At 58.6% G+C, this 55,103-nt stretch carries 59 protein-coding genes (2 of these 59 only partly in view); 37 read left to right on the forward strand and 22 right to left on the reverse strand.

Going from position 1 to position 55,103, the window contains the following annotated elements:
* The 4 genes from ACR0A1_RS15200 to uvrC all read left to right on the forward strand — a co-directional run.
* Nucleotides 1-18: the 3' portion of a S49 family peptidase gene (locus ACR0A1_RS15200; RefSeq protein ID WP_170423599.1), read on the forward strand. It extends 780 nt beyond the left edge of the window; only the last 18 of its 798 coding nucleotides appear in the window; its start codon lies off the left edge, out of view; it ends in the stop codon at nt 16-18.
* A 168-nt stretch (nt 19-186) separates the two neighbouring features.
* The gene (locus ACR0A1_RS15205) at nt 187-1,149 is read left to right on the forward strand and encodes a calcium/sodium antiporter (RefSeq protein WP_170395605.1); all 963 of its coding nucleotides are present in this window, start codon (nt 187-189) and stop codon (nt 1,147-1,149) included.
* 21 nt (nt 1,150-1,170) lie between these two features.
* On the forward strand, nt 1,171-1,950 hold the full coding sequence (locus tag ACR0A1_RS15210; RefSeq protein ID WP_480868226.1) for an SDR family oxidoreductase: 780 nt from the start codon (nt 1,171-1,173) through the stop codon (nt 1,948-1,950).
* 290 nt (nt 1,951-2,240) lie between these two features.
* Nucleotides 2,241-4,115, forward strand: a complete 1,875-nt coding sequence (gene uvrC / locus ACR0A1_RS15215) for an excinuclease ABC subunit UvrC (RefSeq protein ID WP_480868228.1) — start codon at nt 2,241-2,243, stop codon at nt 4,113-4,115.
* On the opposite strand, the gene ACR0A1_RS15220 is transcribed toward uvrC, so the two are convergent.
* On the reverse strand, nt 4,112-4,996 hold the full coding sequence (locus ACR0A1_RS15220; RefSeq protein ID WP_223117503.1) for a DMT family transporter: 885 nt from the start codon (nt 4,994-4,996) through the stop codon (nt 4,112-4,114). The two genes, uvrC and ACR0A1_RS15220, sit on opposite strands and share 4 nt — an antisense overlap.
* 190 nt (nt 4,997-5,186) lie before the next feature.
* On the opposite strand from ACR0A1_RS15220, the gene pgsA reads away from it, so the two are divergent.
* From pgsA to ACR0A1_RS15235, 3 genes are read left to right on the forward strand one after another with little or no spacing between them, the layout of a single operon-like run.
* Nucleotides 5,187-5,855, forward strand: a complete 669-nt coding sequence (pgsA, locus tag ACR0A1_RS15225) for a CDP-diacylglycerol--glycerol-3-phosphate 3-phosphatidyltransferase (protein ID WP_170395613.1) — start codon at nt 5,187-5,189, stop codon at nt 5,853-5,855.
* Between the two features lie 3 nt (nt 5,856-5,858).
* Nucleotides 5,859-6,104 carry a molybdopterin converting factor subunit 1 gene (moaD, locus tag ACR0A1_RS15230; protein ID WP_170395615.1) on the forward strand — a complete coding sequence of 82 codons (246 nt, stop codon included), beginning with the start codon at nt 5,859-5,861 and terminating at the stop codon, nt 6,102-6,104.
* 1 nt (nt 6,105) lies between these two features.
* Nucleotides 6,106-6,549, forward strand: coding sequence for a molybdopterin synthase catalytic subunit (locus ACR0A1_RS15235; protein WP_170395617.1), 444 nt, complete (start codon nt 6,106-6,108; stop codon nt 6,547-6,549).
* A 5-nt stretch (nt 6,550-6,554) separates the two neighbouring features.
* Here the strand turns inward: ACR0A1_RS15235 and ACR0A1_RS15240 are convergent, their stop codons facing one another.
* The 3 genes from ACR0A1_RS15240 to ubiA form a co-directional block, all read right to left on the reverse strand.
* The gene (locus ACR0A1_RS15240) at nt 6,555-6,875 is read right to left on the reverse strand and encodes a hypothetical protein (protein WP_170395619.1); all 321 of its coding nucleotides are present in this window, start codon (nt 6,873-6,875) and stop codon (nt 6,555-6,557) included.
* A 1-nt stretch (nt 6,876) separates the two neighbouring features.
* Nucleotides 6,877-8,799 carry an OmpA family protein gene (locus ACR0A1_RS15245; RefSeq protein ID WP_170609141.1) on the reverse strand — a complete coding sequence of 641 codons (1,923 nt, stop codon included), beginning with the start codon at nt 8,797-8,799 and terminating at the stop codon, nt 6,877-6,879.
* Nucleotides 8,800-8,866: 67 nt separating this feature from the next.
* Nucleotides 8,867-9,829 carry a 4-hydroxybenzoate octaprenyltransferase gene (gene ubiA, locus ACR0A1_RS15250; RefSeq protein ID WP_170597229.1) on the reverse strand — a complete coding sequence of 321 codons (963 nt, stop codon included), beginning with the start codon at nt 9,827-9,829 and terminating at the stop codon, nt 8,867-8,869.
* A 12-nt stretch (nt 9,830-9,841) separates the two neighbouring features.
* On the opposite strand from ubiA, the gene ACR0A1_RS15255 reads away from it, so the two are divergent.
* The 8 genes from ACR0A1_RS15255 (at nt 9,842) to ACR0A1_RS15290 (ending at nt 18,794) form a co-directional block, all read left to right on the forward strand.
* Nucleotides 9,842-10,567, forward strand: a complete 726-nt coding sequence (locus ACR0A1_RS15255) for a 16S rRNA (uracil(1498)-N(3))-methyltransferase (RefSeq protein WP_170647162.1) — start codon at nt 9,842-9,844, stop codon at nt 10,565-10,567.
* Nucleotides 10,564-11,412 (forward strand): GNAT family N-acetyltransferase, encoded by an 849-nt coding sequence (locus tag ACR0A1_RS15260; RefSeq protein WP_480868232.1) that lies wholly within the window; start codon nt 10,564-10,566, stop codon nt 11,410-11,412. The genes ACR0A1_RS15255 and ACR0A1_RS15260 overlap by 4 nt, the downstream gene beginning before the upstream one ends.
* Nucleotides 11,409-11,936, forward strand: coding sequence for a hypothetical protein (locus ACR0A1_RS15265; RefSeq protein ID WP_170408404.1), 528 nt, complete (start codon nt 11,409-11,411; stop codon nt 11,934-11,936). The genes ACR0A1_RS15260 and ACR0A1_RS15265 overlap by 4 nt, the downstream gene beginning before the upstream one ends.
* 67 nt (nt 11,937-12,003) lie before the next feature.
* The gene (locus tag ACR0A1_RS15270) at nt 12,004-13,374 is read left to right on the forward strand and encodes a glutamate--cysteine ligase (protein ID WP_480868234.1); all 1,371 of its coding nucleotides are present in this window, start codon (nt 12,004-12,006) and stop codon (nt 13,372-13,374) included.
* 70 nt (nt 13,375-13,444) lie between these two features.
* A complete protein-coding gene (gene pheS, locus ACR0A1_RS15275) occupies nt 13,445-14,518 on the forward strand; it encodes a phenylalanine--tRNA ligase subunit alpha (RefSeq protein ID WP_170647159.1) in 1,074 nt (357 codons plus the stop codon).
* A gap of 470 nt (nt 14,519-14,988) precedes the next feature.
* On the forward strand, nt 14,989-15,792 hold the full coding sequence (locus tag ACR0A1_RS15280) for a CE1 family esterase (RefSeq protein ID WP_480868236.1): 804 nt from the start codon (nt 14,989-14,991) through the stop codon (nt 15,790-15,792).
* Between the two features lie 78 nt (nt 15,793-15,870).
* Entirely contained in the window at nt 15,871-18,267 is a 2,397-nt protein-coding gene (gene pheT, locus ACR0A1_RS15285; RefSeq protein WP_480868238.1) for a phenylalanine--tRNA ligase subunit beta, read from the forward strand.
* 80 nt (nt 18,268-18,347) lie between these two features.
* Nucleotides 18,348-18,794 (forward strand): YtoQ family protein, encoded by a 447-nt coding sequence (locus ACR0A1_RS15290; protein ID WP_170423625.1) that lies wholly within the window; start codon nt 18,348-18,350, stop codon nt 18,792-18,794.
* A 51-nt stretch (nt 18,795-18,845) separates the two neighbouring features.
* Here ACR0A1_RS15290 and ACR0A1_RS15295 read toward each other — a convergent pair whose 3' ends face one another.
* Entirely contained in the window at nt 18,846-19,544 is a 699-nt protein-coding gene (locus ACR0A1_RS15295; protein ID WP_170423627.1) for a glutathione S-transferase N-terminal domain-containing protein, read from the reverse strand.
* 223 nt (nt 19,545-19,767) lie between these two features.
* Here ACR0A1_RS15295 and ACR0A1_RS15300 point away from each other — a divergent pair, with 223 nt between their 5' ends.
* Nucleotides 19,768-20,574 carry a mechanosensitive ion channel family protein gene (locus ACR0A1_RS15300; RefSeq protein WP_170423629.1) on the forward strand — a complete coding sequence of 269 codons (807 nt, stop codon included), beginning with the start codon at nt 19,768-19,770 and terminating at the stop codon, nt 20,572-20,574.
* Nucleotides 20,575-20,762: 188 nt separating this feature from the next.
* Here ACR0A1_RS15300 and ald read toward each other — a convergent pair whose 3' ends face one another.
* Complete coding sequence (gene ald, locus ACR0A1_RS15305; RefSeq protein WP_170566190.1) at nt 20,763-21,878, reverse strand: alanine dehydrogenase; 1,116 nt, start codon at nt 21,876-21,878, stop codon at nt 20,763-20,765.
* 135 nt (nt 21,879-22,013) lie between these two features.
* On the opposite strand from ald, the gene ACR0A1_RS15310 reads away from it, so the two are divergent.
* Together ACR0A1_RS15310 and ppk2 are read left to right on the forward strand one after the other, a co-directional pair.
* On the forward strand, nt 22,014-22,472 hold the full coding sequence (locus ACR0A1_RS15310; RefSeq protein ID WP_170395646.1) for an Lrp/AsnC family transcriptional regulator: 459 nt from the start codon (nt 22,014-22,016) through the stop codon (nt 22,470-22,472).
* A gap of 151 nt (nt 22,473-22,623) precedes the next feature.
* Complete coding sequence (gene ppk2 / locus ACR0A1_RS15315; protein WP_170513211.1) at nt 22,624-23,562, forward strand: polyphosphate kinase 2; 939 nt, start codon at nt 22,624-22,626, stop codon at nt 23,560-23,562.
* Nucleotides 23,563-23,613: 51 nt separating this feature from the next.
* On the opposite strand, the gene ACR0A1_RS15320 is transcribed toward ppk2, so the two are convergent.
* Nucleotides 23,614-24,849 carry a CAP domain-containing protein gene (locus ACR0A1_RS15320; RefSeq protein ID WP_480868241.1) on the reverse strand — a complete coding sequence of 412 codons (1,236 nt, stop codon included), beginning with the start codon at nt 24,847-24,849 and terminating at the stop codon, nt 23,614-23,616.
* A gap of 296 nt (nt 24,850-25,145) precedes the next feature.
* The gene (gene rpsU / locus ACR0A1_RS15325) at nt 25,146-25,352 is read right to left on the reverse strand and encodes a 30S ribosomal protein S21 (RefSeq protein ID WP_005614280.1); all 207 of its coding nucleotides are present in this window, start codon (nt 25,350-25,352) and stop codon (nt 25,146-25,148) included.
* Between the two features lie 112 nt (nt 25,353-25,464).
* Between rpsU and ACR0A1_RS15330 the strand changes: the two genes are divergently transcribed.
* A complete protein-coding gene (locus tag ACR0A1_RS15330; RefSeq protein WP_480868243.1) occupies nt 25,465-26,157 on the forward strand; it encodes a COQ9 family protein in 693 nt (230 codons plus the stop codon).
* Nucleotides 26,158-26,229: 72 nt separating this feature from the next.
* Nucleotides 26,230-27,216: an NAD(P)H-quinone oxidoreductase gene (locus ACR0A1_RS15335; protein ID WP_480868245.1), complete on the forward strand. Its 987-nt coding sequence runs from the start codon at nt 26,230-26,232 to the stop codon at nt 27,214-27,216.
* Between the two features lie 15 nt (nt 27,217-27,231).
* Here the strand turns inward: ACR0A1_RS15335 and ACR0A1_RS15340 are convergent, their stop codons facing one another.
* Nucleotides 27,232-28,089: a DUF2189 domain-containing protein gene (locus ACR0A1_RS15340; RefSeq protein ID WP_170408392.1), complete on the reverse strand. Its 858-nt coding sequence runs from the start codon at nt 28,087-28,089 to the stop codon at nt 27,232-27,234.
* 214 nt (nt 28,090-28,303) lie between these two features.
* Between ACR0A1_RS15340 and ACR0A1_RS15345 the strand changes: the two genes are divergently transcribed.
* On the forward strand, nt 28,304-29,287 hold the full coding sequence (locus tag ACR0A1_RS15345; RefSeq protein WP_170597238.1) for a quinone oxidoreductase family protein: 984 nt from the start codon (nt 28,304-28,306) through the stop codon (nt 29,285-29,287).
* Between the two features lie 41 nt (nt 29,288-29,328).
* Here the strand turns inward: ACR0A1_RS15345 and ACR0A1_RS15350 are convergent, their stop codons facing one another.
* The 8 genes from ACR0A1_RS15350 to ACR0A1_RS15385 form a co-directional block, all read right to left on the reverse strand.
* Nucleotides 29,329-29,862, reverse strand: coding sequence for an outer membrane protein (locus ACR0A1_RS15350; protein WP_170465891.1), 534 nt, complete (start codon nt 29,860-29,862; stop codon nt 29,329-29,331).
* Between the two features lie 261 nt (nt 29,863-30,123).
* Nucleotides 30,124-30,597, reverse strand: coding sequence for a YHS domain-containing (seleno)protein (locus ACR0A1_RS15355; protein ID WP_170395661.1), 474 nt, complete (start codon nt 30,595-30,597; stop codon nt 30,124-30,126).
* 172 nt (nt 30,598-30,769) lie between these two features.
* Nucleotides 30,770-31,045: a hypothetical protein gene (locus ACR0A1_RS15360; protein WP_170395663.1), complete on the reverse strand. Its 276-nt coding sequence runs from the start codon at nt 31,043-31,045 to the stop codon at nt 30,770-30,772.
* Entirely contained in the window at nt 31,042-31,647 is a 606-nt protein-coding gene (gene plsY, locus ACR0A1_RS15365; protein ID WP_480562791.1) for a glycerol-3-phosphate 1-O-acyltransferase PlsY, read from the reverse strand. The genes ACR0A1_RS15360 and plsY overlap by 4 nt, the downstream gene beginning before the upstream one ends.
* The gene (gene pyrC, locus ACR0A1_RS15370; protein WP_480868249.1) at nt 31,647-32,927 is read right to left on the reverse strand and encodes a dihydroorotase; all 1,281 of its coding nucleotides are present in this window, start codon (nt 32,925-32,927) and stop codon (nt 31,647-31,649) included. Before pyrC ends, plsY begins: the two co-directional genes overlap by 1 nt.
* Nucleotides 32,924-33,310 (reverse strand): hypothetical protein, encoded by a 387-nt coding sequence (locus ACR0A1_RS15375; protein WP_170597242.1) that lies wholly within the window; start codon nt 33,308-33,310, stop codon nt 32,924-32,926. Before ACR0A1_RS15375 ends, pyrC begins: the two co-directional genes overlap by 4 nt.
* Nucleotides 33,295-33,813 (reverse strand): hypothetical protein, encoded by a 519-nt coding sequence (locus ACR0A1_RS15380; RefSeq protein ID WP_170733548.1) that lies wholly within the window; start codon nt 33,811-33,813, stop codon nt 33,295-33,297. Before ACR0A1_RS15380 ends, ACR0A1_RS15375 begins: the two co-directional genes overlap by 16 nt.
* On the reverse strand, nt 33,810-34,745 hold the full coding sequence (locus tag ACR0A1_RS15385) for an aspartate carbamoyltransferase catalytic subunit (RefSeq protein WP_480868251.1): 936 nt from the start codon (nt 34,743-34,745) through the stop codon (nt 33,810-33,812). The genes ACR0A1_RS15380 and ACR0A1_RS15385 overlap by 4 nt, the downstream gene beginning before the upstream one ends.
* Nucleotides 34,746-35,503: 758 nt before the next feature.
* On the opposite strand from ACR0A1_RS15385, the gene ACR0A1_RS15390 reads away from it, so the two are divergent.
* The 6 genes from ACR0A1_RS15390 to ACR0A1_RS15415 all read left to right on the forward strand — a co-directional run bounded on the left by ACR0A1_RS15390 (nt 35,504) and on the right by ACR0A1_RS15415 (nt 43,000).
* A complete protein-coding gene (locus ACR0A1_RS15390; protein ID WP_480736871.1) occupies nt 35,504-36,268 on the forward strand; it encodes a uracil-DNA glycosylase in 765 nt (254 codons plus the stop codon).
* On the forward strand, nt 36,265-36,864 hold the full coding sequence (locus ACR0A1_RS15395; RefSeq protein ID WP_170395679.1) for a metallophosphoesterase family protein: 600 nt from the start codon (nt 36,265-36,267) through the stop codon (nt 36,862-36,864). The genes ACR0A1_RS15390 and ACR0A1_RS15395 overlap by 4 nt, the downstream gene beginning before the upstream one ends.
* On the forward strand, nt 36,861-37,481 hold the full coding sequence (locus ACR0A1_RS15400; protein WP_170664006.1) for a LysE family translocator: 621 nt from the start codon (nt 36,861-36,863) through the stop codon (nt 37,479-37,481). Before ACR0A1_RS15395 ends, ACR0A1_RS15400 begins: the two co-directional genes overlap by 4 nt.
* 6 nt (nt 37,482-37,487) lie before the next feature.
* Complete coding sequence (moaB, locus tag ACR0A1_RS15405; protein WP_170566219.1) at nt 37,488-38,030, forward strand: molybdenum cofactor biosynthesis protein B; 543 nt, start codon at nt 37,488-37,490, stop codon at nt 38,028-38,030.
* Between the two features lie 105 nt (nt 38,031-38,135).
* Entirely contained in the window at nt 38,136-39,593 is a 1,458-nt protein-coding gene (locus ACR0A1_RS15410) for an efflux RND transporter periplasmic adaptor subunit (RefSeq protein ID WP_480868254.1), read from the forward strand.
* A 5-nt stretch (nt 39,594-39,598) separates the two neighbouring features.
* Nucleotides 39,599-43,000, forward strand: a complete 3,402-nt coding sequence (locus ACR0A1_RS15415; protein ID WP_480868256.1) for an efflux RND transporter permease subunit — start codon at nt 39,599-39,601, stop codon at nt 42,998-43,000.
* On the opposite strand, the gene ACR0A1_RS15420 is transcribed toward ACR0A1_RS15415, so the two are convergent.
* Nucleotides 42,967-43,416: an NUDIX hydrolase gene (locus ACR0A1_RS15420; protein WP_480772011.1), complete on the reverse strand. Its 450-nt coding sequence runs from the start codon at nt 43,414-43,416 to the stop codon at nt 42,967-42,969. The two genes, ACR0A1_RS15415 and ACR0A1_RS15420, sit on opposite strands and share 34 nt — an antisense overlap.
* A 4-nt stretch (nt 43,417-43,420) precedes the next feature.
* Nucleotides 43,421-44,233 carry a protein-disulfide reductase DsbD domain-containing protein gene (locus ACR0A1_RS15425; RefSeq protein WP_480868258.1) on the reverse strand — a complete coding sequence of 271 codons (813 nt, stop codon included), beginning with the start codon at nt 44,231-44,233 and terminating at the stop codon, nt 43,421-43,423.
* Between the two features lie 148 nt (nt 44,234-44,381).
* Here ACR0A1_RS15425 and ACR0A1_RS15430 point away from each other — a divergent pair, with 148 nt between their 5' ends.
* Nucleotides 44,382-44,936, forward strand: a complete 555-nt coding sequence (locus ACR0A1_RS15430) for a YqgE/AlgH family protein (RefSeq protein WP_170395693.1) — start codon at nt 44,382-44,384, stop codon at nt 44,934-44,936.
* Here ACR0A1_RS15430 and ACR0A1_RS15435 read toward each other — a convergent pair.
* Nucleotides 44,933-45,880 (reverse strand): L-threonylcarbamoyladenylate synthase, encoded by a 948-nt coding sequence (locus ACR0A1_RS15435; RefSeq protein ID WP_170597251.1) that lies wholly within the window; start codon nt 45,878-45,880, stop codon nt 44,933-44,935. The two genes, ACR0A1_RS15430 and ACR0A1_RS15435, sit on opposite strands and share 4 nt — an antisense overlap.
* 132 nt (nt 45,881-46,012) lie before the next feature.
* Here ACR0A1_RS15435 and ACR0A1_RS15440 point away from each other — a divergent pair, with 132 nt between their 5' ends.
* The 7 genes from ACR0A1_RS15440 to ACR0A1_RS15470 all read left to right on the forward strand — a co-directional run bounded on the left by ACR0A1_RS15440 (nt 46,013) and on the right by ACR0A1_RS15470 (nt 52,517).
* On the forward strand, nt 46,013-47,716 hold the full coding sequence (locus tag ACR0A1_RS15440; RefSeq protein WP_480736879.1) for an acyl-CoA dehydrogenase family protein: 1,704 nt from the start codon (nt 46,013-46,015) through the stop codon (nt 47,714-47,716).
* Nucleotides 47,716-48,762, forward strand: coding sequence for an MBL fold metallo-hydrolase (locus tag ACR0A1_RS15445; RefSeq protein WP_170395699.1), 1,047 nt, complete (start codon nt 47,716-47,718; stop codon nt 48,760-48,762). The genes ACR0A1_RS15440 and ACR0A1_RS15445 overlap by 1 nt, the downstream gene beginning before the upstream one ends.
* Before the next feature lie 4 nt (nt 48,763-48,766).
* Complete coding sequence (locus ACR0A1_RS15450; protein WP_170395701.1) at nt 48,767-49,216, forward strand: DUF6173 family protein; 450 nt, start codon at nt 48,767-48,769, stop codon at nt 49,214-49,216.
* A gap of 64 nt (nt 49,217-49,280) precedes the next feature.
* The gene (locus ACR0A1_RS15455) at nt 49,281-51,119 is read left to right on the forward strand and encodes a glycerophosphodiester phosphodiesterase (protein WP_170626191.1); all 1,839 of its coding nucleotides are present in this window, start codon (nt 49,281-49,283) and stop codon (nt 51,117-51,119) included.
* Complete coding sequence (locus tag ACR0A1_RS15460) at nt 51,106-51,660, forward strand: hypothetical protein (protein WP_170513842.1); 555 nt, start codon at nt 51,106-51,108, stop codon at nt 51,658-51,660. The genes ACR0A1_RS15455 and ACR0A1_RS15460 overlap by 14 nt, the downstream gene beginning before the upstream one ends.
* Nucleotides 51,661-51,728: 68 nt before the next feature.
* Complete coding sequence (locus tag ACR0A1_RS15465; protein ID WP_170395707.1) at nt 51,729-51,863, forward strand: aa3-type cytochrome c oxidase subunit IV; 135 nt, start codon at nt 51,729-51,731, stop codon at nt 51,861-51,863.
* Between the two features lie 21 nt (nt 51,864-51,884).
* Nucleotides 51,885-52,517 carry a hypothetical protein gene (locus ACR0A1_RS15470; RefSeq protein ID WP_170395709.1) on the forward strand — a complete coding sequence of 211 codons (633 nt, stop codon included), beginning with the start codon at nt 51,885-51,887 and terminating at the stop codon, nt 52,515-52,517.
* Here ACR0A1_RS15470 and ACR0A1_RS15475 read toward each other — a convergent pair.
* Together ACR0A1_RS15475 and ACR0A1_RS15480 are read right to left on the reverse strand one after the other, a co-directional pair.
* Entirely contained in the window at nt 52,506-52,838 is a 333-nt protein-coding gene (locus ACR0A1_RS15475; protein WP_170395711.1) for an AzlD domain-containing protein, read from the reverse strand. The two genes, ACR0A1_RS15470 and ACR0A1_RS15475, sit on opposite strands and share 12 nt — an antisense overlap.
* Complete coding sequence (locus tag ACR0A1_RS15480; protein WP_170408370.1) at nt 52,835-53,545, reverse strand: AzlC family ABC transporter permease; 711 nt, start codon at nt 53,543-53,545, stop codon at nt 52,835-52,837. The genes ACR0A1_RS15475 and ACR0A1_RS15480 overlap by 4 nt, the downstream gene beginning before the upstream one ends.
* Nucleotides 53,546-53,594: 49 nt before the next feature.
* Between ACR0A1_RS15480 and ACR0A1_RS15485 the strand changes: the two genes are divergently transcribed.
* A complete protein-coding gene (locus ACR0A1_RS15485) occupies nt 53,595-54,485 on the forward strand; it encodes a formate dehydrogenase accessory sulfurtransferase FdhD (protein WP_170423927.1) in 891 nt (296 codons plus the stop codon).
* Nucleotides 54,478-55,103, forward strand: the 5' portion of a protein-coding gene (gene mobA, locus ACR0A1_RS15490) for a molybdenum cofactor guanylyltransferase MobA (protein ID WP_480763389.1). 31 nt of this gene lie beyond the right edge of the window; 626 of the gene's 657 nt are visible here — the first part of the coding sequence; the start codon lies at nt 54,478-54,480; its stop codon lies beyond the right edge, outside the window. Before ACR0A1_RS15485 ends, mobA begins: the two co-directional genes overlap by 8 nt.

Here is a 55,103-nt window from a genome sequence, read left to right on the forward strand (position 1 = left end):
GCGCGTTTCGGGTTGTAGAGTGATCATCAAAGCAGTCACCTTGTTCCTGATCGCCATGGGCGTTCTGGCGATGTTCGGCAAGCTACGCTTTCCTGGACAGAAACGATTGAGTTCTGCGAAATGTCCGCGTTGTGGGCGGTTTAGGATCGGCAAAGGCCCGTGTCCTTGCGAAGAAGGAGGCCGTGGATGACGGCATGGCTGTTCTCCGGCCTCGGGCTGCTGATCCTGTTGTTGGCAGGCGACGCGCTGGTGCGAGGGGCCGTGAACCTCAGCCTGCGGTTGGGGGTTCCCGCTCTGATCGTCAGCCTGACAATCGTTGCATTCGGAACTTCGGCCCCTGAGCTGCTGATAGCAATCAGCGCCATCAAGGAAAACGCGCCGGGCATTGCGTTGGGTAACGTGGTGGGCTCGAATACAGCGAATATCTTGCTGGTTCTAGGATTGCCCGCGCTTCTGGCGACCTTGCACACAAGCGAGTGCGACAGCCGCAAGAACTACATCTTCATGCTTCTGGCGTCGGTGTTATTTATCGGGTTGGCTTTTTGCGGGGTCTTTAATCTGCTCAGCGGGGCAATTTTGCTGGCTGCGTTGGCTCTGATCCTCGGCAACGCGTTTCGCGAAGCACATGCGCACCGTAAAGCCTGTGGTGAAGCTTGTGCCGATGAGGACGAGCTTGAGGGTCTTGAGGAAGCAGATCCTGACATGCCCTATTGGAAGGTGGCGATCTACCTGATCCTCGGCTTGATCGGCCTGCCAATGGGTGCGCATCTGCTGGTCGAAAATGCGACCGTCATTGCCCGGAACTATGGTGTGAGCGAAACAGTGATCGGCCTTACGCTGATCGCGGTGGGTACGTCCCTGCCGGAACTGTCGACAACCGTCATGGCTGCCCTGAGGCGACAAGCGGATGTGGCACTGGGTAACGTCATCGGATCGAACATGTTCAATCTGCTGGCCATTGTCGGCATTACGACCTTGTTTGGGCGTATTCCCGTCGATCCTGAATTCCTGCGTTTCGATCTGTGGGTGATGCTCGGCGCGTCGCTGTTGTTGGTTCCTTTTGTGTTCTTCAAGAAAGATATCACACGCGTCTGGGGCCTGATCTTGACAGCGCTGTATGTGATCTATGTTGCAAGCCTGTTAGCCTGACCTGACGAGGAGAATGAGCCCATGACCCGAGCATTGGTGACCGGTGCCGGTAAACGCCTTGGTCGTGCCATGGCGCTGTATTTGGCGCAGCGCGGAATGGATGTCGCTGTGCACTATTCCAGTTCGGATCAGGCTGCGCGTGAAACGGTTAATGAGGTTCAGGCGCTGGGCCGAAAGTCAGTTGCCCTGCAGGCCGATCTGCTTGATGAGGGGCAAGTCAGCTCATTGCTGCCGCGTGCAGCTGAGGCGCTGGGTGGTCCGATCACCTGTCTGGTCAACAATGCATCGATATTTGAGTATGACAATATTCACACAGCTACCCGCCAAAGCTGGGATCGGCATCTCGACAGCAACCTGCGCGCACCATTCGTACTGACCCAAGCCATGGCCGAGCAGGGGTTGCAGCCGGAGCTTGATGATCAGGGAGAGCCTCTGGCGATTGGGCTGATCGTGAACATGGTGGATATGCGGGTGCGTAAACTGACGCCTGAGTTCATGTCATACACGATTGCCAAGATGGGGTTGTGGGCCTTGACCCGGACTGCAGCGCAGGCTCTGACACCCGCAATCCGTGTGAACGCGATCGGCCCCGGTCCAACGCTACAGGGTCATCGCCAAAGTGATGCCCATTTTAGCGCTCAGCGGCAGAACACGATTCTGGAGCGCGGCGCGAACCCGTCGGATATCACTGCTGCGCTGGGATACTTTCTGGACGCACATGCCGTTACGGGGCAGCTTCTTTGCGTCGATGGTGGGCAACATTTGGGTTGGCAAACACCCGATGTTCTTGGTGTAGAATAAGTAAATCTGCTGCAAGTTTTGCACTGCTCTCGTTCCTGTTATCTGAACGTTACAAAAATGTCTTAATTTTCATACACTTGTCTCAGATCAACAAATTTATCGTTTAAAAACAACACCATAATTTCCTGCCTATTTTTTGTGCAGATCAACGAATAGGCAAGGATTCAAGGGAAAATCACGATGCCCCTAAAGTTATCTGCACAGTTATCCACAGAAGTCGTGGATTTGTTTTCTCTTGATCTGAAGCGCACAAGATTGCAGCCATGGTCAGAGAATCATATCTCAGACTCATGACCGCTAGCACTGATTCCGAATCGTCGACCCAAGCCAACGGCTATGCCTGCATTCAGCGTTATGTGAAAACGCTGGACAGCTCGCCGGGTGTGTATCGGATGTTGGATGGGGACAGCCGAGTTCTTTACGTAGGTAAAGCGCGAAACCTGAAGGCGAGGGTATCGAACTACACGCGCCCGGGGCACTCGGGTCGGATCGAGAAAATGATCGCCGCAACTGCCTCGATGATGTTTCTGACCACTCGGACCGAGACCGAGGCGCTGCTGCTGGAACAGAACCTGATCAAGCAGCTCAAGCCCAAATACAACGTATTGTTGCGGGATGACAAAAGCTTCCCGAATATTCTGGTCGCCAAGGATCATGCTTTTCCGCAGATCAAAAAGCACCGAGGGGCAAAGAAAGAAAAGGGGGCTTATTTCGGCCCCTTCGCCAGTGCAGGCGCGGTGAACAGGACGCTGAACCAGCTGCAAAAGGCGTTCCTGCTGCGGAACTGTTCGGATTCCATGTTCGATAGCCGGACCCGGCCGTGCTTGCTCTATCAGATCAAGCGATGTTCTGGGCCGTGCGTCGGACTGATCTCGGAAGCCGATTACCGTGAAAGCGTCAAGGATGCGGAACGGTTCCTGTCAGGCCGATCCACCAAGGTGCAGGAAGATCTCGCCCAGCAGATGATGGCTGCCTCCGAGGCGATGGAGTTCGAACGCGCCGCCGGTTTGCGCGACCGTATCCGGGCGCTAACGCAGGTGCAGACGTCTCAGGGCATCAACCCGCGCGGCGTGGCCGAGGCTGACGTCATTGGCCTCTACATGGACAGCGGTCAAGCCTGCGTTCAGGTGTTCTTCATCCGGGCCAACCAGAACTGGGGTAACCGCGATTTCTATCCGCGCGTCGGCCCGGATGTGTCACAGGCTGAGGCGATGGAAGCGTTCCTGGGCCAGTTCTATGACAACAAGGAACCACCCCGGCAGTTGATCCTGTCTGATGCAATCGAGAATGCCGATCTGATGCAGGAGGCATTGTCCGAAAAAGCTGGACGCAAGGTGGAAATCCTGGTGCCCCAACGCGGTGAAAAGCAGGAACTGATCGCCGGTGCCTTGCGCAACGCACGTGAATCGCTGGCCCGGCGGATGTCGGAAAGTGCCACGCAGGCCAAATTGCTGCGCGGCGTGGCCGAGGCCTTTGATCTGGACGGGCCGCCCAACCGGATCGAAGTTTACGACAACTCTCACATTCAAGGCACCAACGCCGTGGGTGGCATGATCGTCGCGGGCCCAGAGGGGTTCATGAAAAACGCCTATCGCAAGTTCAACATCCGCGGCGATGATCTAACCCCCGGCGATGACTTCGGCATGATGAAAGAGGTCCTGACCCGCCGTTTTACGCGCCTGCAAAAGGAAGATCCGGATCGGGACAAAGGGCATTGGCCCGATCTGCTGCTGATCGACGGTGGTGCAGGGCAGGTGAGCGTCGTGAATGAGATCATGGCCCAGCACGGGGTCGAGGATATCCCGATGGTCGGTGTCGCTAAGGGTGTCGATCGCGATCACGGCAAGGAAGAATTCCACCGCATCGGGCAGCGCCCTTTTGCGCTGAAACGCAACGATCCCGTATTGTACTTTATCCAGCGCATGCGGGATGAGGCGCATCGCTTTGCCATCGGCACCCATCGCGCGAAACGCGCCAAGGCGGTTGGTGCAACGCCACTGGACGAAATCCCCGGCGTCGGGGCCGCGCGCAAACGCGCCCTGCTGACTCATTTCGGCAGCGCCAAAGCGGTGAGCCGAGCCAATTTGGCGGATCTTAAAGCCGTCGAGGGGATTTCAGCCGGGTTGGCGCAGAAGGTCTATGACTTCTTCCATGACAAGGGCTAGGCTTTTCGCCCCCGCCAAAGGATATAGAGGCCCGACGCCACGATGAGGCCGCAGCCAATCCACATGGTCTGATCCAATCGCTCGCCAAACATCACCACGCCCAAGCCGATACCGAACAACAGCCGCGAATAGCGAAACGGCGTCACAGATGAGACCTCGCCGGTGCGCATCGCCTTCATCAGCGCGGCATAGGCCATGACTCCCATCACAATCGCCCCGCCCATGTGCAGGCTGACATTAGGCGTCAGAGTTTGCAGCGATGTTCCTTCCCAGAATCGATAAGCCAAACCCGCGACAATGATGCAGAGGAAGCCATAGAACCCCAGAACCTCAGTGCCCAGTGTTGCGGGCGCGGCGCGGCTGGCCAGATCGCGCCCCGCAAAGCCGAGCATCCCCAGCACGGCAAGGATTGACAGGGCCGAGAAGCTGTCTCCGGTCGGTTGGATGATGATCACAACGCCAACAAGACCGATCAAAATGGCGCTCCATCGCCGCCAGCCGACGGATTCACCAAAGAACAACGCGGCCCCTGCGACGACAACCAGTGGTGTGGCCTGAAGGATCACCGTAGCCGAGGACAGTGGCGTCAAAGCGATCGCCAATACATAGAAAAGCCGTCCAAGGATCTCGAAGACCACACGTACCTTCATCGGGCGCGACAACACGTCGGGCTGGAACAGACGCGTGCTACGTACTGTGGCAACCGCTGCGTAGATTACTGCACCGCCCGCACCGAAGAGAACAAGCACTTGCCAGATCGGGATCGACGCCGAAGCCGCCTTAAGCAGCGCATCCTCCAGCGCGAAAAGTGCCATTGCGGCGACCATCCAGGCGCTGCCGATCAGATTTGACCGGGGATCGGTTTGAATATGCGGTGTCATGTCAGCTCTGGGGTGTTGTCTGGTTGGCCAGCCGACAATCTGACGCCAAAGCAATCAAGTGCCAAGATGAAACCTGTAATGTGACCACCGCTGCGACGCTTTGACTTTTAAGACAGCAAACGCTTGTGCTGGGTCAGTTTTTTAAGACCCTGTCTTTTCTGTCTTGAACCGGCGATGTAGGGTCCAAGCCATGAAATGGAACCTGCCGAATATTCTGACTGTACTGCGCCTTGTGGCGGCCCCCGGTCTCGCCGTGATGTTTCTGTATTTCACCCGTCCCTATGCGGATTGGTTTGCTTTGATTCTGTTCCTGTCAGCGGCGATCACCGATTGGTTCGACGGGTATCTGGCGCGCGCCTGGAAACAGGAAACGAAGATTGGCGCCATGCTGGATCCCATTGCCGACAAGGCAATGGTGGTAATCGCGCTGATGATATTGGTGGGCTATTCGACTGAACACTGGACACCATGGCTGGTCCTGCCCGCGACAGTGATCCTGTTTCGCGAAGTCTTTGTCTCAGGCTTGCGAGAGTATCTGGGCGATGTGGCCGGAACCCTGAAGGTCACCAAGCTGGCCAAGTGGAAAACGACGGCACAGATGGTAGCGATCGCGATCCTGTTCTCGCAGGGGATATTCGAGCACCATTTTGTGATGGCCACGTTTGGCATGGATGCGACAACCATTGATCAGGTTCTGGCAGGGCAGGTCGAGGACCTGAACAACATCCGCTGGCATCTTGAGGCCATGTTCTGGTCAGGTCGTATCGGGCTATGGCTGCTCTGGATTGCCGCGACGCTGACATTGATCACGGGCTATGACTACCTACGTAAAGCCATGCCCCACCTGAAGGAGAGCTAACCGATGAACGTGCTGTATTTCGCCTGGGTGCGCGAACGCATCGGACTGCCGAAAGAGAAGATTGAAACTGAAGCCGCAACAGTCAGCGATTTGGTCGCGGAACTGAGCGCGCGTGAGGATCGCTATGCTGCTGCCTTTGCCGATCTGTCGGCCTTGCGCGTGGCGCTGGACCAAGAGCTTTCGGATTTTGACGCCCCGCTGACCGGTGTGCGCGAGGTTGCGTTCTTTCCGCCCATGACGGGTGGCTAGAATGCGGATCGTCGTGCAGGAGGCCCCGTTCGATCTGGGGGCCGAAGCCAACGCTTTTGCCGCCGGGGACGATACCAACGGGGCCATCGTGACCTTCACAGGCGTTGTGCGCGATCTGGCTTCGGGCGATCTGGATGTGATGGAGATCGAGCACTATCCTGGCATGACCGAACGCGCCCTAACCAAGATCGCGGAAGAGGCGCAAGCCCGTTGGTCACTGGGCAACGTTCTGGTGATCCACCGCCACGGAAGGCTTGCTCCGGGTGACCGTATCATGATGGTGGCCACCGCCGCACCGCACCGCAAAGATGCGTTTGAGGCGGCGGAATATCTGATGGATTACCTTAAGTCTCGCGCGCCATTCTGGAAGAAGGAAATCACCACGTCCGGAGCAGAATGGGTGGCTGCTAAGGACGAGGATGAAGACGCGCTGACCCGCTGGTAGGGTGCCTAGTCTGCGTTGTTGATCCGCCCGCGCATCTCTTCGGCTTCCTGCCGCGCCGCGCGCAGCCCTTCCATTGCGGCATTCAACTCGGCTTCGGTTTGCGTCAGCTGGTTGGTTAGCTCTGCCTCACGCTGCTGCAAATATGTGATGGCCTGATCGCGTGTTTCTTCGGCCTCGTGCAGTTCCTGACTCATGCGGTCAAGATCGGCCACGTCGCTTTGGCGAACACGGGACAGCCGATGGGCCAGCCAGTTGGCGAACCAACCCATGCAGAAAGCTGCGAACAGGATAATGGCTGTGGCGATGATGAATTCTGTTCTGTTCAACTTACTGGTCCTCTGAGCCTGCATCCGGTGCGTCGGTTTCAGGTGTCTCGATTTCGGCCTCAGATTCGGCCTCGGCTTCCATCGCCTCAAGCCCGGTCAGGGTGTTGGCCACGGGTTCAGGACGGATCAGGCGAAACTCTATGCGGCGGTTCTCTTCGCGGCCTTCTTCGGTTTCGTTATCGGCGATGGGCTGCGTCTCGCCATACCCGACCGCAGAAAAGCTTGAGGTCGGCACGCGCCGTCCGCGTAATTCGTTCAGGATCGACTGCGCGCGCGACTGGCTGAGCTGCTGGTTCATCTCTTCACGGCCCTGACTGTCGGTATGGCCCTGAATCTCCAACCGGATGGGGCCACATTCACGCAGGATGTCCGCGATCTGGTTCAGGGCATCGCGCGAGTCTGCTGCGACGGTGGCTGATCCCGGTTCGAACGCAATTTTTCTGGCGGCCTGAACCTCGGCCAGCTGCTCTTCGCAGACCTCAGGGTCGGGCGGCGCGTCGGCGGGTGCGGGCGGCTCCTGATAGGTGATTGACAGGGTGTAATCCTGCGCCTCGCCCAGCTTGTCCGACAGCATGCCGGCGATCCGGGCCTTGGCGTCGGGATCATGGCTGATGCCCGACAGCGCTACATTGTCCGGCGTAACGGTCAGGGCGCCATTGTGCAGTTGCGACAGTGCCTCCAGCCCCGCCAAGACGCGTATGGGCCAATCCGCGGGCAGGTCCGGTGCAATCCGGGTGGCTGTGTGCACCTGCAATGATCCAAAGGCGGCACGTGCAAAGCTGTCGGTCATTTCACGCAGCGTTTCGTCACTCAGACGGCCACGCAGTTGAACCAAACCCTCAGGGCTACGTGTTGCGACGAATTCAATAGGCCCAGTCGGGTCATCCGGTTCGGGTTCGGGAAGAACTGCATGCAAGGCGAAAACCTCGGGCAGCGTATTTTCGAGCTCTCCCACGATGCGGTCGAACTCCAAAGGGTTAGTCCCTTGTGTGGCAACTAGAGTGATATCTGCATCCGACAGAGTAACTGAACCCTGACCAAGTTCGGATAGCGCACGAATGCTGAGCTGCGCTGCATTCGCCCAACGCGGAGACGGTACGCCTAGCCCAATGGTGCAGGAATAGGGGCCGGTCAGTCCGGCCTCTTGTGCTGCAGCGACGATGATGTCGCGCGCAACTTCATCCTGGGCCGAGCACGCATCAAACTGCCCGCCATCTTCATCAATCAAATAGCGCAGCGTGAATGGTGTGATTACCGGGCGAGGTGCCGAAATCGAAAGGCCAATTCGCAGACCTGGTGGCGCGGCGCGGCTCAGGTCTTGTTCCAGCTGGTCTTTCTCTTGCTGGCTATCGGCAATCGCCGTGATACGCACCAACCCTGGGCTGGCAGATATCTTGGCCCGTGGCAAATCCGAGAGCGCTTCGATCGCATAGTCGATTGCCTGATCCCATCCGTCTGGCTTGGGATAGTCGGCACTTTCCATCAGGTCCGAGACTGACGCGTCCCGATCAAGGCGTTGCAGCCTGTCTACCAGATCGTCGCGATCCAGAGCCGCAGGTACTAGCCCGATAATCGAAATTCCGCTGTCATTGCGCAAGATCTCGGTAGAAAAGCGGGGCGGTGTCAGATCGGCGGTGGGAGCAACCTCCATCTCGTCAATGACGCGCGAGGTGTCGACCTCGGTGCCCGCAGCGATCAGGGCGTTGAATCGGGTCGCCTCAGTCGGGGCCGTGCCGGTCAGAACGACACGCAGGCCGTCGGATTCGACTTCGGCCCAATCATGCCCCTGCAAGTTCAAGGCCTTTCGCACGGCCAGTTCCGAGGCGTCTTCGATCTTGCTGACCGCAAATCCAGCGACCACCAGCGATAGAACGGCGGACACCGCGAAAATCAACGCAACAGCTAGGGCGTAAGGCAGACGCATGGGCGAAATCGAGACTCCTCGGGCGGTTGGTTCCGGGACTCATACAGAGCGCAGCACAGAGGTGCAATCAGAGGAAAAGGGCGACGCAGAGGAAGATCAGCGGAATCAAGCCGGTGTCACGATTGGCCCGGAAAAGCTGCAGCAATTTGGCGTTGTCCTCCGTGTCCAGCCCCCGCAATTGCCAGGCCAGATGCCACCCCATCGCCCAGGGCCCGCCAAGGGCGACCGCCAAAGCAAGAACCGATGTCCCGGGCAAAGCCGCGTCGATAATTGCAAAGGCCATTAGACTGACGGTTCCAATCAGAAAATACTTGAGCCAACGGGCGGTATCGGTGCCAAACAGCCGTGCGGTGGACTTGATGCCGATCAGCTCGTCATCCTCGGCATCCTGATGGGCGTAGATCGTGTCGTAGAACAAAGTCCAGGCGATTCCTGACAGATAAAGCATGATCGCAGGCCAGCCCACGGTGCCGGTATGTGCAGCCCAGGCCAGCAATGCGCCCCAGTTGAAGGCCAGCCCCAGAAAAATCTGCGGCCACCAGGTAAATCGTTTTGCATAGGGATAGATGGTAACAGGCAGCAAAGACAAAACTCCCATCGCAATCGCGGCCCGGTTGAAGGTCAGAAGGATGGCCAGGGCCAACAGACATTGCAGCACCATCCAGAATACCGCCTGACGGACACTCACCTGACCCGAGGGAATCGGGCGCGACCTTGTACGCTCGACCTTCCCGTCAAACTCACGATCAGTAATGTCATTCCACGTACAGCCCGCGCCACGCATCAAAAACGCACCAATGGCACAACCAACTGCGATCCAAAGATCCTCCCATCGTGGTGCGCCGTCGCTCAGGATGGCCAAGGCCAGACCCCACCAGCAGGGAATCAGCAGAAGCCATGTGCCGATGGGTCGGTCTGCGCGGCTGAGCCGCAGGTAAGGGCGGGCAAAGGCGGGGGCGTGGGTGTCGACCCAATTGCCGGTTACGGCATCGGCGACTTGACCGTCTGGTGTTGGGGCATTGCCTTGCATATGTAGGGTCTCATGAATGCGAAGATCAGACTGTATGTAGAGCACCCTTTGGGTCCGGGGCAATCGGTTCCTTTGACGCGTGAGCAGGCGCATTATCTGTTCGGTGTCATGCGCCTGTCGGTTGGGGGGCAGGTCGCGCTATTTAATGGCAGCGATGGTGAGTGGCAGGCAGAGGTAGCAGAAGCAAGTAAACGAGGCGGAATTCTGTCGTGCGTGGAGCAATCGAAACCTCTGCAATTACCGCCCGATCTGTGGCTTCTCTTTGCACCGATCAAGAAGGCGCGGACCGATTTCATCGTTGAAAAAGCAGCTGAAATGGGGGCCGCGCGGATCATACCGGTGCAGACCGAATTCACCAACTCCGAGCGCATTCGGCAGGATCGCTTGCAGGCCCACGCAATTGAGGCGGCCGAACAATGTGGCGGCACTTTTGTGCCTGAGGTCGCTGACCTCCAGCGATTGGATCGTATCCTGGGCGCGTGGCCCGATGATCGCCAATTGATGTTCTGTGACGAGGCTGAAGCCGGCTCGGCCCTGCGCATGGCAGAGAATGAGAAAGGCAAGCCGTGGGCGATCCTGATCGGCCCCGAGGGCGGGTTTTCCGAGCCCGAACGCAAACGGTTGGCGGAGCTACCATTTACCCATGTGGTCAGCCTCGGCCCACGCATCCTGCGCGCCGATACAGCAGCCGTTGCGGCGATGACAATGTGGCAGCAAGCGTTGGGAGATTGGACGTGACGTGGCAATTGGCGCAGGAAACGGACCTGTCCAGGATCGACTCGTTTTTGTCCCAACATATCCAAACATCGATGTTCCCTTTGGCCAATCTACGGGATTTTGGCCTGTGCGGTACGCATCCCCGGTCGTTGAATGCATGGACGCTTGGCAGCCCGTTGCGTGCGGTCTTTGCCATAACAAATGAAGGCATGATCCTGCTGCAATGTCCCGACTGTTCGGATACCGAACTTGCCGCAGCGATTGACCTTATTCGAGGCCGGGCCCTGTTCGGCATCGCGGCTGAGGCAACGCAGGCTCGTCGGATAATGCAGTTGGCAGGTTGGGAGGGGCGACCCGCGACCCTGAACAGCGATGAGCCGGGGTTTTCCCTGGCGTTGGATCGACTTCAAATACCGGATTTCAGTGGGGCAGATCTCATGCCGCTTACTGATGTAGACCGTTCGGTCCTTGAAGACTGGCGAGAAAGCTACCTCATCGAAGCCATGGATTTTGATCCTGTGCGCGCACAGACGCAGGCTGGGAAGGACATCAAGACCTATATCGAGCGGGATTCTCATCGAGTTTTGCTGCAGAATGGCCTACCGGTCAGCATGACCGGCTTCAACGCCCGCCTGCCTGATGTGGTGCAGATCGGCGGTGTCTACACGCCACCAGATTCACGAGGGCGGGGCTATGCGCGTTTGGCTGTTGCCTTGCATCTGGTTGAGGCGCGCGACGCGGGAGTTTCCAGAGCTGTCCTCTTTGCGGCTTCCGATGCGGCAGCGCGTGCCTATATATCCATTGGGTTCCAGCCTGCGGGTCAATACTCGCTGATCCTGTTCAAAAACCCGGAGGACGTGGCATGAGTTTCTTTCGACCCGAAGCCAAACTGGCCCTATGGCGCTGGCGCGAAGTGCTGGTTGCAGGGTTTGTTCTGATCCTCGGCCTCAGCTGGATCAGCGGCCCTGGTGGATTGCTGGCGTGGTTGGGGTGGCTGCTGATCGTCGTCTCGATGGCACTGGCGGTGATCGGAGTGCAACGCGCGCGCTTTCGCAATGGTGCGGGAGGACCGGGTGTGGTGACTATTGATGAAGGCCAGATCACCTATCTGGGCCCGCTCGACGGCGGCATCGTTGCAGCCCGCGAAATCGAGCGGTTGGCGTTGGATCCGACCTCGCAACCTGCGCATTGGGTTTTGGATCAGCCGGGGCAGCCGACCCTTCACATTCCGGTGAACGCCGAAGGGGCCGAGGCACTGTTTGATGTGTTCTCAGCACTTCCGGGGCTTAAAACCGAGCAAATGCTGTCGGAACTCAACGGTCGTGCGGCACATCCGGTGGTGATCTGGGAACGCACGCCGTCACGGCCTGCGCATCTTAGGCTGCATTGACACTGGCGCGGTTTGCGCTCAGGACTGACCGTCAAGACAGACACATCAGGATCGGAGCACGGGTCACATGTCCATCCCCCAGTCCGGCGGCGGACCGATCGAAAGCCATGAGCAACTGGCCGAATATCTGGAATCGGGCTGCAAGCCCAAGGAAGATTGGCGCATCGGAACCGAGCACGAAAAGTTCGGCTATTGCAAAGACACTCTGAAACCACTGCCGTTTGAAGGCAAACGGTCGATTGTGGCCGTGCTGGAAGGTCTGCGAGACCGCCATGGCTGGGCTGAAGTGCGTGAAGCTGGACATTTAATCGGGCTTGAGAAGGACGGCGCGAACGTCAGCCTGGAACCAGGCGGTGCGTTGGAACTGTCCGGCGCTCCGCTCGAGACAATTCATGAAACGTGTGATGAGGTGAACACTCACCTGCGTGAAGTGAAGGATATCGCCGATGAGATCGGTGTAGGCTTTATTGGTCTGGGCGCAGCCCCGATCTGGACCCATGAAGAGATGCCGTTGATGCCCAAAGGCCGTTACCGGCTGATGAACGATTATATGGAGAAAGTCGGCACCATGGGCCGTGCCATGATGCGGCGCACCTGCACGGTTCAGGTCAATATCGACTTCGGGTCCGAGGCCGACATGGTGCAGAAGCTGCGCGTCGCGCTGGCCCTTCAGCCGGTCGCGACGGCGCTGTTTGCGAACTCTCCGTTTTTCGAGGGCAAGGTGAACGGCCAGAAAAGCTGGCGCAGTTATATCTGGCGGCATCTGGACGATGCACGGACGGGCATGCTGCCCTTTGTGTTCGAAGAAGGCTTCGGGTTCGAACGCTATGTACAATATGCGCTCGATGTACCGATGTATTTCGTCTATCGCGACGGCCAGTATATCAACGCGCTGGGCATGTCGTTCCGCGACTTCCTGCAGGGCAAACTGCCTGCGCTGCCCGGTGAGACGCCGACTCTGTCCGATTGGGCCGATCACCTGACCACGGCATTTCCCGAAGCGCGGATCAAGAAATTCATGGAGATGCGCGGCGCCGATGGTGGCCCATGGCGCAGGCTCTGTGCGCTGCCTGCCTTCTGGGTTGGTCTGACCTATGATCAAACCGCACTGGATGCCGCTTGGGATCTGGTCAAAGGCTGGGATGCCGAGACGCGCGAAGCGCTGCGAGTTGAGGCCGCCAAGGATGGCCTTCAGGCGCAGGTTGGTGACATCAATATGCATGATCTGGCGCGCGAAGTGGTCTCGATTGCCGAGGCTGGTCTGGCGTCCCGCGCACGCCCCGGTGCGGGTGGTCTGGTGCAAGACGAGACGCATTTCCTGAACGCGCTCAAGGACAGCATCGATACAGGCAAGGTTCCTGCGGATGAGTTGCTGGATCACTACAATGGCGACTGGAATGGCAACCTGACCCGGATTTATCCCGAATACAGCTATTGATCTCCACCGTCCCGCTTGCATTCGCGGGACGGGGCCGATAGCAGGTTGGCGACCAAATTCAGAGGGCGTCATGGACGATCTTAAGGCAAAATATCTGGGCCAAATCGCCGAAGCAGGCGACGAAAACGCGCTTGAGGCAATCCGCGTCGCTGCCGTGGGCAAAAAGGGCGAGGTCGCGCTGAAGATGCGCGAGCTGGGCAAGATGACCCCCGAAGAGCGTCAGGTCGCAGGCCCCGCGCTGAACGCCCTGAAGGATGAGATCAACTCGGCCCTCTCCGCCAAAAAGGCCGCGCTGGCCGATGTGGCGCTGGATGAGCGTCTGCGCACCGAATGGCTGGACGTCACCCTGCCGACCCGCGCGCGCCGTCAGGGTTCGATCCACCCGGTCAGCCAGGCGACCGAGGAACTGACCGCGATCTTTGCCGAGTTGGGCTTCTCGGTGGCCGAAGGGCCGCGTATCGAGACCGACTGGCACAACTTCGACGCCCTGAACATCCCCGGCCACCACCCCGCGCGCGCCGAGATGGACACGTTCTACATGCACCGCGCCGAGGGTGATAACCGCCCGCCGCACGTGCTGCGCACGCATACCTCACCGGTCCAGATCCGCTCGATGGAACTGCAGGGCGCGCCGATCCGCGTGATCTGTCCGGGCGGCGTCTACCGCGCCGACTATGACCAGACCCACACGCCGATGTTCCATCAGGTCGAGGGGTTGGCGATTGATAAAGACATCTCGATGGCGAACCTGAAATGGGTTCTGGAAGAGTTCGTGAAAGCGTTCTTCGAGGTCGACGACGTCGAGCTGCGCTTCCGCGCCTCGCACTTCCCCTTCACCGAACCATCGGCCGAGGTCGATATCCGCTGTTCCTGGGACAATGGTCAGCTGAAGATCGGCGAGGGCGACGACTGGATGGAGATTCTGGGCTCGGGCATGGTCCACCCCAAGGTGATCGCGGCCGGTGGGATTGATCCCGAGGTCTATCAGGGCTTTGCGTTCGGCATCGGTATCGACCGTCTGGCGATGCTGAAATATGGCATTCCGGATTTGCGGGCGTTCTTTGATTCCGACCTCCGTTGGCTGCGGCACTATGGGTTTGCGGCATTGGATATGCCGAATTTGCATGGTGGTTTGAGCCGATAGAGTGCGTGTTGGATAGCTGTCTGATAGCATGCCAAGACTGGTGGAAGCAGCGAGTTTCCAAAAGACCATTGGTTTGGTTCTTGGGTCTTTTTATCGCCAGTGTATTGCCTCTCATGCTCACTTCTTGGGTATGGGGTAACGACTCAGCGGCAATCTTTATTGTGTTTATTGGATCTTTACTGCTGTTTTTGCCTGGAATGATAGTTGCTGGCATGGAGTTTGCACGACCAGGTGCGTTTCAGCTTCGCGACAGAATTCAGAGAGAAAAGACGCGGGATTTGATAGACAAAAGGAAGAGCGGATTTTGGAATTGGTGGTGATCCGTTTGGTTTTCTGACCAGCGCGGCTTTGTGATTTGATCCGTTGTAGGGTGGGGTTTCACCCCACCGTGGGGTGGTTGGTGGGGTGAAACCCCACCCTACACCAATAAGTTACGTGACAGGGCGGAGCATGTCGCTAGGCTCCGGCGTATGATCTATCAACTGCTTTTTCTTCTGCTGACTGCGACTCCGGCTTTTGCCATGGGGCCCTGGAAATCTGACTGCCACGGCGATACCGCCTGTCAGATCGGCGACCGCTCGTACCATGTGATGGAACCTGATGGTTGGGATGGCGAAACGCCTCTGCCGGTGCTGTTGCACTTCCACGGCTGGGCGCGGCAGGGCGATGTGGTGGTGAACCATGAGCGCATCGCCGGGGCAACCAAGCTGCGCGATGTGCTGTTGGTGGCTCCGAATGGGCTGGGCAAAAGTTGGAACTTCTGGACTGCTGATACCGCAGACGTGCCGTTCGCAGATCGCGTGCTTGAGGACGTCGCCAAACGCTATCCCATTGATCCTGAGCGTATCTATGTCTCGGGCTATTCTTATGGCGGCGCAATGGCATGGCGCTATGTCTGCCAGTCGGGCAATGACATCGCCGCGCTGTTGGCGGTTGCGGGCTCGATCCGCCAGACCGAGGACTGCCCGGAAGCCCCGCGCGAGGTGCGCCATGTGCATGGGCTGGACGATACGGTGATGGATTTTCCCTTTGGGCCGGACGGCGATACGACCTATCCGGTGGCGCTGTGGAAGGCCAAGTTCAACTGCAACGGCGCGACCCCGCGCGGGGATTGGAGCGTGAAGCCGTTCCTGACGCTCAGCCGGGTAGAGTGGACCGATTGCGCGCAAGGGCAGGTGACACTGGACACCCATCCCGGCGGGCACTTTATTCCCCACGGCTGGATCGGCTGGCAGCTGGACGAGCTTTTGGGTCGCACCCCCACCTATCCGTGAGCCGCAGCGCTTGCACCTCGGCGCAATCTTTGCCATTGCCTGTGCCGACTGAATGTTTGCCGAAAAAGGCCCGCTGCAATGAAATTCACTCTGTCCTGGCTGAAAGACCACCTCGATACGGATGCGTCGGTTGATGAGATCGCTGATGCACTGACCGATCTCGGGCTTGAGGTCGAAGAGATCGTCAACCCGGCGGACCGTCTGGCGGGCTTTACGCTGGGTCATGTGAAACATGCCGAGAAGCACCCGGACGCCGATAAGCTGCGCGTTTGCACGGTTGAAACCGACGAGGGCGATCTGCAGATCATTTGCGGCGCGCCCAATGCGCGCGAAGGCATCACCGTGGTGGTTTGTAAACCGGGTATGTATATTCCCGGCCTGGATATCACCATCAGCGTCGGCAAGATCCGTGGCGTCGAGAGCTTTGGCATGATGGCATCCGAGCGCGAGCTTGAGCTGTCGGATGAACACGACGGGATTATCGAGCTGCCCTCGGGTGAGGTCGGTGATCGGTTTGTCGATTGGTTGGCTGAGAACGATCCGTCAAAGGTTGATCCGATGATCGAGATCGCGATCACGCCGAACCGCCCGGATGCGCTGGGTGTAGCGGGTATTGCGCGAGATCTGGCTGCACGTGGATTGGGCACGCTGAAGGTGCGTGACTATGTCCCCGTGCCGGGGGACTTTGAAAGCCCGATCAAAGTGTCGATTGATGAAGATACGCTGGATGGCGCGCCGCATTTCACCGGTCGGCTTATCAGGGGCGTCAAAAACGGCCCCAGCCCGCAATGGCTGCAGGACCAGTTGAAGGCGATTGGTCTGCGTCCGATCTCGGCCTTGGTGGATATCACCAACTATATGACCTTCGATCACAACCGCCCGCTGCACGTATTCGATGCCGACAAGGTGCAGGGTAACCTACGCGTTCACCGTGCCAAAGGTGGCGAGAAGCTGGTTGCACTGGATGAAAAAGAATACTCCCTTCAGCCTGGCATGATGGTGATTTCGGACGACAAAGGCCCGGAATCTATCGCGGGTATCATGGGCGGCGAGGAAACCGGTTGTACCGAGGAGACCGTGAACGTCTTCCTTGAAAGCGCGTTCTGGGATCATGTACAGATCGCCCTCACAGGTCGGGCGCTGAAGATAAACTCGGACGCGCGGTATCGATTCGAGCGCGGCGTCGACCCGGAATACACGCGCGAAGGGTTGGAGCATGCGACGCAGATGATCTTGGATATCTGCGGCGGTGAAGCCTCGAATGTGGTCGAGGCGGGCAAAGCGCCGAACCACGCGCGGGCCTACAAACTGGACGCGGCGCGCGTGCAGTCCTTGGTCGGGATGGAGATTCCGGAAAGCGAGCAGCGGCAGACACTGACCCGTTTGGGCTTTCGTCTGGATGGCGAGATGGCGTATGTGCCCAGCTGGCGACCCGATATCATGGGGGAGGCCGATCTGGTGGAAGAGGTTGCGCGGATCGCTTCTCTGACCAAGTTGCAGGGTATTCCGCTGCCGCGTACGACAGCAGGTATCCCCAAACCGGTCATGACACCCACGCAGCGTCGCCAGTCGATGGCGCGCCGGACCTGTGCAGCGCTGGGGTACAATGAATGTGTGTCTTATACTTTCATCGATCAGGCCTCGGCAGCCTTGTTCGGGGGCGGTGACGCAGCAACCATGTTGGAAAACCCGATCTCGTCCGAGATGAGCCATATGCGCCCTGATCTGCTGCCTGGTCTGCTGCAAGCGGCGGCGCGCAATCAGGCGCGGGGTTATGCCGATCTGGCCTTGTTCGAGGTCGGGCCAGTGTTCCACGATGGTGAGCCGGGGGATCAACAGACACAGATTACCGGCCTGTTGGTTGGGCGTAGCGGTCCCAAGGACGTGCATGGTGCTTCCCGTCCCGTTGACCTGTTTGATGCCAAAGCCGACGCAGAGGCGGTGCTTGCCGCCATTGGTGCGCCTGCCAAGGTTCAGATCCTTCGTGGCGGCGATGCCTGGTGGCACCCGGGTCGGCACGGCAAGATTTGTCTGGGCCCCAAAAAGGTTCTGGGCGTTTTTGGTGAATTGCATCCGCGCGTGTTGCAGGCGTTGGATATCAAGGGTCCGGCAATGGCGTTCACCATCTGGCCGGATCAGGTGCCGATGCCACGTAAATCCGGTGCGACCCGTTCTGCCTTGGAATTGCGCGACCTGCAGGCGGTCGAGCGCGATTTCGCCTTTGTTGTAAATGCGGATATCGAAGCTCTGACGTTGGTCAATGCGGCTGCGGGTGCTGATAAGGCTCTGATCGAGGACGTGCGCGTCTTTGACGAATTCATTGGCGGTAGCGTCGGCGAGGGCAAGAAGTCTCTGGCCATTACCGTAAGGCTCCAGCCGTCGGACGCGACCCTGAAGGAAAAGGATATCGAGGCGGTCAGCACCAAGATTGTCGAAAAAGTGATGAAAGCCACTGGCGGCGTCTTGCGGGGATGAGTTGGTTTTCGCCTCCGGCGGGAGTATTTTTGAAATGATAAAGGGGCCATTGCGCCCCTTTTTCACGGGAGGAGAGAAAAATGCTGAAGGTCTATTTGTCCGGTGAGATTCACACGGATTGGCGCGAGCAGATCATTGCGGGCGCCGATGGGTTGGATGTTGAGTTCAGTAGCCCGGTCACCGATCACGGTGCTTCGGACGATTGCGGTGTCACGATCTTGGGGGCCGAGCCGAACAAGTACTGGCACGATCACAAGGGTGCCATGGTCAACGCGATCCGGACCCGCAAGGGCATATCAGACGCGGATGTTGTGGTTGTACGCTTTGGGGACAAATACAAGCAGTGGAACGCGGCATTTGACGCGGGCTATGCGGCAGCACTGGGCAAGTCGATCATTGTTCTGCACGGGGCTGATCATCAGCACGCGCTGAAAGAAGTAGATGCAGCAGCACTCGCCGTCGCTGAAGAACCCGCGCAAGTTGTTGAGATCTTGCGCTACGTTCTAACAGGCGCGCTGCCTGGGTAACCCGATGGCCCGTGGCGGCGGATTTGGATCCCGCCGCACAGGCCTTGTGTATCAATCCCGTGAGGGGATGTTCAGTCCTCTTTGCACTGCGGGTCGATCCAGGAACCTATCCAGATAGCGCGTAACGTTGCCATAGCTTTCCCAGCCTATGACATCCTTGACGCCGTAATAATCTAAACCGCGCAGCCACGGCGCGATTGCGATATCCGCGATCGAGAATTCTCCGGCGATCCAATCTTGGCCGTCCAGTTGCCGGTCGAGAACGTTCAGCAGGCGTTTGGCCTCGGACACGTAGCGTTCGCGCGGGCGGGGGTCTTCGATTTCAGCCCCTGCGAATTTGTGGAAATACCCAAGCTGGCCAAACATTGGTCCGATACCGCCCATCTGGAACATAACCCATTGGGTGACCCGGTGCTTGTCGCCTTTGTTCTGACCCAGCAGCTTACCGCTCTTTTCAGCGAGGTACAGAAGGATTGCACCGCTTTCGAACAAAGCCAACGGAGCATCGTCGGGCCCGTTGGGATCAATGATCGCCGGGATCTTGTTGTTCGGGTTCAGCGAAAGAAACTCCGGGCTTTTGACATCTGCATCGGCCAGTGTGACACGATGTGCCTCATAAGGCAGGCCGGTTTCTTCCAGCATGATCGACGCCTTTACCCCGTTGGGTGTGGGGAAGGAATAAAGCTGAATCCGCTCGGGGAACTGTGGGGACCATTTATTCATGATCGGGAATTGGATTGTGTCCAGCATGATGGGCTCCTTTTATCGCGCCTGTCTCGGTCAATCTGGTAATTTGTGGCGCTTTTGTAAGGTCCAATTCTGTGCGTGATCGGTCAGTCGATGTTTGCTGGGGAACAGCAGGGGGGAAAACTCGGAAATCCCGCACCTAGACCTGCGCGCAAAATTAGCCCAGACTTTTCAGCGATCCCGCGCCAAAAGGCGCGGGTTTGCTGTTGGCGCAAAGGAGAAGCGTGTGGAAGATGTCGTAACACAGGTGGGCGCATTTGGTCCGCTGATCATGAGCGCGATCAAAGCGTTGATCGTTCTGGTATTGGGTTGGATCGTTGCCGGAGCCATTAGCGGTCTGGTGCGGCGGCGGATCAACGCCACGCCACATATCGACCCGACTTTGGGGAATTTCGTTGCGAGCCTCGTGAAATGGGTGCTGCTGGCGATTGTCTTTGTCGCCGTTCTGGGCATTTTCGGAATCGAGGCGACCAGCATCGTGGCCATTCTGGGTGCCGCATCTCTGGCCATCGGTTTGGCGCTGCAGGGAACACTCAGCGATCTGGCCGCTGGTGTGATGCTGGTCGTGTTCCGGCCCTATAAGCTAGGCCAATATGTCGATATTGGTGGCACAGCGGGTACTGTGAAAGACCTGAACCTGTTCACGACCGAGCTGGTGACGCCGGACAACGTGCAGATCATCGTGCCAAACGGTCAGGCTTGGGGTTCGGTGATCACAAACTATTCCGCCCATGACACCCGCCGGGTCGATCTGGTGTTTGGCATCGACTACGGCGATAGCGCGGATGAGGCTATGAACATCATCCTGGATGTGGCCAAAGCTGACGATCGTATCATGGCTGATCCTGAGCCCTGGGTGCGCGTGACAAATCTTGGGGATAGTTCGGTTGATCTGACCGCGCGCCTGTGGTGCGCAGCGGCTGACTATTGGGATGTGAAGTTTGAACTTACCAAAGCGATCAAAGAAGCGTTTGACGCCAAAGGCGTATCCATCCCGTATCCGCATTCTGTGGAGATTCACAAAGAGGCGTAAGCCTCCCGCCCGTCGATCGGGCATTGAAATGCCCTCCTCTGGTTGGGCCGGGCACCGCGCTAAGGCGCGGTGCTTTTTTGTGCGACCCTTGGTCCAGAAAACAACAGCGCCGCGCTATTGGCGCGGCGCTGGGCCCAAGTCTGTAAAGCGTCCTTTGAAAAAGGACGCTTTCAGAGGCGGGAGCGCTCTTAGTTCAACAGAGTTGTTGGATCGACAGAGTCGATGTTGAGGGCGGTGCCCACCGCTTCGTAAGTCAGCTTGCCGGCGTGGACGTTCAAACCTGCCAGCAGGTGTGCGTCGTCCTTACAGGCCTGCTTCCAGCCCTTGCTTGCCAGCGATAACATGAACGGCATGGTTGCGTTGCCCAGTGCGATGGTCGAAGTCCGGGCAACCGCACCGGGCATGTTGGCGACGCAGTAGTGCATGATGCCGTCAACTTCGTAAACCGGATTGGCGTGGGTGGTGGCTTTCGAGGTTTCAAAACAGCCGCCCTGATCGATCGCAACGTCTACCAGAGCCGCGCCGGGCTTCATGGTCGACAGCTGTTCGCGCGAGATCAGTTTGGGAGCAGCTGCGCCCGGGATCAGGACCGCACCGATGACCAGGTCGGCATCCTGGATCAGCTCGGCTGTCGCACCAGCGGTTGAATACTGGTTCTTGAAGGTTCCGCCGAACACATCGTCCAGATAGCGGAGACGCGGCAGCGAACGGTCCAGTACGGTCACATCCGCACCCATGCCTGCGGCAATCTTCGCTGCGTGGGTGCCTACGACACCTCCGCCGATGACGATCACTTTGGCAGGGCCTACACCCGGTACACCACCCATCAGAACGCCGCGGCCACCGTTGGCCTTTTGCAGAGTCCAGGACCCAACTTGCGGAGCCAAGCGGCCAGCAACCTCGGACATCGGCGCCAGCAGCGGCAGGCCGCCATTGGAGTCAGTCACGGTCTCATAGGCAATCGCGGTGCAGCCGGATTCCAGCAGATCGTGGGTCTGGTCTGGATCGGGTGCCAGGTGCAGATAGGTGAACAGCAACTGACCTTCGCGCAGCATTTTACGCTCGACCGCCTGAGGTTCCTTGACCTTGACGATCATATCAGCCGTGGCGAACACTTCTTCTGCAGTGTCGACGATGCGGGCACCTGCCGCTACATAAGCGTCGTTATCAAAGCCCGAGCCCATCCCGGCACCGGTTTCGATAATGACTTCGTGACCGCGGGCCACAGCTTCGCCAGCAGCGTTCGGGGTCATCCCGACGCGGAATTCCTGAGGTTTGATTTCCTTGGGGCAGCCGATTTTCATGTGAGACTCCATTCATAAACTGCCTAAATTATGGGCATATATTGGCGCAATTTTTGTGAAACCCCACTTGCTAAACACACAATCTGCGGGAAAATATTCAGCATATAGACAACTTGACGCAATGGATGTGCGCAAATGACGATTGACGCAACAGATAGGAAGATTCTGGCTGCCCTGCAGCGCAAAGGGCGGATGTCAAATTCGGAATTGTCCGAACAGGCGAATCTATCCCCTTCGGCCTGCCACCGGCGCGTGCAGCGACTTGAGGCCGAGGGTTATATCAAGGACTACGTCGCCCTGTTGGATGCACGGAAGTTGAACGTTCCAACCACTGTGTTTGTCGAGATCACGTTGCAGGGTCAGGCGGAAGAAGTGCTGGAGGCGTTCGAAAAAGCCGTAGCACGGATTCCGGATGTGCTGGAATGCCATTTGATGGCGGGCACGGCGGACTACATTCTAAAGGTCGTCGCAGAAAATACCGAGGATTTTGCTCGCATTCATCGGCAATACCTGTCGCGCTTGCCTGGGGTGGCGCAGATGCAAAGCTCATTTGCTTTGCGCACGGTGTTCAAAACCACGGCTTTGCCTGTCTGAAACCAACTATTGGGGGTTAGCCTTGCGTCAATTCTGCCGCTTGTATCTGTCGTGCGGTCGGGCCAAAATCCATGTTTCCGACCTTATGTACGACCTCGGCACTTTGCGCTGACACTCGGTGGTTACACTGGCCGTGTACGGTCCGAACCCGATGAACAATAAGGAGCAGACCTTGGCTTACGAAAACAATAGCACGCCGAAAGATTGGCTGGAAGCTGAACTGGAAGACACGCTGGACGAAGATTTCGAGATCGAATTCAGCGAACCCATGCTTTCGATGGAAGTGCGCAAGATTTACAAGGACCAGCATCCTGACATGCTGGATCGCAAGGTCTATTTTCGCAACCTTTTGCGGCTGCAGGCTGAACTTATCAAAGTTCAGGATTGGGTGGTCCATACAGGGGCCAAGGTCTGTATTCTATTTGAAGGGCGCGACAGCGCCGGTAAAGGGGGCGTGATCAAGCGGATCACGCAGCGTTTGAACCCTCGTGTAGCGCGTGTGGTCGCCTTGCCTGCACCCAGCCGACGCGAACAAAGCCAGTGGTATTTTCAGCGCTACGTGCCCCATTTGCCTGCGGCCGGTGAGATCGTGTTCTTCGATCGGTCCTGGTACAACCGCGCTGGTGTTGAACGCGTGATGGGATTTGCCAACGAGGATCAGGTCGAACAGTTCTTTCAGGACGTTCCCGAATTCGAACGGATGCTGGTGCGGTCGGGGATTATCCTGCTGAAATACTGGTTCTCGATTACAGACGAAGAACAGCAATTGCGATTCCTGATGCGTATTCACGATCCGATGAAGCAGTGGAAACTGTCACCGATGGATCTGGAATCCCGCATCCGGTGGGAGGCATACACCAAGGCCAAAGAGGATATGTTCTTTCGCACCAACATATCTGAGGCGCCTTGGTATATCGTTGAAGGCAACGACAAGAAACGCGAACGGCTCAATTGTATCGAGCACCTGCTGACCAAGATCCCATATGAGGATGTGCCGCAGGAAAAGGTCAATCTGCCGGATCGGCGCTATAACCCCGAATACGAACGGCGCATTTTGCCGGATGAGCTACACGTGCCTAAGATATATTGATTTGGCAGGAAAGTGGTGCGGGAAAAGGATCCCCGCACCTGAACGGTTTGATTAACCCCAATCAAATCCGCAGTTCGTTTCGAAAACAAACACGCCGCACATGTCGTCATTCATGTCTTCGACTGTGGCTTCAACGGTTTCGATCATGTCGTCAGCGAAGTCGGTGTCGAACACCAGATCGAAATCATCCATCTCCGGGGTCGTGTCAGCCTGCTGCACCGGAGACCATTCGAACTGGTCAAATTGGGCTTGCAGCGCATTAACAAACGCTTCGATCCCGGCAAGGAAGGCCTGAACGTCAAAGCAGTCCGCGCCCGGTGCACCATTGTCAACGACAACTTCAGGTGTTTCTGGCTCGGGTTCTTCGACCTCGGTGACGTCGGTCTCCGGAGTTTCGGGTTCCTCGACCTCGACGACTTCAGTATCCGGCACATCGGGTTCCGGGTCTTCAACTTCAGTCACATCGGTATCAGGCGTTTCCGGCTCTTCAGTTTCGGTCACGTCTGTTCCCGGAGTCTCCTCAACCGGGTCCTCGGTCTCGGTAACCTCAGTTTCTGGCGTTTCGTCTGCCGGTTGCTCGGTTTCCGTCACATCGGTGTCGGGTGTTTCGTCCGATGGTTCTTCGGTTTCGGTGACGTCTTCCTCCGGGGTCTCCTCTGCCGGTTCTCCGGCATCGGGAACTTCCGCTACCGGTGTTTCGTCAACTGGTTCCTCAGTCTCGGTCACATCGGTTTCCGGCACTTCTGGTTCGGTCGGGGTGGTAACCTCTTCCTCCTCTGGCTCAACAACTTCTTCAACCGGAGGCGTCACCGGCGGGGTGGTGCCGCCGTTATCAAGATCGACATCGCCCTGAGTCGCCGCAAAGTTCTGCGTCACCATGACGGCGTCGTACCCCTGCATGTCGCCTTCTTCGATCCCGATGCCGATATATTTGAAATCGGGGTTCAGAATGTTGGCGCGGTGACCGGGGCTATTCATCAGGTTCTCGTGCAACTGGGCGACATCATCGCTGATACCGGGTGCGCCACGCTCGGATTGCCAGGCGATGTTTTCTCCGGTGCGCCAGCTCCCGGACAGGTCGAACCCTGCGGCTTGCATCCGTTGGGTCGCGGATGAACCACCCTGACCGGTGTGGCTGAACCGGTCGGTGTCCAGCATCCAGCTGCTGTGGTCCTCGGAAGATTCGTTCAGGTTGCGTTCAAGTTCCAGGGGATCAAGACCGCGGGATGTGCGCTCTTGGTTGATCAGCGCGAGCATTTCGCGCTCGACCGTACTTGCTGTCGACATCAGTGCCTCCGTTTTTGGTTATGTCTGAGTGGACGGCCTCACTTACAGACGATCAAAGAACGCTGAATAGGGCGGGTACGGCGATGGGCGTTTTTCGGCGGCAGAATGCAACCGAACGGCGATTCGCTGCGCTGTAAAATGCCGACTGCGGCGATTGCATTAAAATCGGCAGGTTGCCGCGAGGGTAAAGCCGGGAATTGGCGGGATCATCCGCCCTGAAAACGACAAACCCCCGGGCAGGGCCTCGGGGGTCGTCAAATAGTGTCATCCAAAGCTGGACGAGTCGCAGGAAGCTCTTAGAGCAAACCTTCGCGCTGTGCTTTCTTACGTGCCAGTTTACGGGCACGGCGGATCGCTTCAGCTTTCTCGCGCGCTTTTTTCTCGGACGGTTTCTCGAAATGTTGCTTCAGCTTCATTTCACGGAACACGCCTTCGCGCTGCAGCTTTTTCTTCAGGGCACGAAGCGCCTGATCGACGTTATTGTCGCGAACACTAACCTGCATGTGGTTGTCACCACCTTTCTAGATAGAGTTGCAAGGAAATTGCAAGAAGTGGCCGTATAGCAAAGCACGCCTAACTTGTCTAGTACTGGACCCGCAGCCTCGGAGACCCGACATGACAGCAACCTATGAAGACACCAAAGAGCAGCTTCTCGATGCGATTCTGAACCATGTGCCGTTCGACGGCTGGTCGGAAACCAGCTTTCGTGCGGCCATCAGCGATTGCGATCTGGAGCCCATGCTAGCCCGAGCGATCTGTCCGCGTGGTGCCGTCGATCTGGCACTGGCCTTTCATGCGCGCGGGGATGCCGCGATGTTGGAGCGGTTGAAATCCGAAGACCTGAGCGGTCTGAAATTCCGTGAAAAGATCGCCGCTGCCGTCCGTTTCCGCCTGCAGGCGGTCGAAGACAAAGAAGCAGTGCGCCGAGGTATGACTTTGTTCGCGTTGCCGATCCATGCTGCGGATGGGGCCAAGGCGGTCTGGGGCACCTGTGACCAGATCTGGACAGCGCTTGGCGATACTTCGGACGACGTGAACTGGTACACCAAACGTGCCACTCTGTCGGGCGTCTATTCTTCGACACTGTTGTATTGGCTGGGTGATGACAGCCCGGATTATCAGGCGACATGGGAATTCCTGGATCGGCGGATCGAGGGCGTAATGCAGTTTGAAAAGTTCAAGGCGCAGGTGAATGGCAACCCGCTGCTGAAACCGTTTCTGGCCGTCCCCAACTGGCTTGCGGGTCAGGTGAAGGCTCCGACGAAGTTGCCCAACAACCTGCCCGGTTCGCTGTCATCGGGAAATTAGTCGCAGCGTTTCCACTTGCCGCTGGGCCTCTGCGTTTTCGCCTGCTAGGCATTGGGCAAAGGAGATATGCCCATGACCCAGACAATGCGCGCTGTCGAGATCACTGAAGCTGGTGGCCCGGACGTTTTGCAACTGACGGAACGCCCGATGCCGGAACCGGCAGAGGGTCAGGTGGTTCTGAAAGTCGCGTACGCCGGGGTGAACCGTCCTGATGCGCTGCAGCGGGCAGGGGCGTATGATCCACCTCCCGGTGCAAGCGATTTGCCGGGGCTGGAAGCGTCAGGAGAGGTCGTCGCCATCGGCTCGGGTGTCGAAGGTCTGGTCGTTGGCGATCGGGTTTGCGCCCTGTTGCCCGGCGGCGGTTATGCTGAATATGTCGCAACGCCCGCCGCCCATTGCCTGCCTGTGCCTGCGGGTATAGGTTTGAAAGAAGCTGCCTGCCTGCCCGAAACCTTCTTTACTGTTTGGTCCAATGTCTTCACCCGTGGCGGCTTGAAACCTGGGGAGCGGTTTCTGGTCCATGGCGGTTCCAGCGGGATCGGCACGACGGCCATTCAGCTGGCCAATGCGTTTGGCGCCCGCGTCTTTGCAACCGCCGGGTCGGCTGAGAAATGTGAGGCTTGTATCAAGCTAGGTGCCGAAAAGGCCATCAACTATCGCGACGAAGATTTCGTGGCTGCGATGCGCGCCGAGGGCGGGGCGAACCTGATCCTGGACATGGTCGGTGGTGATTATATCCCGCGCAACATCAAGGCTTTGGCGGAAGACGGGCGGCTGGTTCAGATCGCTTTCCTGCAAGGTCCGGTGGTCGAACTGAACTTTGCGCTGATGATGGTGAAACGCCTCACCCTGACTGGCAGCACCTTGCGCCCACAAAGCGATTTGGCCAAGGCGCGCATCGCGCAAGACTTGCGTGAAGCCGTGTGGCCATTGCTTGAGGCCGGGAAGGTCGCACCGGTGATGGATTCAGAATTCGATCTTTCTGATGCCGCCGCTGCACATGCGCGGATGGAAGCATCGGGCCACATTGGCAAGATCGTTCTGAATGTCTCTGGTTAAGCTGCTGCCATGTAGTCAGGCGACCGCCCGGCGATACAGGTGCCATGTGGCGTGGCCTAGAACGGGCATGACGACGATCAGCCCCAGCAACATCGGGATCGCGCCCAGTACCAACATCGCGGCCACGATGGCCCCCCAGGTCAAGATCACACCCGGGTTCTGACGCAAGACCCGGACCGAGGTTACGACGGCCACGGGAACGCCCACTTTGCGATCCAGCAACAGCGGAAAGCTGACCACGCTTAGCGCCAATGCGACCAGTGCAAACAGGAAACCGGTGGCGGTGCCGATGATGATCATGCTCCAGCCTGCTCCGGTGGTGAACACTTCTGTCACGAATGCCATGGCCGAGGCCGGAGGTTCTGGCCCTAGGGTTTGCGCGTAGATGCCTTGCGCGACCATCAGCCAGATCATCAATAGCATGACCAGATAGAAGCCCAATGCCAGTATGGCTCCGAAGGAAGGCGAACGGAATACGCCGAACGCGTCCAGCCAATGAACGTCTCCGCCCTGTTCCCTCTTGCGACTGATCTCATAAAGCCCGACGGCGGCGACCGGCCCGATCAGGGCAAAGCCCATGACAAGCGGGGCCAGCAGGGGCACCATGTCTTTGTTGAGCCCAATACCGAACATCAGCAGACCTGCGATTGGATAGATCAGAACGACAAAGATCGCATCGGCCCGGGTTTCGAGAAAATCGTTATATCCAGCTTTCAGGCATTCGCGCAGATCCTGCAGGGTCAGCGTATGCACCGTCGGCAGAGCCTGAACATCCGCGCTGCCGATCTCGGTCACGGATTCAGTGACATGATCGCTGGTTGCCCGCAGATTTCGGGCGACCCAGGTGATTGGGTTACCGATTGTCTTGTCCATGTTCATCCCCTTTTCTGGCGTGGGTGCGCCGCGGGATGCATCCGGCGTGGCAATTCGCGTGACCGGATCAGCCGGCAACGTCTGCCCAATTACAACGTCTCGTTGCATTATAGCACATATTGCGAAATTTTGCCCGATCACCCTTGCAGAGCCGGAAGGATTGCTCTGCCGCACAGGCGTGTTAGCTTTGTTTCCACAGGCAAGGGAGGCATTCATGCAGCAGACAGCACGCACAGTCGTCATACACGAATCCGGCGGCCCCGAGGTTCTTCGGATTGAGGATCGCCCGCTTGGCGATCCCGGCCCGGGTGAGGTGCGCATTCGCCATCATGCCTGCGGATTGAATTTCATCGATGTGTACCAGCGTACCGGCCTTTATCCGCTGGAATTGCCTCATGCGTTGGGAATGGAAGCGGCCGGAGTCGTTGAGGCGGTAGGCGAAGGCGTTACGCATCTTGCCCCCGGCCAACGCGCGGCCTATGCCGCAGGCCCATCGGGAGCATATTCCGAAGCGCGCGTGATGCCTGCAGCACAGGTTTGTCCGCTGCCCGAGAGTATCTCGTTCCGCACCGCAGCGGCCATGATGCTAAAGGGCATGACGGTTGAATACCTGTTTCACCGCACAACGCCGCTGCGGCGCGGAGATACCGTGTTGTTCCACGCGGCTGCCGGAGGTGTGGGACTGATCGCCTGCCAATGGGCGAAATCCGAAGGCATCAAACTGATCGGGACAGCGGGAACGGATGAGAAATGCAGCTTGGCGCAATTCAATGGCGCGTCACATTGCATCAACTACCGGACCGAGAATTTTGTCGAGCGTGTGGCCGAGATCACCGGAGGCAAAGGGGTTGATGTGGTGATGGACTCCATCGGTGCGGACACGTTTGAGGGATCGCTGGATTGCCTGAAACCCTTGGGCATGATGATTTCATTCGGAAACGCTTCGGGGCCAGTGCCGCCTGTCGATCTGGGAATGCTTGCGCAGCGGGGATCTCTGAAGGTGACGCGGCCAACCTTGTTCACGCATATCTCGGATCACGCCACCTGTCAGGCGATGGCGCGACGCTTGTTTGGCAAAGTGGACGGGCGCGAGGTCAAGATCCATGTCGATCAGGAGTTTCCGTTGGATCAAATTGCTGATGCGCATCGTGCTTTGGAAGCACGACAAACCACCGGCAGCACAGTCTTGGTGCCCTAGTGGCACGGGCCCGGCGCAAATAGCCGGGCCCAACTTTCTCATCAAAACCGATATGCTACACGCAGTTGAACTGTAGTTGCGTCAACATCGACGCCCGATGAGTTGAAGTCGTCGAACTCATGATACAGAATCTCGCCTCCAACGCTGATATTGGGGGCTACGATCTGCTCATAGCCTGCGCCGATGAACCAGCCATCGTCACTGCCCAGATTATCGGTATCCGCATCGGCATAACCGGCGGTGCCATAAAGCAGGCCCTGCGGGTTCAACTTGTAGCCCGCGCGCGCTTTGAGCCGCCAGACATTCTCGACCGTGGCGGCGCCGGAAAGGTCTACGTCGCTCCAGTCATAGTCGAAGCCACCTCCGACGACCCAATCGCCCAGATCGTAATCATATCCAAGGATGATACCGCCGATCGCACCATCGCCGTCGACGCCTGATACGTTTGTGTCGATGTCCGCATAACCAAACTGTGCACCGCCGTAGAATCCAGTCCAGTTGCCTGAGGATTGCGCCATGGCGGATCCCGCAGCCAATACGGCGACCGAGGTGATCAGTGCCAATCTTCCTGTCATCGTCTCATTCCTTTCGCTCGAAACCTGCTGCCAATCAAATCTAATGGCAGCGTTATGATTGAATCTACGTTCCGGCCCTTAGGCCGGATCAGTGATGTTTTGACTGTCCCGAACAAATTTATTCTGGCCGGTGCCCCGGCGTGGGCCCACTCAGGTTGGGTTCTTTTCTCATATGCTAGATAGGGTGAAACATGATGCCTTCAAACGAAGATCGGCGGCAGATACGATCTGCCGCCGATGCACAAAGGTCTTGTCAGCGAATTATTGCTGTAGTTCAGCCGGGTCTTTGTCGGCGATGTCTTCCCAGTTCGCGCTGGCTTTCTCAACAAAGCCCGGAATGTCGCCTTCCCAACGCTCCTGAATGTCTTGTGACAGGTTCAGATACAGCTTGTTGTCGACGATTTTCCAGTAGTTCGGGTCACCATCGAACTTGAAGCCCATTGCGGTGCCAAATGCGCAGTAGCCGCCGTAGGCAGGCAGATAGGCCTCTGGGTTCGCCTCAAAAGCGGCTTTGTTCTCTTCTGATGCAAAACGGTACAGGGCGTCGTTGTGCAGCGTGGTGATTTTGTAATCACCCTTGGTTGCTTCGCCAACGGTGAAATAGGCGACCGGGTCATAGCCCTGCATTGCCAATCCGGTCGAGCTTGCGTTGATTTCGACGCCAGCCGCCATTGCTGAGCTTGCGATCGCAACAGACAGCGCGACTCCGCTGATGATGGATTTGAACGTGTTCATGACTTCACCTTTCGTGAATAGGCTCGCTGAAGAGCACTGTAATTTTGCCCGGGCGAACCGGATTTGATTGTCGCGACGCCTGTAATTGGCCGTCACAAAATCCCAGTTGGGGAATGGCCCGATCACGTTCAAAGCAATCAATTGTGATTGTGCGATCACAAAGACCGGTTGTTCATTCCTGCACGTCAGGCACCAGCGCCAGGACAAAATCGACCACCTTTTCCGCAGGCATTTCGCAGGGGCGAAGCAATGCGCCGCTTTTCTGTGTGAGATAAAGGTTCAGGCTGATGTAATCCGGCCCGCCCAATTGATGAGCCACCAGTTTGTGAGATTTCCCGCAGGCCATGATCTGATGCGATACCAAATATCGATGCGGCCCAACGGAACCGGTGAACGTGCCGACCGGCAGATCATGGAACGCTTTCAGAAACGCGCTGGGCGCTGTCACGATTTCCCGATTTTCGGTTCTGTCCCCGCCTTGATCCGCGCTAGGTTGGCGCTGTGCCGCCAGTAGAGCAGCAAGGTCAGAGCAATTCCAAGAACGAAGGTACTGCCATCTGTCAGCACCATGATCCAGGTGGTGGATAGGGCGGCGGCGGCCAGCGCACCAACGGATGAAATACGCCAGATCAGCGCCGCGACCAGCCATGTCAAACAGCAGGCGACACCCACGCGCCAGTCAAGTGCCAGCCAAAGGCCCAGAAAAGTCGCAACGCCTTTGCCGCCTTTGAAGCCCAGCCAGACCGGAAAGCAATGCCCGAGGAACGCGGCCAATGCGGCGATCTGCGTGGCATCTTCACCAGCCAAAGCGCGTGCCAGCAGAACAGCAACGGCACCCTTGGCTGCATCAAACAGCAATGTCAGCGCTGCCGCTGCCTTATTGCCGGTTCGCAGGACGTTGGTTGCGCCGATATTGCCCGACCCGATTTGCCTCAGATTTCCCAGACCCATCACGCGCGCGACGATCATGCCAAAGGGTATGGAGCCTAGCAGGTATCCCAACGCGGCCCACAGGATGAGCTGAGTCATTGTGCTGTCGATCAGGGGCATCAGGCTCTCCGGTACACTTCTTGTCCAGCGACAAAGGTTGCGGTGACCTTACCCTGCATCCGCTGACCGTCAAACGGTGTGTTCTGCGATTTCGATTTCAGCGTAAATCGGTCCAGAACAAAGGGAACATCCGGGTCGAACTGCACCAGATCGGCAGGCGCGCCTAGGGCCAGGCGACCGCTCTCCAACCCCAGCCGTTTGGCCGGATTGAGGGCCATGGCGCGGAACAGGGTCGGCAAGTCCAGCTGTTCGGAATGATATAGCCGAAGCGCAGCAGGCAGCAGTGTTTCCAGCGCCACCGCGCCCGAGGCCGCCTCTTCAAACGGCAGACGCTTGCTTTCCTCATCCTGCGGCGTGTGCATGGAACTGATCGTGTCTATCAGACCGGTTCGCACTGCTTCGATCACCGCTTGCCGGTCATCTTCGGATCGCAGCGGGGGCTTGATCTTGAAGAAGGTGCGATAATCAGACACGTCCAATTCGTTCAACGTCAGATGGTGGATTGACGTGCCTGCTGTGATGTCCAGCCCGTTGCGCTTGGCGCGCTCCAGTGCAGGCAGGGCGCGGGCGGTGGTGATCTGATCGGCGTGATAGGCGGCCCCGGTCATTTCAAGCAGGGCGATGTCGCGGTCCAACCCCATACGCTCGGCTATAGGCGATACGGCAGGCAAGCCTCGCAGTGCGGCGAATTTACCGCTGGTGGCCGCGGCACCGCTGCTCAGGCCCGGCTCTTGCGGGTGGGCAATCACAAGCGCGCCACAGGATTTGGCGTAGGTCAGCGCGCGTGAGAACACCTTGGTATTGGTGATGACATGATCGCAATCGGTGAAGGCCACAGCTCCCGCATCTTGCAGGAACCCGATCTCGGTCATCTCACGCCCTTCGCGTTCTTTGGTCAGGGCGGCCATTGGCAAAACGTTGACCGGAGCGTCCGCTTGCGCGCGGCGGGTGGCGAACTCCAGCGTCTCGGGTGTGTCGACGGCAGGCAGAGTATCGGGACGGGTGACGATGGTTGTCACACCCCCTGCAGCCGCAGCCAGACCTGCGGATTTATAGCTTTCTTTGTGCCGCTCACCGGGCTCACAGACCTTGACGCCAATGTCGACAATTCCGGGGGCGAGGCACTGCCCACCGCAATCGACCACCTGCGTGTCAGCGACTGGGGCCGTGCCTTCATCAAGCGCTGCGATCCGACCATCGGCAATCTGCAGCCAGCCGATGCTATCTGTGCCAGCTTCGGGGTCGATCAGGCGAGCGTTAGTAAAAATCAGATTGCTCATGCCATGGCCCTTTCGATTGCAGCTTTGGTGGCGGCGGGGTCCGCCTGATATTTGATCAGGTGCTTGTCGCCGCCTTTTGTGACGATCTGGACAAAGCTGCCAATGGTATTGACCGCCTGAATTTGGTTCAGCGCCACCTTACGCGGACCAGGACCGGTGAGAGTGGTGCCCGTCATTTCCCACTTGGCGACCAGTTCTTCCGAAGCCAAATACCAAGCGCGGATGGTGATGGCGGCCAACCCTGCGGGCGCGCCGGTCCAGACGTAAGGGTTGCCTATCAACCAAAGCAAGACCATCGCGGCCGCCATTGCAAACGCGGCGAGCCATGCGTTGGTGCGGATATAAGCGCCCTTGTCTGGCGTGAATGTTACAGGATCAGCCACAAGGCACCTCCGACGGCGATCAGAATCAGTATGGCAATGACGGCTGAACCGATGCGGCTTGGTTTATTATCCACTGGCGGGCTTTGCGGGGCCGAGAACGGTTTTGCGCTTTCGGTCTCAATCGTGCCGCCGGACCAGTTGGTAGCCTCTTCGGTGAACAGGCCAATCAGATGCAGGCGGGGATCGAGGGAAAGGGTTGCAGATCGACCACCCAGCGCCGCACTGCGCAGGACCATCACCCAGCCTTCGATGGCCTCCAATTTCGTGCGGTCCAACTGGTCTTCCGAGACACCGCAGCCTTCGCTGAGATAGCCATAAAGCCCGAGATCTTCGAGGTCGGATACCGGAAAAATGTCGATCTGTTCGGGGTCCAGCCCCTCGACACCCAACACCTGATCAACAGCACCCGGTTCGCGCAGGAATTTCGCCTCTTCCGGGCGCATGTCCAGCGAGAACAGGCGGATCACGCCGCGCTCATGGGGGGCGATGGCCAGATCGTTCATGCGGCTTCTCGCACGTTGCGCGCCAGCAGGTCCATGGCGGCCATGCGGACGGCAACGCCCATCTCGACCTGTTCCTGAATGACGGACCGGTTGATGTCATCGGCCAGAGTGCCGTCGATCTCGACCCCGCGGTTCATTGGACCGGGGTGCATCACGATGGCGTCTGGCTTGGCCAGCGCCAGCTTTTCAGCGTTCAGACCGTAGCGGTGATAATATTCGCGTTCCGAGGGGATAAAACCGCCGTCCATCCGTTCCTTCTGAAGGCGCAGCATCATCACAACGTCGACGTCTTTCAGACCCTCATTTATATCATCATAGATCTCGGCCCCGAATTCCGCGAATTGCGACGGCACCAGCGTCGGCGGGCCGATCAGACGGATGCGGTTTTCCATCTTGCCCAGCAGGATCAGGTTCGATCGCGCCACGCGCGAATGCGCCACGTCTCCGCAAATCGCGATGCTCAGCCGGTGTAGGCGGCCTTTGGCACGGCGGATGGTCAGCGCGTCCAGCAGGGCTTGCGTCGGGTGCTCATGCCGCCCGTCACCTGCGTTCAGCACGGCGCAGTTTACCTTCTGCGCCAGCAGGTCCACGGCGCCGGAATGAGGATGCCGCACCACCAGCAGATCGGGATGCATTGCGTTCAGCGTCATTGCTGTATCAATCAGCGTCTCGCCCTTTTTGATCGAACTGGCCTGCATCGCCATGTTCATCACATCCGCGCCCAATCGCTTGCCCGCAATTTCGAAACTCGCCTGCGTACGGGTCGAGTTTTCAAAGAACATGTTGATTTGAGTCAGGCCCGACAGCACATCGGAATGCTTAGCCGATTGCCGGTTCAGATCGACATAGGTTTCGGCCAGATCAAGGATAGCGGTGATATCGGATTGCGACAGATGCTCGATGCCAAGAAGGTGACGATGGGCGAAACGCATGGGCGGGCTCCTGTCTGACAATCGGACCGCTTATAGGAAGCCATGCAGGCCAAGGCAACCTAAGGTTCCGACCCTTCGGTTAGTTTCTCACATCCGCCTTCGGGCAGGCATTGTTCCCCTGGTTTGCACCACTTGCCATAGCCACAATCAATGGCCTTGATCGGAACACAGCCCTGATAAGCCGAGCATTTAAAGCCGGGTCGGCATTGCGAACCGGTTTCTTCACACAGAAACCAGCCGGGGCGCGAACATCCGCCGCCCGGCAAGCAGGATGAACCGGCTCCGCAACTCCTGCCATCGGCGCAGGTTGTGGATGGAGCGGGGACCAAATCCGGTCTGCTGCGCTCGCATTCACCGCGTCCGTTGCAGAAGCTACCACCGGGGCAATCCAAGCGCGAGGTGCACTTATTCGCCCCAGCAGGGGCGCAACGGGTTCCTCCTGCCACGCAGCGCTCGAACGGGCCGCAGGTGCGCCCACCTCCACAATAGGTGTGTCCCGGCGGGATACAGCGGCCATCAAAGCTGCAGCGCTGGCCTGCGGGGCAACAACCGCGCCCGCATTGCAACTGTCCGGCGCGGCATTGTGTATCCCGATCAAACAGCTGCGCACTCACCGAACCGCCAGAGGTTGCCAGCAATAGAGCAATCAGAAGGAATCGCAGAAATGACAGCATGACCCTGCCATGGTCGGTGCGACCCTGTGCCATGGCAAGGTCTATTCGCTTTCCCTCGGTCAAAAGCTGGTTAGATTGAGGGTTATGGAATCGGGTTTGGACCATCATACCGCGCGGGCGCTGCTGGAATGGCAGATCGAGCTGGGCGCAACCGAGGCGATCGGCGACGCGCCGGTGGATCGCTATGCGTTGCCGGACAAAGCGGCCAAGGCTAAGAAACCAGCTGCGGTTGAACCTGCGAAAAAACCAGAACCGGTCGATACCGCAGCTGTTGCAAAACAGGCGGCGAAAACCGCTGGATCGCTCGTCGAGTTGCGTGCGGCGATGGAGGCGTTTGATCTTTGCGACCTCAAACGCGGCGCGCGGCAGTTGGTGTTTTCCGATGGCAACCCCGGCGCACGGGTAATGATCATCGGCGAAGCGCCCGGCCGTGATGAGGATCGCGAAGGTAAGCCCTTTGTCGGGCGCGCTGGGCAATTGCTGGACCGGATGCTGGCCGCGATTGATCTGGATCGGCGCGAGAATGTCTACATTACCAACGTGTTGCCGTGGCGGCCCCCGCAGAATCGCGATCCCAAGCCGGAAGAGATTGGCATGATGAAGCCGTTTCTGGAGCGGCATGTGGCGTTGGCCAAGCCCGAGGTGCTGGTGGTGATGGGCAATATTAGCTGTCAGGCCTTGCTGGGCAAACGCGGTATCACGCGGCTGCGCGGGAAATGGGATCAGGCGCTGAACCTGCCGGTCATCCCGATGTTCCACCCGGCCTACCTGCTGCGTCAACCGCAGATGAAGCGACAGGCCTGGGCCGATCTGCTGGACCTGCAAGCACGGCTGAGGGGCGCGGGATGAGAGTTCTGGCGTTTTCCGATCTTCATATGGCGCGCAACCGGGCCGCTGATCTGGTGGTCGCTAGCGCCGAGGCCGATCTTGTCATCGGTGCGGGGGACTTTTGCAATGCGCGGCGGGGCCTGAAAGAAGCGATGCAGATGCTGTCGGGCATTGCAGCGCCGCTGATCCTGGTGCCGGGCAACGCTGAGAGCGCCGAGGAACTGACAGCCGCTGCGCCCGAAGGCGCGCATGTTCTGCACGGGACGGGCATGACATTGGATGGTCTGCGCCTGTTCGGGCTGGGTTACGGTGTGCCGGTGACGCCTTTCGGAGACTGGTCCTGCGATCTTACTGAAGCTGAAGCATCGGAACTGCTGGACCGGTGCGAGGCTGCGGATGTTCTGATCGCGCACTCTCCGCCAAAAGGATATGGGGATGTGACATCGCAAGATGTGTCGGTCGGCTCGACCGCAGTTCGGGACGCGGTTGAACGCATCCAGCCCGATTTTGTCTTTTGCGGTCATATCCACGACAGCTGGGGATATCGCGGCATGCTGGGGCGGTCTCAGATTGCCAATCTGGGTCCGAAACCACATTGGTTCGAGGTAACAACGTGATCGAGACAGTGACATTGATGGCCTTCATCCCAGCCGCACTGGTGCTGAATTTTACACCCGGCGCTGATATGATGTTCTGTTTCGGGCAAGGGTTACGGTCCGGGTCACGCCCAGCGATGATGGCCAGCCTCGGTGTTTCGACGGGTCTGATGGTGCAAGTTTTGCTGGCGGGGCTTGGACTTGGGGCGTTGGTATCAGCCGTGCCTTGGCTGTTTGACGTTATCCGGTGGATGGGTGTTGCTTATCTGTTGGTTCTTGCATGGGGCGCAATCCGGAAAGGGGCAGTGTCGGACGATGCAGCAATCAAGCCTGCTCATTTCGCGTTTCGCGAGGGGTTGCTGGTGAACCTGACCAATCCCAAGGTCATTCTGTTTGTTTTGGCCTTTATCCCTCAGTTCGTGGACCCAGCAAACGGCCCGGTTCTGCTGCAATTCTTAACCTTTGGTGCAATCATTACTTTGGGCAGCATTCTAGTGAATGGGATGGTCGGTATCTTTGCGGGCGGAGCAGGACGCATTTTGATCTCAAACCCACGCGCTTCACGTATCATTGGATGGGTCACGGGCGGGATATTCGCGGCTCTTGCCATCCGGCTTGCCATTATGGAAAGGGCTTGACGACATATGTCGCGCATTGACGAAAGCATTGAGTTCATCCCCGTCCGTATTGCGGTTCTGACCGTGTCGGATACACGCTCACTGGACGACGACCGCTCGGGCCAGACGCTTGTCGACCGGATCGAAACGGCTGGACATTCAGTGGCGGACCGCAAGATCATTCAGGACGAACGCGCCCAGATTGCCGAGCAATTGCGCAGTTGGATCGCGGATCCTGAAATCGACGTCGTGATCTCGACCGGCGGCACAGGTCTGACGGGTCGCGATATTACAGTCGAGGCGCACCGGGACGTTTATGAAAAAGAGATCGAAGCGTTTGGCACCGTTTTCACCATCGTGTCCATGGAAAAGATAGGTACTTCTGCCGTGCAGTCACGCGCCACAGGCGGAGTTGCAGGCGGAACCTATCTGTTCGCGTTGCCGGGCAGCCCGGGTGCCTGCAAAGACGCTTGGGATGCGATTCTGGAGAAGCAGTTCGATTATCGCCACCGGCCCTGTAATTTCGTTGAAATAATGCCCAGATTGGACGAACACCTGCGACGGAAGTAGACTGGTTCTGCGTTTAACGGATCATAACCGCTTTGTGGCTTGGCATTTTTTGCGACCCGGCTACCTTTGCGGAAGGCAGCGTGTGCGACCAAAGGTGAGTGACCGATGCGATTTCTGCGGCAAAGCCTTGTTGGGGTCTTCCTGGCGTTTCTGACGCTGGGCCTGTTGATCGTTGCCGCACAGATGATCTCGGGCGCGGTTCAGGATGTGCTGACGCGGGACAATCAGGCACCTGAGGCGCGGGAACGCATATTCGCCGTTACCGTACGAACCGCCGAGCCGGAAACCGTCACTCCTTATCTGGAAGCGTTTGGCCAGATTCAAAGCCGCCGCCGGTTAGAGCTGCGCGCGGCCTTGGGTGGGCGCGTTGTATCACTGGCCGAAGATTTTGAAGATGGCGGTACTGTAACGGCGGGAGAATTGCTGGTCGAACTGGACCCAGCCGATATGCAATCTGCTCTGGACCGTGCCAAATCCGATCTTCTGGATGCCCAGTTTGAAGAGCGGGACGCCGAACGCTCGCTGCTGTTGGCGCAGGATGAGTTGAAATCAGCCGAGGCACAGGCCGAACTGCGTGACCGGGCGCTGCAGCGCCAGCAGGATCTGCAGGCACGTGGTGTCGGGGCTGCTGCAAGCGTCGAAGAAGCGGAACTGGCCGCAACATCGGCTCATCAGGCAGTTCTCGCGCGCAGGATCGCTTTGGCGCAGGCCGAATCTCGTGTGGATCAGGCAACAACCTTGTTTGCGCGGGCTCGTATCGCGTTGGAAGGGGCCGAGCGTGACCTGGAGGATATGACGATCCATGCCGGGTTTGATGGGACGCTGACCGAGGTCACTTTGGTTGAAGGCCGCTTGGTCGCGGCCAACGAAAAGCTGGCCGAACTCGTCGACCCCAATGCGCTTGAGGTCGCGTTTCGGGTTTCCACCGCGCAATTCGTGCGGTTGCTGGACGCGCAAGGTGATCTGATCTCAGCCCCGGTGACTGTATCGCTTGAGGTCACGGGGACCGATCTCACTGCCACCGGCCGGATCAGTCGCGATAGTGGCGCGGCGGGTGAAGGGCAAACCGGGCGTCTGATCTATGCGCGTCTCGACGACGCGCCGGGATTCAAGCCGGGGGATTTTGTCACCGTTTCGATTGAAGAACAGCCGCTCGATAATGTGGTCCGTCTGCCATCCTCGGTTCTGGACGCCACGGGCAATGTGCTTGTTCTCGGCCCCGATGACCGGCTGGAACCGTTGGCTGTGCAATTGATCCGTCGTCAGGGCGATGAGGTGCTTTTGCGTGGTGAAGGCCTGGAAGGCCGCGAGGTTGTGATTGGCCGGACGCCTCTGCTGGGTTCGGGTGTACGTGTGCGGCCCCTACGGATTGAGGCGAATGCCGAAGCTGATCCGGGCATGGTCGAGCTTTCGGACGAAAAGCGCGCTCAGCTTGTGGCTCAGGTCGAGGCCAGTGATGCTATGTCTCAGGAAGACAAAGCCCAAGTATTGGGCCAGTTGAGCGAGGCCAAAGTGCCCGCCACCCTAATACGCCGTCTTGATGACAATCGGGCCGGGGGCTAAGCGCGATGATCCGCGACATTCCCAACGCGGCGGGCGGTATCCTCAGCTATTTCACCCGGCACCGGACTGCGGCCAATCTGTTGCTGCTGATCATGCTGGTGCTGGGGGCTGCCGCGATCCCCAACATGCGGGCACAGTTCTTTCCTGATGTGATTCTCGAACGCGTCGATGTGAACGTTCAATGGGACGGCGCAGGCCCCGAGGATGTCGACAATGGCATCATCCAATTGTTGGAACCTGCGCTTTTGGCGGTTGAGGGCGTTGCCAGCACGGAATCGACCTCACGCGAGGGAACGGCGCAGGTCAGGCTGGAGTTTGAGCCCAACTGGGATATGTCCCGCGCCGTCGAAGAAGTGCGGACAGCTGTCGATAGCGTCACCAACCTGCCCGAAGACGCCGAGGAACCAACGATCCGGCGCGGCGCTTGGCGGGATCGTGTCACGGATGTGGTCATCACGGGGCCCATCGAAGCTGAACAACTGGCCAAATTCACCGATGAATTGATAAGCCGCCTGTTTGCGGTTGGTGTCACGCGGACAACGATCCGGGGACTGGCCGCGCCGCGTGTGGTGGTCGAAGTCCCCACCGCACAGTTGATCGCCAATGATATCTCGCTTTCGGATATTGCCGAGGCCATTGCGGCAGAAGTCACCGCGAACCCCGCGGGCGATGTCACAGGTGCCAATGCGCGTATTCGGACAGGTGTTGAGAAACGCACCCCGGAAGAGATCGAAGGTATAGCCCTACGCAACTTTGCCGATGGTTCAAAGCTGGTTGTGGGCGATGTGGCGGAAATTCGGGTCGAAGGGGTCACGCGCAACCGCAGCTATTTCGTCGGTGACAATCCGGCGATGTCGATCCGCGTCGACCGGTCCAATTTGGGCGATGCCATCGGAATTCAGCGCGATGTCGAGGATGTCGTGGCCGAGATGCAGGCCAGCCTGCCCGAAGGTATCACGGTTGAGCTGATCCGCACCCGCGCGCAAGCGATCACCGACCGACTGGATATTTTGGTCGACAATGGGCTGGTTGGGCTTGGGCTGGTGGTTTGTCTACTCTTCCTGTTTCTGAACGCCCGCATCGCTTTCTGGGTGGCTGCCGGTATTCCGGTGGCAATGTCTGCGGCGATTGCGCTGATGTATCTGGGCGGGTTGTCGCTGAACATGGTGTCTCTGTTCGGTTTGATTATTACCTTGGGCATCGTGGTTGATGACGCCATCGTCGTGGGAGAGCACGCCGATTTCCGTGCCCGCCGTTTGGGCGAAGCGCCAATCGTCGCCGCAGAACGCGCTGCCCGCCGAATGGCGATGCCGGTGTTTGCTGCAACAGTGACCACGGTCATCGCCTTCTTTGGTCTCACCGCCATCGGTGGCCGCTTCGGAGAGCTGATCCGAGACATCCCGTTCACCGTTATCGCTGTCCTGATTGCCTCGCTGATCGAATGCTTCCTGATCCTGCCGAACCATATGGCCCATGCCATCGCGCATTCGGCTAAGGAGCATTGGTATGACTGGCCCAACCGGGTTGTGAACAAGGGCTTCCGCTGGGTGCGCGACCACCTGTTCCGCCCGTTGGTCGCGTGGGTGGTCTGGGCACGGTATGTGGTTGTTGCACTGATGGTAGTGATTCTGGCCAGCCAGATTGCTCTGTTCATTCGGGGCGACGTGAATTGGCGGTTCTTCAACGCACCGGAACGCGGTTCGGTCACTGGCAATTTCATCATGGTCGAAGGGGCGACGCGCGCAGAGACGCTGGAAATGATGCGCATGGTCCAGAAAGCCACGGAAGAACTGGGTCAGGTTTACGAAGAACGCCATGGCCGCAACCCGATCGAATACGTTCTAGCCGAGGTTGGCGGTTCGGCCGGATGGGGGCTGCGCGCGGCGGATGGCAAGGATGACGATCTACTGGGCGGCATCTCGATCGAGCTGATTGATGCCGACTTGCGCCCCTATTCCAGCTTTGAATTTGTGGGCGAGCTGCAGGATTTCGTGCCGCGCCACCCGAAGGTCGAGCTGCTTAGCTTCCGTGGTTGGCGTTCAGGGCCCGGTGGCGACGCGATTGACGTGCAGTTCTACGGTGCGGATGTGAACACGTTGAAATCTGCATCCGAGGACCTCCAGGCGGAACTCGCGAAATACCCGGAAGTTTCGGCGCTCGAGGATAACCTCGCCTATGACAAGGAAGAGTTCATTCTGGACCTCACCGCGCAGGGTCAGGCGCTGGGTTTCCGCATCGAAACACTGGGCCGCGTGTTGCGAAACCGGCTGAACGGGATTGAGGCCGCGACCTTCCCGGATGGTCCGCGTAGCACCGAGATTCGGATCGAACTGCCCGATGGCGAACTGACCGCCGATTTCCTGGAACGCACGCTGATGCGGACGCCTGATGGCGTTTATGTCCCGCTCGCCGATATCGTCTCGGTCGAGCGTAAATCGGGTTTCTCGACCGTCCGGCGCGAAAATGGTCTGCGGGTCATCTCGGTGAATGGTGATATTTCTGAGGACGACACGGCGCAGGCTGCCGAAATCGCCCGCGCCATGCGCGAAGAGATATTGCCAAACATAGCCGCCGAACGGCAGGTCGAATGGCGCATGGCTGGCCTGAGTGAGCAGGAGGATGAATTCCTGTCCGAGGCCCGCACAGGCCTGATCCTGTGTCTGACCGGAATTTATCTGGTTTTGGCTTGGGTCTTTGCCAGTTGGACAAGGCCCTTGGTGGTCATGGCGATCATTCCCTTTGGCCTCGTGGGCGCGATCTGGGGGCATTACCTGTGGGGCGTGCCGTTAAGCATGTTCACCGTCGTCGGCCTGTTGGGCATGACCGGGATCATCATCAATGACTCGATTGTTCTGGTGACCACAATCGACGGATACCGGAAAGAGCGCGGGTTGGTGCCGTCAATCGTAGAAGGTACGGCAGATCGTTTGCGGCCTGTGATGCTGACCACGCTGACCACGGTACTGGGGCTGACGCCCTTGATGTACGAAAGTTCGCAGCAGGCGCAGTTTTTGAAACCGACCGTGATCACACTGGTCTATGGGCTGGGCTTTGGCATGGCCCTGATCCTGCTGCTAGTGCCTGCGTTGCTGGCCATCCTGAACGACATCTCACGCCCGATGACATCGATGAGACGGGCCTTGCGAGCGCCGGACAGGGTGGTGCGCAATGCCGTGCGCGCAACGGGCGCAGCGTTGGCGATCTGGCTGGGGGCCTCGATGATCTGGCCCGTAGTGACAGGTGCGCCGTTGGCGCTGCTCTCGGGTCTCTACCCAGCCGCCGAAGGTCCAAGTGTGTTGCAAATGGGCTTTGGCGTTTTCGTAGCGGGTGCGACCGTGATCCTGCTGGTAGGTGTCGTGCTGTCCAGCGTGCTTTATGCACGCTTGTCGGATCGGGTCGAGGCTTGATCCATCTCTAAAGCTAGCCGCAAAAGATCGGGAACGCGGTCGCTCATTGGCAGGTCGCCGCTGGTGATCTGGTCCACCGGAAACCACTGAGCGTCCTGAGCGTCGTCTGCAGCGACAGGCGTGCCGGTTACATAGCGACACGCAACTCCGACCAGCAGGTAGTGCGCCCGGGTCTGCCCGCTATCATCGCGCAGCAAAAGGTCGAGATTGTCGAGATAGACCAAAGGCTCAGCAATCACACCGGTCTCTTCCCGCAGCTCGCGGGTGGCGGCGTCCAGAACCGTTTCACCCCATTCAACATGGCCGCCTGGAAAACCCCACAGCCCCTGATCGGGTTGCTTGCTGCGTTGCACCAAAAGTACCTGGCCATCGTGCAGCACGACAGCCAGGGCACCGATCTTTGGGGTCTGGCTCATCCGGTCAGCCTGCGCTGCATCCTTGGATATCGACAGCGTGGTTTGCCCCCAGAACCGTGATGCGCACTTCGGACCGATCCAGCGCAAATGTCCGGCCGGAGGCACCGATAATCTCTGAGCTTGCGATCAGGGTGTTGCCCTGACGGCGTGTATCGGGCTGCGATGCCCAGAGTGCCGGGTTTCCTGGTTCAATGACGGCGAATTCGGACCCGCCCGCTGAAGGCATGGTGATACGCGCCTCGATCCGCATTCCGTCTGCAGTGGGAGTCAATTGGCACGTCGCATCCGCCACGCCTGCTTCGCGTTCGGAAAACGGGCGCTGGGCGAGGGCTGCGGCGATGGCCGGATTGCGTGCAGCGTCGGCATCCATTGTGTGATCGAATTCCAACCGACCCGGCACGCAGACATCCTTACACACGCCCAAGTCCATCTCGCCGCGCAAACGCACGGGTTTGGCAGGGTTCTTAGGCGTGATTTCGACGGGCAGTACAAGTTGATCCTCATACCCGACCGAGCGCAGCCCGTTCTGATCAAACACATGCGGCGCGGGCCATGTGAAGGCTATGTCAGCAATATTGCGAGAGCCTTTCCAATCAAACTGTGGCGGAATGCCCGCATCGCCGGGTGCGCGCCAATAGGTCTTCCACCCGTCCTTGAGCTTTAGACGCAAGGCCCCCTGATAGGTACCTTCGGCGGTTTTGCCGCCGTCCAACACCTCAAGCTGAACAAGATTATCAACCCCCTGCGCAGTGGCGGGGGCACCAAAACAAAGGCTGACGGCCAGCACGGCTGCAGCTGATTTGCAAAGCGCTTTCATATGCAGAACATGCGCATTCCGGTCGTGATTGCCAAGTCACGTTCCGGTCACTTCTGTGAAATGCACGGAAATCCCGGCTGATCCCTTGCCATTCCCCGGTTCACAGGGTCATTCTAGGGATATCCTATGGCGCAAGAGATATCTGCTGATGGACCTTACGGGAAAACTGTTGATTGCGATGCCCGGAATGGGCGACCCGCGATTCGAGCATTCGGTCGTCTATATCTGCAGCCATGGTGATGACGGCGCGATGGGATTGATCGTGAATAAGCCTTCGGACTTGCGGATCAAGACCTTGCTGGAACAGCTCAACATCCCGTGTCGGATACCCGTAATTGGCGAACGGCTGGTGCAGTTTGGCGGCCCGGTCGAGATGTCGCGTGGCTTTGTCCTGCATAGCGCAGATTACGAGGCGAATCTGCATTCAATGCAGATATCCGAAGATTTCAGCATGACCGCAACGCTGGATGTGCTCGAGGATCTGGCCTCGGGCAAGGGGCCGCTGAATTCGATGCTGACTTTAGGTTATTCCGGCTGGGGGCCGGGTCAGTTGGAAGATGAGATCGCGATGAATGGTTGGTTAACGACTGATGCGTCGTCGAAACTGGTCTTTGATGTCCCTGATGACGAGAAATGGGAGGCGGCTTTGGCTACGCTTGGTGTTGATCCGCTGACCCTATCAGCCAGTGCAGGCCGCGCCTAATCGCGAGGGGCTGCTGCGCGGCGTAGACGGTCGTTGATGGCCGCACCTAATCCGTGATGGGGAATTGGTGATACGGCGATTGGCCGACCGGTATCGTTAAGTTTGTGAAGGGCGGCAAACAGGTTGGCGGCGGCCTCGGGCAGGTTGCCGGTGCTGGAGAGGTTCAGATCACAATCAACGGGGCCAAAACCCAGCAACACCTCGTCCCCCTGCCGTGACCGGGCGTTCAGCCGCACCGGCGCGTCCGGCGCGTAATGGGATTGCAACTGCCCCGGCGCAGTAAGCAGATCGCCGGGTTGGTGGTGATGCAGTTCTGCCTTTAGAACCTCTTCGATTTGTTCCAATGCGACACCACCTGGACGCAACAAGGCAGGGGTGCCGGCCAGACCCACAATAGTGGACTCAAGCCCGACACCGCACGGCCCATCGTCCAGAACTGCGGCTATGCGTCCCTCCAGCCCCGCTCGGACATGGGCCGCCGTCGTTGGGCTGATCTGACCAGAGGGGTTGGCCGATGGCGCTGCCACAGGACCGTCAAAAGCGGTCAGTAAAGCGTGCGCTGTGGGATGCGCAGGCACGCGAACGGCCAGAGTATCCAAGCCAGCTGTGACCAGCGACGAAATCCCGTGATCGGGGCGCAGAGGAAGAACCAGAGTTAACGGTCCGGGCCAGAAGGCATCAGCCAACAAATCAGCCTGATCGGTCCATTCGACGAAGCGTTTCGCGGTCTCGGTTGAGGCGACATGGGCGATCAGTGGGTTAAAACTGGGTCGCCCCTTGGCCTCATAGATCGCGGCCACAGCCTCGCCGTTCCGTGCATCGCCACCCAGTCCATAGACGGTCTCGGTCGGGAAAGCGACCAGCAGCCCCTGCCGCAACAGGTCAGCGGCCTTGGCGAGCCCGTCGGCGTTTGCTGGTAAGTCTTGAGTACCGAGAAGGGTCATGGATCGTGACGCCGCGTTTTGGTTGCTTGCAGTTCAGGTAACGGTAGGTAATCGTGCCAGCCCAGATGAATACCGGCGTGGGGCCGGGATTCCAACCCCACGCTGACAACTTGCCAGAACCAGAGGGAAACCATGCCCTATCGCGCCCCGATCTCAGACTATGAATTCCTGTTCCGCAACGTGATCGGCTTTGACCAGATCGCCGCGACCGAAAAGTTCTCGGAAGCCAGCGAGGATGTGGTCAGCGCCATTCTGACCGAAGCCGGAAAGCTGTGCGAAGAGGTCATGGCCCCGCTGCAGCGCCCCGGCGATCTGGAACCGGCCCGATTGGAAAACGGCGTGCTGCGAACGTCTCCAGGCTATGCCGAAGGTTGGAAAGCAATTGCCGAAGGCGGCTGGATCGGGATGAGCGGCGATCCCGAATATGGCGGTATGGGTCTGCCCATGACCATGACCACTGCCGTGAATGAGATGATGAGCGCGGCCTGCCTGTCCCTGCAGCTCGCTCCGTTGATGACCCAAGGCCAGATCGAGGCGCTGGAGCATCACGCAAGCGATGCGTTGAAGGCGCTCTATCTGCCCAAGATGATGGCGGGTGAATGGTCAGGCACCATGAACCTAACCGAACCGCAGGCCGGATCGGATGTGGGCGCGCTGACCTCGAAGGCCGAAGACAATGGCGACGGCACCTATTCGGTGACCGGGCAGAAGATCTATATCTCTTGGGGCGACAACGACTTTGCCGAGAATGTCTGCCATCTTGTTCTGGCCCGCCTGCCAGACGGTGTTCCGGGAACCAAAGGGATTTCGCTGTTTCTGGTGCCGAAATACATACCCGACGAGAACGGCAACCCCGGCGTGGCCAATGACCTCAAGGTGGTCTCGCTGGAACACAAGATGGGTCTGCACGGCTCGCCCACCTGCGTGATGCAGTATGACGGGGCCAAGGGTTGGCTGGTCGGCAAGGAACATGGCGGCATGGCCGCGATGTTCACCATGATGAACAACGCGCGTTTGGGCGTTGGTGGCGAAGGTGTGGGTGTCGCCGAAGGAGCCTACCAGCATGCGCTGGCCTATGCGTTGGAGCGTAAGCAGGGCAAGACGCCCTCGGGCACCATCATCGACCACGCGGATGTACGGCGGATGCTGATGTCGATGCGCGCGGATGTGTTTGCGGCGCGGGCGATCATGCTGGCCAATGCAGCTGCAATCGACATGGCGCAGGCCACGGGTGAGGCCGATTGGGCGGCACGTGCGGCGCTGCTGACGCCGATCTGCAAGGCTTTTGGCACCGAGACCGGCATGCGCGTTTCCGAGACCGGCGTTCAAGTGCATGGTGGCATGGGCTTCATCGAAGAAACTGGTGCTGCACAATATTATCGCGATGTCCGTGTGACCGCGATCTACGAGGGCACCAATGGTATTCAGGCCATGGACCTCGTAGCGCGCAAGATGATGGATGGGGGTGAGGCGGCCTCGAACCTTCTGGATGAGATCGAGGATCAAGCTGAGAAGGCGCGCGCCACGATGCCTGAACTTGCTGGTCCTGTTTGGGAAGCTTCCGAGTCGCTGCGGGAAGCGACGGAGTGGCTCGTTGCTCAATCGGATATGAACAACCGGTTTGCTGGCGCGGCTTCGTATCTAAAAGCGTTCGCGCGGGTTCTGGGCGGGCATTACCATTTGTCAGCGGCGCTAGCCGATCCCGATGGACCGCGCGCCAAGTTGGCACGCTATTATATCAATGTGCTGCTGCCTGAACATACGGGCTTGCTTGCGCAGGCGCAGAACGGGGCGGATGACCTCTATGCCCTCAGCCCAGAGGAACTGGCGGTTTGATGGATGGCGAGGCTCCGCAAGTGATGCGATATCCGTGGGAGGAACCACCCGCTCCTGGCGAATGGGTCGAAGTTGCAGAAGGAGTTCTGTGGATCAGGCTGCCTTTGCCGATGGCGCTGGATCATGTGAATGTCTATGCATTGGATGATGGCGACGGCTGGACCATCGTCGACACAGGGCTTTCTTCAAAGAAAACACGGGGAATCTGGCAGGCCCTGATGGAAGGGCCATTGGCTGGCAAACCCGTCCGTCGCGTTGTCGTGACTCATCACCATCCTGACCATGTCGGCAATGCGGGCTGGTTCCAGTCCGAGCATGGTGCAGAACTGGTCACCAGTCGTACCGCATGGTTGTTCGCACGTATGCTGACGCTGGATGTGCAAGAGAATTGGCCGAAGGAAACGTTGGATTATTACCGCAGCGCGGGGATGGATCCGGACGTGCTGGCCGGTCGGATGGCCGAGCGTCCGTTCAACTTTGCCGACGCCGTGTACCCTATGCCGCTGGGATTTACCCGTGTCAAACAGGGCGACGTGATCCGCATGGGTGGCCGCGACTGGGATGTTCACATGGGCAACGGCCATGCGCCTGAGCATTGCACCTTCTGGAGCCGCGAGGACAATCTGGTGCTGACCGGTGATCAGATCCTCAGTTCGATCAGTTCCAACTTGGGCGTCTATGCCACCGAGCCGATGGCCGATCCGGTGGCCGACTGGTTGGAGGCGTGCGAACGCCTGCAACCGCTGGCCCGGCCCGATCATTTGGTTTTGGGCGGGCACAAACTGCCGTTCACCGGGTTGCCCATCCGCATGCGGCAGTTGATCGATAACCACCACGGCGCGCTTGAGCGTCTGCTGAACGATCTCGATCAACCCAAAACCGCCGCCGAGTGCTTTGCCCCGCTGTTCAAGCGCCAGATCAGGGGCGGGGAATACGGCCTCGCGCTGGTCGAGGCGGTTGCACATATGAACCATCTCTACCACATTGGAGCGGTCACCCGGACGCGGCGCGCGGACGGAGCTTGGGAATATCAGCGCAAAGGGTAGAGCAATGGACAAGATCGAAACCTCAGCCGAGGCAGCGGAATCTGCGGCGTTGCCGCGGTGCTATGAGGTACACGCCAACCCTGAAGCGGCATCGGGGAACAAGGATTTGCCCAAGCCATTGCAAAAGCCGGTCGAAAGCAAAAGCCCTGCTCAATGGGCCTATGAGCGGCTGATCATGTATATTCAGAATTTCGAGAAGACTCTGGATGGCGATCACGAGGTTGCCATGGGATTCACCGGTGGTGATGCCGGTGTAATGCGGATCGAGGGCATGGGCTATTTCGATCCGGATGTGATCACCTTCTATGGCTCGGACGGAGGCGGCGCCAAAACGCAGCTCGTCCAGCATGTCAGCCAGTTGAATGTGATGCTGCGTGCCTTGCCGAAATCGATCGAGGATAAACCAGCCAACCGCATTGGTTTCCGGCTGGCGGCTGATCTGGAAGAAAGCTGACGCCCACTCTTGCAATTCACACTTACGCAGCCTTGAATGGATAGACCATTCAGGAGGCAACCGCGTGACCAATTTCTCAGCCGTTACAACTGCCTACCGGGGCGCATGGGCGCGGCGGCGCGTGTTTGTGCCTGTTTATGTCGCCGTTCGGTTGCTGCTGGTTGCACTGATCGCTCCGGGCGTTGCCATCGCCGTCAATGTTGCTGTTTCATTGTCTGATCAATCGGCGCTGACGGATCAGGACATTGCGATGTTCCTGCTGTCACCAGCGGGCTTCATCGCTGCGGTTGTAGTTCTCAGCCTGTTCTTACTGGCCGAGGTCTTTGTCTTCTCGGTCATGGCCGGATCATTGCGGATGGGTGAGCGTGACCCTTGGCGCGCGGGCAGTGCTTCCATCCGGTTGATCCTGACGCGTTTACCTGCGCTTTTCGGCTTTGCCGCACGGTTCATTTTGCGTGTGCTGGTACTTGCGCTGCCTTTTGTCGCCGTGGCTGGCCTGATCGCCTGGTGGATGCTGACTGAATACGACATCAACTATTACCTCACCTTCCACCCGCCTTCATTCTGGGTCGCAGTGGTGCTGATCGGATTTGTGGTGCTGTGTCTGGCTTGGGTTCTGATCCGCAGGCTCTCGGCCTGGGCGCTGTCGCTGCATCTTGTATTATTTGAGGGCTGCAAACCCGCCGAGGCCTTCTCCGCCAGCACGGATCGAATGGAAGGCAAACGCGGTCGCCTCAAGATCGAGCTTGGCCTTTGGCTTGCGATGCGTCTCGTGATCGCCGCGCTGATTGCCTTTGTGGCCGGACTGTTGTTCGATCTGGTACCGTTGCAGGAAAGCACGAACCTGCGCTTTGCGCTGATCTTCAGTATGATCGTAGCGGGCCTCTGGTCGCTGGCTGGGCTTGTGCTTGCAGCCGTCGCTCTGGGAGCATTGGCGGTTCTGCTGGATGGGTTCTTCGACACACAAGGCCGAGAGGTCCCTCATCCCGAACCAGGCAACCTGCGCGCGCCGCTTTACGCTGTGGTCGGTGGCGCGGCAATCGCCCTGCTGATCGGGCTCTGGTCCGGGCAGGAGTTGCTGGTCCGCATTCAGGCCCCCGATCATGCGGATGTCATTGGTCATAGAGGTGCGGCGGCGATAAGGCCGGAAAATACCATGGCGGCAGTGTTGAAGGCTATCGAAGATGGCGCCGATTGGGTTGAGATCGACGTTCAGGAGACCGCGGATGGTGTGGTCATCATCGCGCATGACAGCGATTTCATGAAACTGGCTGGTGTGCCGCTCAAGGTCTGGGACGCGACCATGGAGGATGTGGCCGAGATCGATATCGGCAGTTGGTTCGGCCCCGAATATGCCTCGGAACGGACGCCCACGCTGCGCGATGTTCTGGAAGCTGCGAAGGGCAAATCCAAGGTCATCATCGAGCTGAAATACTATGGCCATGACGTCGACCTGGAAAACCGAGTCGCCACAATTGTCGAAGAGATGGGGATGCAGGACGACATCGCCACCATGTCGCTGAAATACCCGGCAGTACAGAAGATGAAAGCGCTGCGCCCCGATTGGCGGGCAGGCGTTCTGGCCGCGACCGCCATCGGCAATCTGTCGGGGCTTGAGGGCGATTTTGTGGCCGTAAATGCGGCGACGGTGTCTCCGGGTCTGATCCGCTCGGTCCATGAGGCGGGCAAGGACATCTATGTATGGACGGTGAATGACCCGCTACAGATGTCGGCCATGGCATCGATGGGGGTCGACGGGCTGATCACCGATCGTCCTGCCATGGCTCGCGAAGTACTTCGTGTTCGTGCCGAGATGGGACCGGGCGAGCGTCTGATGCTATGGTTGGCGACGACATTCGGGTTGTCCATTGATACTGCCGAGATGCGTGATGCGGAACCATAAACTGGTCGCCCTTCTGGCCTGTTGCGCGCTGCCTGCAGCCGCGCAGGACCTGATGCGTAGCGTGGAAATGCCCGCTCATCGGGCATTGGCCGACACGATGGAAGGTGCTGAACTGACCCCCTTTGAAACGGATGGCTGTTCGGGCGGGTTGTCGTCGAGCTGGCGCTTGGTGGCCGAGACCTTTCCAAAGTTCAGCCTGCTTTATGAAGAACACCCGCCATGGGAGTACTGCTGCGTTACTCACGATCGCGCCTATCACAACGCAGGTGGCGCGTCGCAGGCTGGGGCCAGTTATAACGCCCGCCTCGCTGCCGATGACACCTTGCGCGCCTGTGTCAAAACCCACGGCGAAAGCCATGCTGATGAATATGCCGAACGCTATGATATGACGCCGGATCAAATCCGCTCGGTCCATTCGATCACGTCTGAAGCGATGTACATGGCGGTACGTTTTGGGGGCGGTCCCTGTAGCGGGCTGCCGTGGCGCTGGGGGTTCGGTTATCCGGGCTGCACCATCTTTGGCCCAACTGCGCGCGAATGACGTCGTGACAGGCCCTGAATTTTGCATTATCCAACATTTCAAACACGCGAATTGGGATTCTAATAAACATGGCTGATCACAAGCACGGCGAGATGGACATCACCGTTCAAACAAAAACCTTTGACGGTTTCATCAAATTCACCACGTGGTGCGTGGTGGCAATTGTACTCCTTTGCCTGTTCCTGGCGGTCTTTGCGGCCTAAACGGTACACGAGGCGCATCTCTTGTTCAGGATTCTGATTGCCTGCCTGCTGGCAGTGACAGTTGCGGGTTGCGCGGGATCGCAGCGCCCGCAGGCTGATCCCTCGGAAATCGTGGCCCGGTCCTATCGTGATCCGGGGCCATCGACACTGACGCTCTATACGATGATCAGCACGCGCACCGGATCGGGGGCACACACGTCGCTGATGATCAGCGGCAGCGAGCGGGTCATATTTGACCCTGCCGGATCGTTCCGGGCGGATGTGGTGCCGATCAAGAATGATGTCCTTTATGGCATCACGCCAAATGTCGAACGCGCCTATCGTAGCAGTCATGCGCGCGAGACGCATTATGCCCGTATTCAGACGATCGAAGTGACGCCGCAGCAGGCCGAGATCGCGCTGCAATTGGCCAAGCAGATGGGCCCGGTTTCGCAGGCTTTTTGTGCAAATTCGACCTCGCAATTGCTGCAACAGGTCCCGGGGTTCGAGCAAATCAAAACAACATTCTACCCGGTGAAGCTATCCGATCAGTTTGGTCAGATTCCAGGCGTTGTCACCACGGACTATCGTGAGAATGACTCGGCTGATCTGCAGCAGGGGCTGGCGGAAAACAATGCGCGCCTCAATCAGCTTGAAGCGGTCTCAACCAACTAGGTAAAGCAGACCGTAAAGCGTGGCGGCCCCTGAAAAGATGGCCGCTATGACGTTCTTCGTTACAATTCCCACCGTCAACGCAACTGCCGCAGCCGCCATGCGCGGCATATCCGGTTGTCCTTCGGTGGCCGTGGGCCAGACTACCAAAGGTGCGATCAGGGCAGGCAGAATCGCCACTGCTGTGTACCTCAGGTGCCGCAGAAGCCAGGGCGGCATCGGGCGGTCGCCAACCAGCCCGATAAAGGTAAAGCGCAGAAGGTAGCTGCCTATCGCCAGACCTACGATGATGATCCACATGGTTGTCGGGTCGATCTGCGTCATGACTTTTTCCGCTCTAACATCAATTCAGCCCGTGCACCTGCCATCATCCCGGCTATCCCTGCGATCAACAGTCCAAGATTGAACGGCACTGCCACGCAGAGCAGGGCGACAACAATCGCCACCAGCGCGGCTACAACATGCGCCATGGTGCGCATCATCGGTCCGATCATGGACAAGAACGTGATCGGCAGCGCAAAATCCAGAGCCCAGCTTTCCGGAATCTGCGCCCCCAGAACAGCACCCAGATAAGTGGCGAGTATCCAAAGCGGCGTGATCGGCGTGACCGAGCCGACAAAGTACGCCATGCGCTGAGGCACGGACATATCCGGTTCTTTCTCGAATCGGACAATCGAACAGGCGTAAGACTGATCAACAATAAGATAGGCTCCAAGGGCCCGTTGCCACAGCGGAGCCGCCCCCAGATAAGGGGTCAGTGAAGCCGAATACATGGCCACCCGCAGGTTCACAGCCAGGGCCGAGATCAGAACGATAACCGTTGGTGTATTGTCCTGCAGCAATTGCAATGCGGTGAACTGAGCAGCGCCGGCAAACACGGTGGCGGAAAAGGCCATCGTCTGGATGATATCCAGCCCTGCTTCTGTGGCAAAAACACCAAACAGAAGGCCAAAGGGCATGGCGACGAAGATAAACGGCGTCCCGTCGCGAAAACCTTTCCAGAAGTATGACTTGGATGTGGCAGAGGCCATGGCTAAATCCTATGGTGACGCGAGCAGCAGTAGCCGTCTTGGGAAGGGGTTGCAATTGGCCACGGAGATCGACCTGTCAGACTACCTCATTGCGCCCGATCCGGGGGCTGCCCGCCTGACGCGCGGTGTCGAGGGTGTGGACCAGAATGGTGAGATAAGTCAGATCTCGGTGGTCGAGGAACGCCCGCTGACCATTTTCCTCAACTCACAGGAAATCGTGACGGCAATGACCATCGGCGACTATCCCGAATACCTTGCGCTCGGGTTTCTGCGTAATCAGGGGATGCTGCTTGCAGATGATGAAATTACTCGGGTCGACTATGACGACGATCTGGAAACCGTGGTCGTGCGTACAGCGCGTGAGACCTCATACGAGGACAAGCTGAAGAAGAAGACCCGCACCAGCGGTTGCGCAGTAGGCACTGTGTTCGGAGACATGATGGAGGGGCTAGAGGACGTGCGCCTGCCACAGGTCTCGGTGCGCACCTCGTGGCTGTATGAGTTGGCGTCGAAGATCAACCGCACCCCGTCTCTGTACCTCGAGGCGGGTGCCATCCATGGCACGGTGCTTTGTCATGAAAGCCACCCGTTGGTTTATATGGAAGACGTGGGCCGCCATAACGCGGTCGACAAGATCGCAGGCTGGATGCTCTCCGAGGGTGCGACTGCGTCTGACAAGATCCTCTATACGACCGGTCGTTTGACCTCGGAAATGGTGATCAAAACGGCGATGATGGGCATCCCTGTTCTCGCTTCGCGATCGGGATTCACCGCCTGGGGTGTCGAGATCGCGCGCGAGGTCGGTTTGACTCTGATCGGCCGGATGCGCGGGCAGCGGTTCGTGTGTTTGTCGGGCGAAGACCGATTGGTGCGCGATGTTGATCCGTCGAGCGTGGCGATTGAGGACAAAAAACATCGCAGGAAAAGTGCCGATGGCTGAACAGTCGCAAAAACCGCTGGGGGTTATTCTGGCAGGCGGCCTCGCAACGCGAATGGGAGGCGGCGATAAAGGGCTGTTGCAGATCGGCGGGCAGAGCCTGCTGGATCGGGTGATAGACAGGCTACGCCCTCAGGTCGGCGGGCTGGCTTTGAACGCCAACGGCGATGCCGAACGGTTTGCCCGCTTGAACTTGCCGGTTGTTTCGGACTCGATCGAGGGCTTTGCAGGACCGCTGGCCGGTGTTTTGGCCGGGCTTGATTGGGCCGCTGAACAGGGCGCTCAATCTACCGTGACGGTTGCGGCGGATACTCCGTTCTTTCCGCATGATCTTGTGGCGCAACTGGTGAACGCATCCAAAGGGCAGAATTACCCCCTTGTTCTGGCAACCACCCCGCGCACGAGTGACGAGGCTTTAAAATCCGGCGGCGGCAAGCGGATTAATCGGCATCCGACCTTTGGGCTCTGGCCGGTGGCATTGCGCGATGATCTGAGGGCGGCGTTGAACGGTGGACTGCGCAAGGTTGTCCTGTGGACCGACCAGCATGATGGGCGAGAGGCGCTGTTTTCGGCCCAGCCGTTTGATCCGTTCTTCAACGTCAACACTCCCGATGATCTGGC

Source organism: Ruegeria sp. D6 (genome assembly GCF_056534365.1).

Excerpts from the sequence above, each read along its gene's own strand:
- ACR0A1_RS15205 (WP_170395605.1), top strand. The coding sequence starts at position 187 with ATGACGGCATGGCTGTTCTCCGGCCTCGGGCTGCTGATCCTGTTGTTG.
- ACR0A1_RS15210 (WP_480868226.1), top strand. The coding sequence starts at position 1,171 with ATGACCCGAGCATTGGTGACCGGTGCCGGTAAACGCCTTGGTCGTGCC.
- uvrC (WP_480868228.1), top strand. The coding sequence starts at position 2,241 with ATGACCGCTAGCACTGATTCCGAATCGTCGACCCAAGCCAACGGCTAT.
- ACR0A1_RS15220 (WP_223117503.1), bottom strand. The coding sequence starts at position 4,996 with ATGACACCGCATATTCAAACCGATCCCCGGTCAAATCTGATCGGCAGC.
- pgsA (WP_170395613.1), top strand. The coding sequence starts at position 5,187 with ATGAAATGGAACCTGCCGAATATTCTGACTGTACTGCGCCTTGTGGCG.
- moaD (WP_170395615.1), top strand. The coding sequence starts at position 5,859 with ATGAACGTGCTGTATTTCGCCTGGGTGCGCGAACGCATCGGACTGCCG.
- ACR0A1_RS15235 (WP_170395617.1), top strand. The coding sequence starts at position 6,106 with ATGCGGATCGTCGTGCAGGAGGCCCCGTTCGATCTGGGGGCCGAAGCC.
- ACR0A1_RS15245 (WP_170609141.1), bottom strand. The coding sequence starts at position 8,799 with ATGCGTCTGCCTTACGCCCTAGCTGTTGCGTTGATTTTCGCGGTGTCC.
- ubiA (WP_170597229.1), bottom strand. The coding sequence starts at position 9,829 with ATGCAAGGCAATGCCCCAACACCAGACGGTCAAGTCGCCGATGCCGTA.
- ACR0A1_RS15255 (WP_170647162.1), top strand. The coding sequence starts at position 9,842 with ATGAATGCGAAGATCAGACTGTATGTAGAGCACCCTTTGGGTCCGGGG.
- ACR0A1_RS15265 (WP_170408404.1), top strand. The coding sequence starts at position 11,409 with ATGAGTTTCTTTCGACCCGAAGCCAAACTGGCCCTATGGCGCTGGCGC.
- ACR0A1_RS15270 (WP_480868234.1), top strand. The coding sequence starts at position 12,004 with ATGTCCATCCCCCAGTCCGGCGGCGGACCGATCGAAAGCCATGAGCAA.
- pheS (WP_170647159.1), top strand. The coding sequence starts at position 13,445 with ATGGACGATCTTAAGGCAAAATATCTGGGCCAAATCGCCGAAGCAGGC.
- ACR0A1_RS15280 (WP_480868236.1), top strand. The coding sequence starts at position 14,989 with ATGATCTATCAACTGCTTTTTCTTCTGCTGACTGCGACTCCGGCTTTT.
- pheT (WP_480868238.1), top strand. The coding sequence starts at position 15,871 with ATGAAATTCACTCTGTCCTGGCTGAAAGACCACCTCGATACGGATGCG.
- ACR0A1_RS15290 (WP_170423625.1), top strand. The coding sequence starts at position 18,348 with ATGCTGAAGGTCTATTTGTCCGGTGAGATTCACACGGATTGGCGCGAG.
- ACR0A1_RS15295 (WP_170423627.1), bottom strand. The coding sequence starts at position 19,544 with ATGCTGGACACAATCCAATTCCCGATCATGAATAAATGGTCCCCACAG.
- ald (WP_170566190.1), bottom strand. The coding sequence starts at position 21,878 with ATGAAAATCGGCTGCCCCAAGGAAATCAAACCTCAGGAATTCCGCGTC.
- ACR0A1_RS15310 (WP_170395646.1), top strand. The coding sequence starts at position 22,014 with ATGACGATTGACGCAACAGATAGGAAGATTCTGGCTGCCCTGCAGCGC.
- ppk2 (WP_170513211.1), top strand. The coding sequence starts at position 22,624 with ATGAACAATAAGGAGCAGACCTTGGCTTACGAAAACAATAGCACGCCG.
- ACR0A1_RS15320 (WP_480868241.1), bottom strand. The coding sequence starts at position 24,849 with ATGTCGACAGCAAGTACGGTCGAGCGCGAAATGCTCGCGCTGATCAAC.
- rpsU (WP_005614280.1), bottom strand. The coding sequence starts at position 25,352 with ATGCAGGTTAGTGTTCGCGACAATAACGTCGATCAGGCGCTTCGTGCC.
- ACR0A1_RS15330 (WP_480868243.1), top strand. The coding sequence starts at position 25,465 with ATGACAGCAACCTATGAAGACACCAAAGAGCAGCTTCTCGATGCGATT.
- ACR0A1_RS15335 (WP_480868245.1), top strand. The coding sequence starts at position 26,230 with ATGACCCAGACAATGCGCGCTGTCGAGATCACTGAAGCTGGTGGCCCG.
- ACR0A1_RS15340 (WP_170408392.1), bottom strand. The coding sequence starts at position 28,089 with ATGGACAAGACAATCGGTAACCCAATCACCTGGGTCGCCCGAAATCTG.
- ACR0A1_RS15345 (WP_170597238.1), top strand. The coding sequence starts at position 28,304 with ATGCAGCAGACAGCACGCACAGTCGTCATACACGAATCCGGCGGCCCC.
- ACR0A1_RS15350 (WP_170465891.1), bottom strand. The coding sequence starts at position 29,862 with ATGACAGGAAGATTGGCACTGATCACCTCGGTCGCCGTATTGGCTGCG.
- ACR0A1_RS15355 (WP_170395661.1), bottom strand. The coding sequence starts at position 30,597 with ATGAACACGTTCAAATCCATCATCAGCGGAGTCGCGCTGTCTGTTGCG.
- plsY (WP_480562791.1), bottom strand. The coding sequence starts at position 31,647 with ATGCCCCTGATCGACAGCACAATGACTCAGCTCATCCTGTGGGCCGCG.
- pyrC (WP_480868249.1), bottom strand. The coding sequence starts at position 32,927 with ATGAGCAATCTGATTTTTACTAACGCTCGCCTGATCGACCCCGAAGCT.
- ACR0A1_RS15380 (WP_170733548.1), bottom strand. The coding sequence starts at position 33,813 with ATGAACGATCTGGCCATCGCCCCCCATGAGCGCGGCGTGATCCGCCTG.
- ACR0A1_RS15385 (WP_480868251.1), bottom strand. The coding sequence starts at position 34,745 with ATGCGTTTCGCCCATCGTCACCTTCTTGGCATCGAGCATCTGTCGCAA.
- ACR0A1_RS15390 (WP_480736871.1), top strand. The coding sequence starts at position 35,504 with ATGGAATCGGGTTTGGACCATCATACCGCGCGGGCGCTGCTGGAATGG.
- ACR0A1_RS15395 (WP_170395679.1), top strand. The coding sequence starts at position 36,265 with ATGAGAGTTCTGGCGTTTTCCGATCTTCATATGGCGCGCAACCGGGCC.
- moaB (WP_170566219.1), top strand. The coding sequence starts at position 37,488 with ATGTCGCGCATTGACGAAAGCATTGAGTTCATCCCCGTCCGTATTGCG.
- ACR0A1_RS15410 (WP_480868254.1), top strand. The coding sequence starts at position 38,136 with ATGCGATTTCTGCGGCAAAGCCTTGTTGGGGTCTTCCTGGCGTTTCTG.
- ACR0A1_RS15415 (WP_480868256.1), top strand. The coding sequence starts at position 39,599 with ATGATCCGCGACATTCCCAACGCGGCGGGCGGTATCCTCAGCTATTTC.
- ACR0A1_RS15420 (WP_480772011.1), bottom strand. The coding sequence starts at position 43,416 with ATGAGCCAGACCCCAAAGATCGGTGCCCTGGCTGTCGTGCTGCACGAT.
- ACR0A1_RS15425 (WP_480868258.1), bottom strand. The coding sequence starts at position 44,233 with ATGAAAGCGCTTTGCAAATCAGCTGCAGCCGTGCTGGCCGTCAGCCTT.
- ACR0A1_RS15430 (WP_170395693.1), top strand. The coding sequence starts at position 44,382 with ATGGACCTTACGGGAAAACTGTTGATTGCGATGCCCGGAATGGGCGAC.
- ACR0A1_RS15435 (WP_170597251.1), bottom strand. The coding sequence starts at position 45,880 with ATGACCCTTCTCGGTACTCAAGACTTACCAGCAAACGCCGACGGGCTC.
- ACR0A1_RS15440 (WP_480736879.1), top strand. The coding sequence starts at position 46,013 with ATGCCCTATCGCGCCCCGATCTCAGACTATGAATTCCTGTTCCGCAAC.
- ACR0A1_RS15445 (WP_170395699.1), top strand. The coding sequence starts at position 47,716 with ATGGATGGCGAGGCTCCGCAAGTGATGCGATATCCGTGGGAGGAACCA.
- ACR0A1_RS15450 (WP_170395701.1), top strand. The coding sequence starts at position 48,767 with ATGGACAAGATCGAAACCTCAGCCGAGGCAGCGGAATCTGCGGCGTTG.
- ACR0A1_RS15460 (WP_170513842.1), top strand. The coding sequence starts at position 51,106 with ATGCGGAACCATAAACTGGTCGCCCTTCTGGCCTGTTGCGCGCTGCCT.
- ACR0A1_RS15465 (WP_170395707.1), top strand. The coding sequence starts at position 51,729 with ATGGCTGATCACAAGCACGGCGAGATGGACATCACCGTTCAAACAAAA.
- ACR0A1_RS15475 (WP_170395711.1), bottom strand. The coding sequence starts at position 52,838 with ATGACGCAGATCGACCCGACAACCATGTGGATCATCATCGTAGGTCTG.
- ACR0A1_RS15480 (WP_170408370.1), bottom strand. The coding sequence starts at position 53,545 with ATGGCCTCTGCCACATCCAAGTCATACTTCTGGAAAGGTTTTCGCGAC.